Genomic DNA, 56284 nt, shown 5'->3' with positions numbered 1-56284 from the left:
TGTGCCCCCATGCCGACCGTGCCGAAGAATTCGACGATCAGCAGCAGCACGAAGGCCACCAGATAGGCCACCCCCGCCATCGACCGCCAGAACCAGATCGGCACCATTGCCACCGCGAACATCAGCACCATGCCCACGGCAAAGCGTTCCATCTGCGGCCGCGCCCAGGTGTCGAGGTTCCCGCCCGCGATCGAATAGAGCATCAGGAACCCGACTGAGGCGACCGCCGTCACCAGCACCACCAGCGGCCAGTTCATGTAGAGGATCTTGCGGATCCCGGTGGGCGCCTGCTTGACGCGGTATTCAAGGAAACTCATCGCAACCTCAGGTCTCGGTCGGCGCCGGCGGCTTGCCGGTCACGGGATCGCGCAGGGGAAGCTCCTTCAGCATGGTCTCGATCCGGCCGCGCTGGCTGGACGGATAGGCGTCCAGCGGCGGCAGCCCGTCCGACAGCGCGCGCAGGATCACGTCGCGCGCGATCGGGGCCGCCGCGGTCGAGCCGCCCCCGCCGTGCTCCACGACCACCGAAACCGCATAGCGCGGGTTGTCGTAGGGCGCATAGCCCACGAACAGCGCATGGTCGCGCCGGTTCCAGGGCAGCTGGTCGTTCGAGATCACCCCGGCCTCGCGTTCGGCCTTGGTGATGTTGCGCACCTGGCTGGTCCCGGTCTTGCCTGCCATCACCAGGGCCGGATCGACGATCCGGCTGGATTTCGCGGTGCCATGCTCGTCGTTGACCACCTCGTACATGCCCTGTCGCACGGCGGCCAGATGTTCAGGCGCGATGTCCAGGGCGGGGGCCTCGGCAACCGGCAGTTCGCGGTCCTGCACCATGCGCACCAGCCGTGGAACGATCTGCCGCCCGCTGGCGATCCGGGCCGTCATCACCGCCAGCTGCAGGGGCGAGGTCAGGACATAGCCCTGCCCGATCGAGGCGTTGATCGTGTCGCCGATCCGCCATTCCTGCTTGTGGCGTTCCAGCTTCCACGCCTTGTCCGGCATGTTGCCTTCGGTGATCGCCGACATCGGGATGTCGAACCGCTGGCCCAGACCCAGGCGGCGGCCCATCTCGGCGATCTTGTCGATGCCGACCTTCTGGGCGATCTCGTAGTAATAGACGTCGCAGCTTTCCGACAGGCTGCGGCCCAGCCGGACGGTGCCATGGCCGGACCGCTTCCAGCAGTGGAACCGGCGCTCGCCGAACTCGATGTAGCCCGGGCAGCTGACCTTGGTCTCGGGCGTGGCCACCCCGGCCTCCAGTGCGGCCAGAGCAGTCACCATCTTGAAGGTCGAGCCCGGCGGATAGGCCCCCGAAACCGTCTTGTTGGCCAGCGGCCGGTGGTCGTTCTCGGTCAGTGCGGCATAGTCGGCATGGCTGATCCCGCGGACGAAGAGGTTCGGATCGAACGAAGGCGAAGAGGCGCAGCAGATGATGTCGCCGTTCGTCACGTCCATCACCACCACCGCGGCACTTTCGCTGCCCAGCCGGGCCTGGGCGAAGTTCTGGACATCGGCGTCGATGGTCAGCCGGATGTCGAGGCCCGGCGTGCCCTCCTGCCGCTCCAGCTCGCGCATGACCCGGCCGGCCGAGTTGACCTCGATCCGCTTGGTCCCCGCCTCGCCGCGCAGCGTGTCCTCCATCCATTTCTCGACGCCGATCTTGCCGATCTGGAATTTCGGGATGCGCAGCAGGGGATCGGGGTTTTCCAGCCCTTCCAGGTCCTTTTCGCTGACCGGGCCGACATAACCGACGACATGGGCAAAGTCGGTGTCCAGCGGATAGCGCCGCGACTGGCCGACTTCGGGCACCACGCCGGGCAGGGCGGGGGCGTTGACCGCGACCTTCGAAAACTCCTCCCATGTCAGCCGTTCGGCCACGGTGACGGGGACGAAGGCGCGCAGCGACTTCACCTCGTCGATGCTGGCCTGCATCTCCTCGGCGGTCATCGGGATGATGGCGGCCAGCCGGCGCATAACCAGATCGACGTCGCCCGCCGCCTCGCGGGTAATGACGACGCGATAGTTCTGTTCGTTGCCGGCGATGACCTTGCCGTTGCGGTCCATGATGATGCCGCGCTCGGGCGGGATCAGGCGGATGTTGATCCGGTTCTCCTCGGCCAGAAGCTGGAACTCGTCGGCCTGATCGATCTGAAGATAGCGCATCCGCGCACCCAGCACGGCGACCATGGCGCCCATCGCACCGCCCAGCATCAGCGTGCGGCGGTTCAGGGTGCGGTTGCTTGCCTCGGTGTCGCGGGCAGTCCGTTTCACAGCCGTCTCCCGAAATCATCCACTTCGCCGGTCGCGGGCTTGCGCAGGTCCAGCGCAAGGCGCGACAGGCCCACGACCACCGGATAGACCGCGATCGACCACAGGACCTGGACCACGGCAAAGCCGAAGGGGGCCTGCGGGACGAAGGCGATACCCAGGATCGTCCGATAGGCCAGCATCATGCCCAGCATCACCCCCGAGACCAAGAGCCATTCGACCGGAAAGCTCAGCTCGCGGGTCAGCGCGATGCGGCTGCGCAGGAACTCGGTCGCCAGGATCACGATGGCGGCCCAGAGGCCCGGCGGGCGGAACAGGATCAGGTCCTCGGCCAGAAAGACCAGGAGGATCAGCGGCATCGGCAGGAAATCGGGGCGGCGCACGATCCAGGCCAGCGTCACGCAGATCAAAAGGTCCGGTCCCGGCATGGCGCCGGGGGCGCTGCCCAGCGGCAAGAGCCGCACGAACAGAAGCGCCAGCGCGATGGCCAGGAACAGGCCGCGGAAGATCCAGTGTTCCTGCCGCCAGAACTCAGCCATCGCCGGCCTCCGGTGCCGGTCCCTCGGCCGCGCCCGAACCGGCTTCCTCGACATTGCCGCCCTCGGTGGCCGCCGGAGGCGCCCCGGCCGCCGCCTCGGCCGCGCGGGCCGAAGCATCGGGCAGCGGCGCGCCCTGTGGCGGGGCGATCAGGCTGCCGGGGTCGGTGATCGGCTGCAATTCATGGCTGCGCAGCACGCGCAGGAACTCCAGGCGCTGATAATCCGCCGCCAGCACCACCCGGAACCGCTTGTCGGTGCCCAGCGCGACCTGCCCGACCAGCAGCCCCGCCGGGAACACCTCGCCATCGCCCGAGGTCACCACCCGATCGCCGGGGCGGACCTGGTCGCTGTCCTCGATGAATTCCAGCGGCGGCAGGGGCGAGTTGTCGCCGCTGAGCAGCGCCTTCTGCCCCGAGGGCTGGATCGTCACCGGGATCCGGCTGTTCGAATCCGTGACCAGGATCACGCGGCTGGTGCGCTCGCCCACGCCCGAGATCCGGCCAACCAACCCGATCCCGTCCATCGTTGCCCAGCCGTCGCGGATCCCGTCGCGCGCGCCCACGTTCAGCAGCACCGATTGCCGGAACGGGCTGCCGCTGTCGGCCATCACCACGCCGGTGACATGGGTCAGCTTGGGGTCGAGCCGCACCTTGTTCAGGTCGAGAAGCCGGGCATTCTTCTGCTCCAGCTGCAGCGCGGCCTCCTTCCAGGCCTTCATCTGCTGAAGCTCGCGCTTCAGCTCCTGGTTCTGTTCGTAGATCCGGGTGTAGGACTGGAAATCGTCGATCATCCCCGCGATCGCCGTCACCGGCCGCATCGCCCAGTCGAAATTCGGCACCACCGCATCGATCAGCGCCGCGCGGAAGCGTTCCACGCGCGGACTGTCGATCCGCCACAGGATGAACAGCGCCAGCAGCACCAGCACCGCCAGCCAGACCAGAAGCCGGCGCAGGGGGCGCGAGTAGTCCTCGGGTGCGGTGCGGTTCCTGGCCAAGGGTCAGCCTTCCATCGCCATCGGCCAGTCGGCCTCAGGTATCGTAGTCGATCACATGCCGAAGCTGCTTTTCGTATTCCAGAGCCTTCCCGGTGCCGAGAGCAACACAATTCAGTGACTCGTTGGCCACGCTGATCGAGAGCCCCGTCTGTTCGCGCAAGGACAGGTCCAGCTCGCCGAGGAGAGCCCCGCCTCCGGTCAGCATCACGCCCCGGTCCACGATGTCGGCCGCCAGGTCCGGCGGCGTCGCCTCCAGCGCCTGCATCACCGCATCGCAGATCTGCTGCACGGGTTCGGCCAGCGCCTCGGCCACCTGGGCCTGGTTGATCTCGGTCTCCTTCGGCACCCCGTTCAAGAGGTCGCGGCCCCGGATCGTCATGCTCGACCCCCGCCCGTCATCGGGCATCCGCGCCGTGCCGATACTGGTCTTGATCCGCTCGGCGGTCGATTCTCCGATCAACAGGTTCTGGTGCCGGCGGAGGTAGGAGACGATGGCCTCGTCCATCCGGTCGCCCCCCACACGCACCGACCGGGCATAGACGATGTCCCCCAGTGACAGCACCGCGACCTCGGTCGTGCCGCCGCCGATGTCCACCACCATGTTGCCGGTGGGCTCGGTGATCGGCATCCCCGCCCCGATGGCCGCGGCGATGGGTTCGGCGATCAGCCCGGCGCGCTTGGCTCCCGCCGACAGCACCGATTGCCGGATCGCCCGCTTTTCCACCGGAGTCGCACCGTGGGGCACGCAGACGATGATCTTGGGCTTGGAAATCGTGGACCGCTTGTGCACCTTGCGGATGAAATGCTTGATCATCTCTTCCGCCGCCTCGAAGTCGGCGATCACCCCGTCGCGCATCGGCCGGATCGCCTCGATGGTGCCGGGGGTCCGGCCCAGCATCAGCTTGGCATCCTCTCCCACCGCCAGCACGACCTTCTTGCCGTCCTTGTTGTGATAGGCCACCACCGAGGGCTCGTTCAGCACGATCCCCTTGCCGCGGATGTAGACCAGCGTGTTCGCGGTCCCGAGGTCGATGGCCATGTCCGACGAGAAGAGGCCGGGGATAAGCGACATGTGCAGTCCTTCAGTCAATAGCTACACCCCCGACTCGGGGGTCCGGCGGGGCTGCCTCTTATAGAGTCAGGCCGGGGGGAAGCGAAAGCCCCGGTGGCCGCGATCCGCTCACTTCCGCGCGCCTGCAGAAATGCGATTTCCTGCGGGAAATCTGACGGCGCACTTCGACACCCACTTTCACTTTTGCGACAGGATGGCATGATCGGCCATCGGCGAAGGGGGCAAGGCGATGGGCAAGGTGGCGGGGCGCGTGGCGCTGGTGACGGGGGCGGGGGCGCCCGGGGGAATCGGTTTCGCCATCGCGCGGGCGCTGGCCGGGGCCGGGGCGAAGGTCGCGGTGACCGCGACATCGGCGCGCATCCACGACCGGGGGCGGGAACTTGGCGCCTTCTCCCACGTCGCCGACCTGACCGATCCGGCTCAGGCGGCGAGCCTCTTCCGCGCGGTGGAAGCGGCGCTCGGCCCGGTCGAGATCCTGGTGAACAACGCCGGCATGGTGCAGACCGGCAAGGAGGTGGACCGCGCCCGGCTTGCCGGCTGGTCCGATGCCGCCTGGGCGCATCACATGGCGCTGAACATCAACACCACCTTTCACTGCTGCCGCGCCGCCCTGCCGGGCATGGCCGCGCGCGGGTTCGGGCGGATCGTGAACATCAGCTCCGTGACCGGGCCGGTCGTCACCATCGACGGCTCCTCCGCCTATGCCACGGCCAAGGCCGCGATCACCGGCATGACCCGGTCGATCGCGCTGGAATACGGGCCGCGCGGAGTGACCTGCAACGCGGTGCTGCCGGGCTGGATCGCCACGGAAAGTTCCTCCGAGGACGAGTTGCGCGCCGGCCGGGCCACCCCCGCCGGCCGCCCCGGCACCCCGGACGAGGTCGCCGCCTGCGCGCTGTTCCTCGCCTCGGAAGAGGCGTCCTATGTCACCGGCGCGATGCTGGTGGTGGACGGCGGCAACACGCTTCAGGAAATGAAGGGCGCCTGACGCAAGAATTCTCGTCGAAAATTCTTGCGCTCACACCGCACGACCCGCTGCCGGCAGGCCGCAGCCAAGCCTCTCCGCCGCCGTCACCTGCGCCGTCTCGCCCAGGACCCGGGCGCGCAGGTCCTCGCGCTCCAGCCCCATGTCGGCCAGCATCCGGTCGCTGACCCCCTGCAACTGCACCAGTGCAGTTTCCGCCGCCCACCAGGCCTTGATCCGCTTGAACATCATGGTCTCCTCTGTCGGGATGCGCGCTTGTGCCATGCCGGGATTGCCGCGATAATCGGACATTATATGAATGGGCTTTAAAGCGGGGCTAATCAATGCGCGGCAGCGACTATGCCGAACTGCGCGCCTTCGCCGCCGTGGTGCGGCAGGGCAGCTTTACCCGGGCGGCGGCGCAGCTGGGGGTGACGCCCTCGGCCCTGTCGCAGACCATCCGCGCGCTCGAGGACCGGCTTGGCCAGCGGCTCTTGAACCGCACCACGCGCAGCGTCGCGCCCAGCCATGCCGGGCAGGCGCTGGCCGAGCGGCTATTGCCGGTGCTCGACGATCTCGACGGCGTCCTCGACGCCGCCTTCGCCGCGGCGGGAGAGGTCGCGGGCCCCCTGCGGCTGGATGTGGTGCGGGTGGCGATCCCGCTTCTGGCGCGGATCGTGCCGGGGTTCCTGGCGCGCCATCCCCGGGTTCGGCTGGAGGTGGCCTCGAACGATGCGCTGATCGATATCGTGGCCCAGGGCTTCGACGCCGGCATCCGCCTGGCCGAGCGGCTGGAGGGCGACATGATCGCCGTGCCCTTCGGCGGGCCGCTGCGCATGGTCTGCGTTGCCGCGCCGGACTACCTGTCCCGCCATCCCGCGCCGCAGCACCCGCGCGACCTGGCCGGTCACGCCTGCCTCGTGACGCTGGTGCCCTCGACCGGCACGCCCTACCGCTGGGAGTTCGAGAAGGACGGCGAGGAGCTGCGGATCGGTGTGGACGGCCCGCTTCTGACCCGCGACACCGACCTGCGCGTCGCGGCGGTTCTGGCGGGGGTGGGGATCGGCTATTTCTTCGAGGAAGAGGTGCGCGCGCCCCTCGCCTCCGGCGCGCTGGTGCAGGTGCTGGCCGATTGGACCCCGCCCTTTCCCGGCTGCTACCTCTACTATCCCAGCCGCCGCAGCCCTCCGCCGCCGCTCAGGGCCTTCGTGGACTGGGTGCGGGACTGGGGCCCGGTGTGAGTGATCCAAAAGGTCCGGCTTCCCGCACTTGGCACCCCGTCCCGGCGCGATAGCGTTCAGGATGCGTTCATATGTTGGCAGCGCCTTGACCCTCATGACCCGTCTGATCCTTGTGCTGCCACTGCTCGCCCTTGGGCACGCGGCGATGGCAGAGACTGTCGAGCATCCGACCCGGCTTTTCGCACCCCTCCTGTTCATGATCGGTTTCCTTCTCGGGCCAGTCATCTATCTCTCCCTGCCCGTGCTGTGCCTTCTCGGAATCTGGTTGGGCCTGGACCGGGTGACCAAACCACTCGCCGAGGGACAAGGCCGGGTCTGGTGGGGTTACCCGGTGCTTGCGGCAAGTCTGCTGGTCGGCTTCATCTGGGTCAGCGGGATGCACATCCTGCGTCACGGCTTCTGGCCGGGTGTCACCATTGGACTGCTCATCTGGCACGGGCTTGAACGCTGGGCCGGCCGCCCGGGATTGTCCGTCCGCCGTCTTGCAGGACTCAAGGGCTGGCGTCGCTGGGTCGTGCCCATCGCCCTTGTTCTGCTTGGCTGGTGGGCGGTTGCCGGGGTCCGAACCGGCGCGAACCTTGTCGTTGCGATGCTGAACCCACCCGAGCTTGGAACCCCGCCCTACAATGTTCCGGAAGGTCGGGCATTCACGCCCTACACCCTTGCCGCCCTGCGCCGGTTTCCGGATGCGCAGTCCTGTTTGAAAGAGGCGGCGGACGCCGCGGATCCCAACGACCTTTTCCAGCTGGATTGGGACCGGATCGAGCGGGACGAAGAGGCAAATGTCTGCCTGTTCCGTCTTTTGGCGGCGCTCGGGTCGATGGACAGTTTCACCGCCTTCGCAAAGGCGCAGGGGTTTGGCGTGTCGGACAGTGGCTTCAACCCCGAGCTCCCATTTGTCGAGCGCGACGGCAGCCTGAGGGTAACCGCCAGATGGTCGATCCGCGCCAGCGGGCCGCGCTATCCTACCTCCGGCCTTGTGCGTTATGTGCTGGCGGTGCCCTACGGTATGAGCGTCGATGCCACCTGGGCGGCGGATCGCAAGACCCTGTTGTGGGTGCGCATCGGATTCAGCACCCTTTAGCAGTGATCGAGATATCGGGCGGGACTGGGGCCGTGGACAGACCTTTCCAGAAGGTTAACGTCCACGGGATAACTGTTATCTAGCAATGGTTTGCCCGAAATGTCCACCGTGGACACTTCGGGCGTTTTCTCACTCGCCGTGGTAGGAGACCGTCTTCACATCCTCTCCCGGGGCCGTCTTCTGCCGCCGCACGATCAGCCGGTTCAGCGCGTTGATATAGGCCCGGGTCGAGGCGACGATGGTGTCGGTATCGGCCGAGGACCCGGTCACGATCCGCCCCTCTTCCTCCAGCCGGACGCTGACGGTCGCCTGCGCGTCGGTCCCTTCCGTCACCGCATGGACCTGGTAGACCTGCAGCCGCGCCTTGTGCGGGAAGAGCATCTTCACACAGTTGAAGGCCGCGTCCACCGGCCCGTCCCCGGTCGCGTCGATGTGGTGGTCCTTGCCGTCGATCGTGAGGATCATGTCGGCCTCCTGCGGCCCCTCGGTCCCGCAGACCACCCGCAGCTTCTTGAGTTGCAGGTATTCGTAGGCATCGTTGGTCTGCTCGTCCGAGACCAGCGCGATCAGGTCGTCGTCGTAGACCTCCTTCTTGCGGTCGGCCAGCGCCTTGAAGCGGACGAAGACATCGTTCAACTGGTTGTCGGCCAGCTCGAAGCCCAGCTCCTTCAACTTGGCGCGCAGCGCCGCCCGGCCCGAGTGCTTGCCCATCGCGATGTTCTTCTGGGTCAGCCCGATATCCTCGGGCCGCATGATCTCGAAGGTCTGGACGTTCTTCAGGACGCCGTCCTGGTGGATACCGGATTCGTGCAGGAAGGCGTTCTTGCCGACGATGGCCTTGTTGAACTGGACCGGGAAGCCCGAAACCTGGCTGACCCGGCGCGACAGGTTCATGATCTTCGTGGTGTCGATCCCCGTCTGGAACGGCAGGATGTCGTTCCTGACCCGCATCGCCATCACGACCTCTTCCAGCGCCGTGTTTCCGGCCCGCTCACCCAGACCGTTGATCGTGCATTCGATCTGCCGTGCCCCGGCCTCCACGGCGGCCAGGGCGTTGGCGGTGGCCATGCCGAGGTCGTTGTGGCAGTGGGTGGCGAAGATGATCGTGTCGGCGCCCGGCACCCGTTCCAGCAGCATCCGGATGATCTTCGCCGACTCCATCGGGTAGGTGTAGCCGACGGTGTCGGGGATGTTGATCGTCGTCGCCCCGGCCTTGATCGCGATTTCGACGACGCGGCAAAGGTAGTCGGGCTCGGTCCTTGTCGCGTCCATCGGGGACCACTGGACGTTGTCGCAGAGGTTGCGGGCGTGGGTCACCGTTTCGTGGATCCGGTCGGCCATCTGGTCCATGTCGAGGTTCGGGATAGCGCGGTGCAGGGGGGAGGTGCCGATGAAGGTGTGGATCCTCGGGCTGCGGGCGTGTTTGACGGCCTCCCAGCAGCGGTCGATGTCCTTGAAGTTCGCGCGGGCGAGGCCGCAGATGGTGCTGTTCTTCGCCCGCTTCGCGATCTCGGTCACGGCGGCGAAGTCGCCTTCGGAGGCGATGGGGAAGCCGGCCTCGATGATGTCGACGCCCATCTCGTCAAGGAGGGAGGCGATCTCCAGCTTCTCTTCATGGGTCATGGTCGCGCCGGGGCTCTGCTCGCCGTCGCGGAGGGTGGTGTCGAAGATGACGACTTTATCCTGGGTCATTTGGGGGTCCTCTTAGCTGCTGTGCTGGGGGGGGCGCTGGTCACCTCTGAGCGGTCGCGCCCGGGGGCACGCTCAGAGGCGGCTAAGAAGGAGGAGACCACGGGGCAGGAGAGGCCGCGAGACGGCCCCGAGGGAGTGGATATGTCGGCCCCTGGTCATGGGGGGCGACTATACGGGGGAAATCGGGGAAGGGAAGGGGGTTTCTTGGGGGCGGGGGCCGCAAGGGAGTCCGGTGGGGTGTCCACGGTGGACGGATGGGGTTAAGTAGTTGATTTTGCGGAGGAATGGGTGTGGACGGTAAGGGTTTGTTAAGGTGGTGGTTAATGGTCTACGGTGCTCGTGCACCCGCCTCGAGCTCCCACGTTTCAAAGTACCATTGAATGAGGAACGGACAATGAGATTAGATATCATAGAAGAGGAAGCTGTACTGGGTGCGTAAAAGAAACCCTATCGCTGAAACGCTGCTGAAATGCACGCGGCGATTCCAGATCATTGATTTGATCGCCCAAGGCAACTGCCAGTGCCACGCTGTGTGCCTGACAGTTTACCGAAACTGCTGGATTGAACTCAATGTCCGTGAACGCTGGGTACTCCGCAATCCTAGCTAGCGTAGACTGATTCCGATTGAGCGCTCTTAGGTACAACCAATCATAGAATGACGGAGGTGGTGCAAGAGGCCAAACTTCACCATCCAAGACAAAGCAAAGGAGCTGCCCACTGGACTTAAGTCGTGGATCTGCTTTTGCTGCGCTTGGTTTCTCGTATCGCAGATCGGCAAATGGCCCACCAGATTGAAACTTTTTGGCTGACTGAAACCAGCATTCCACAGGCATTTCTCGACCGGCACTATCCGGCAACAGCAGATTGAATGCACTAAGGGAGACGCCAAGCTCATCCTTTGATTTCGTTGATACCTCCAACGGTGGTCTAGAAAGCTTCAACTGAAGAAGTGCCGCCGCATGAAGAGCTTCAACGTTGCGTCGTTTCTGCGCAAGTGAGAGGCCTGGGTGCCAAGTGAACGCGACCATTTCAGTGCGTACCAACCCGGGCACCTTAGGGTCAGGAATGAAGACGGGACGGACGGCCACGGAACCTCTCTTTCTGCAGTGCAACTTCGCGTGGTAGGAAGTACGCGGGTTCAACTTCACACATGATGCCTTGGGTTACGTCAGCGTAGCAGTCGCGCACGCGATCAGTCTGAAAGACTACGCTTCTGATGAAACTCGGCGCTATTTCTCCGAACACCAGAATTTCGGCCTGAGAATCCGTTGGATCACATTCTCGCAAAACTGAAGGCCGCACTTTGTCTTCCGCCACGGCAAACATCGCCTCGAAGGCGGCGACGCCAGCCAAGCTCTCGTCGGACAGGCATCGAATTCTGTGATCGGCAGCGTTTAGTCGGCAGTACGCGCAGACATGCTCAATCAACAGAGCGGGGTCGAGGATCAGTACGACCCAGTCTGAATTAACGGACTCCATACGGTACTTCCAAAACATGCGGTAATTAGGGAATGAAACTGAAAGGCTAACCGCATCAAGGCGATTGTCCAAGCGCAGGAGGTCATTACGCTGGTATCTTCGGTTTTTTCGTAGCAAAGCTTCAACTGGCAGAAGTCCTTCAGCCAAGATAGATTTCAGGTTATCTGCCTTGGTAAAGTGTAGAAGCTCTGAAATACCACGGCTCTTCACCACGTCAGCTACGTATCGATTTTCTGAAACTATATCTGAAGTCGGGACCGTGTGATGCGTCAAATTTTCTAGATGCAGTGCGCAATCCCGCACGGCAAATTTTTCCTTCAGTGCCTCTGCGTGCTCTAGTGGAAACACCTTGTCGTGTACACGACGAATGTTTCTTAAGGGCTCCAGCTTGTATGTAGGGTTACTCTTGTTGATTGGGTTTTCTTCAGATTCCAAAAGAGCTAAGGGGGTCTGATCAGTTATCGGGTATTCTGGCAGATTCTTGGCTTCAATTTGGGATATCGTTCCAGCAAAAGCAGCCTTTGTAGCGGGTCGCGCATGAAGTAGGATGGAGGACTGCTTTTTGATACTGTCCAGTCTGTTAGCTTTCGTTCGTTCGTCGTGCTTGACGGTCGTGCCAGTCCGAGCATCCGTTGAGTTACAATTTTGGGAGAACTCAGTCCTTGTGTCCCGTGCAATTGCGCTAAATGTCAACCAAACCACAGCCAATTGAAGAACCAACAATGGCGGCCAAATAATGTTCACCAAGCTAAGGAGTGTCCATCCTATCGCCAAGTTAAGGAGATGCTTGGGGAACAGAACTCTGCAACAAAGAAGAGTCAGAATTATGAATATCTGATACCCAACGATTCCTTCCAATGTTTCTAGTCCTTCGGTATCCTGCTTTCCGGTGGTGGCTGCGCATTCGACGGGCGGGAAGTCCGAACACCTAGCCAAGCTCTGCTTTGATAACGCCCTCACACCCGCATATGCCGCACCCGCGCGCCCCATTCGATGGCGGCGGCGTGGAGGCGGTCGATCTTCAGCTCCTCGCGGACCTCTTCCAGCATGCGGAGCTCGACCTGGGAGTGGCGGCCGTCCGCCGTGACCACGTCGCAGGCCAGCGCATAGGCGGTCTCGTAAAGGCGTTCGGGCAGGGCCTCGCGGATCAGGCCGAAGAGGGCGGCGAGGCCGTCTTCTTCCTCGAACAGGTCGAAGACGATGCGGGTCACGCGGCGGATGCGGTCGGGGTCGTAGGTGGCGAAGGCGGGCATGTGGTTGACCATGCGGTTGATCGCCACCAGCTCGGCCGTGCGGACGTTCTCGTCGGCGGCGGAGCAGGCGACCATGACGGCGACAAGCGCGTCCTGCGGGGACATGGCGGATTCGGGCATCGGCGTTCCTTCAAGCGTTTCAAGGCAGATTATTGACGGGAGGCAGGGGGGGCAATAGAGGACGGCGGGCCGGGGGTGGGCCTCGGCGTTTCAGGAGTGACGCACATGACTTCCCTGCGCGATGCGGCGATGGTCTCGAAAGCCTGGCCCTTTGAAGAGGCCCGCGCGGTCCTGAAACGCTATGAGAAGGCGCCGCCGAAGAAGGGGTATGTGCTGTTCGAGACGGGCTATGGGCCGTCGGGGTTGCCGCATATCGGGACCTTCGGGGAAGTGGCGCGGACGACGATGATCCGGCGGGCGTTCGAGATCATCAGCGACATTCCGACGCGGCTGATCTGTTTTTCCGACGACGTGGACGGGATGCGGAAGGTGCCGGAGAACGTCCCCAATCAGGAGATGCTGCGCCAGCACATGCAGAAGCCGTTGACTTCGGTACCGGACCCCTATGGGGAGTTCGAGAGTTTCGGCCACCACAACAACGCGATGCTGCGGCGGTTCCTGGACACGTTCGGGTTCGAGTATGAGTTCATTTCGGCCACCGAGTTCTACAAGAGCGGGCGGTTCGACGACACGCTGCGGCTGGCGGCGGAGCGGTATGACCGGATCATGGAGATCATGCTGGCGTCCCTGCGCGAGGAGCGGCAGCAGACCTACAGCTGCTTCCTGCCGATCCATCCCGAGACGGGGCGGGTGCTCTATGTGCCGATGAAGGAGGTCAATGCGAAGGACGCGACGATCACCTTCGACGACGAGGAGGGGAAGGAGTGGACCCTGCCCGTCACCGGGGGCCATGTGAAGTTGCAGTGGAAGCCGGATTTCGGGGCGCGCTGGGCGGCCTTGGATGTGGACTTCGAGATGTACGGGAAGGACCACTCGACGAACACGCCGATCTACGACGGGATCTGCGAGGTGCTGGGGGGGCGGAAGCCGAACCATTTCACCTATGAGCTGTTCCTGGACGAGGTGGGACAGAAGATCAGCAAGTCCAAGGGGAACGGGCTTACGATCGACGAGTGGCTGACCTATGCAGCCACCGAGAGCCTGTCCTATTTCATGTACCAGAAGCCCAAGACGGCCAAGCGGCTGTGGTGGGACGTGATCCCGAAGGCGGTGGACGAGTATCACCAGCAGCTGAAGGCCTTCCCGGAGCAGCCGATCGAGCAACAGGTGAACAACCCGGTCTGGCACATCCACAACGGCAAGCCGCCGGAAAGCCGCATGGTGGTGAGCTTTGCGATGCTCTTGAACCTGGCCTCGGTCGCGGCGGCGAAGGATGCGGCGGGGTTGTGGAAGTTCATCCGGCGCTATGCTCCGGAGGCGAGCCCGGAGAAGAACCCGGATCTCGATGCGGCGGCGGGCTATGCGGTGCGGTATTTCGCGGACAAGATCGCGCCGACGCGGCAGTTCCGGTTGCCGACCGACAGGGAGCGGGCGGCGATGGAGGACCTGGTGGCGCGTCTGAAGGCCTGGGACGGGGGGCTGGACGACGAGGCCTTGCAGTCGATGGTCTTTGCAGTGGGCAAGGAGCACGGGTTCGAGCCGTTGCGCGACTGGTTCAAGGCGCTTTACGAGGTGCTGCTCGGCGCAAGCGAAGGGCCGCGGTTCGGCGGCTTCATCGCGCTTTACGGCGTCGAGGAGACGGTGGCGCTGATCAGCCGTGCGCTGAAGGGCGAACTCGTCGGCTGAGCCCGGTGCAAGGGGCGGCGGTCAGGCCGCGCGCTGCCAGAGTTTCAGCCAGCTGATCCAGGTGTCGGCCATGGCCTCGGGATCGCCGGCGAGGAGCCGGTCGCTGGCCGGGAAGGCGCGCGACAGGATGCTGGTCCGGGCGTCCTCGATCCGCGTGGCGAGCAGCGCGCGGGCGACATCCGGCAGGACATCGCCGGACACGGTCTGAAGATGGAGCGCGAGGACGGCGAGGTCGTTGTGCTGGCCCAGCGTCTCGCCCAGCTGGTCGGCCTCGGCGACAAGGACGCGGAAGAGGTCGGGCCAGACCGGAGCGAAGAGGCGGCTCTGATACCAGAGATCCTTTACCCGCTTGCGCCAGTCATGCACCCGTTCGGGGCGGTCGGGCGCGGCGCGGGCGGCCTCGGCGGCGGCCTGCGCCCGGCGGCGGGCGATGGCGAGGCCCCGGGCAAGGACGCGGACCGGTTTGCCCTCGAGGCGCCAGTCGGCCATCCGGTCGCGCAGGTCGGCAAGCGTCGCGGCAAGCTCTGCCGTGGGCGCCTCGTCCGGCGCCAGGCTTTCCGACAGGAGCTGCGCACGCAGGGGGGAAAGCGTCTCGGGCAGGTCCGGGAAGAGGCGGTCGAAGGTCGCCAGCCGAACTGCCGCATCGCGCCGGGCCGAAAGCGCGGCGGCGACCTCGCGCAGCGCGGCATTGGCGGCGGGCTGGCCATGCAGCCCCGCGCGATAGAGTCGCAGAAGCGCCCGTGTCTTCTTCAGGTTCTTGCGGATGCCGTGCACGGCTTCGGGGTCGGAGACCGACCGGAGACGTTTCAGCGCCGAGGACAGCTCTTCGTCGAGGATCCGGCGAAGGCTGGCCTCGGGCCCGTCATCGTCGCGGTGGAAGGCATAGGACATGGCGGATTCCGACAGGTGAGCTGCGGCAGATGTGCGCCATGCGCGGCCGCGATGCAAGCGCAGCCCGGTGGCTGACCTTGGCGGGCGCTTCTGGCGCGCTACCTCCCCCTGGAACTGACGGGAGCCCCCTGCGATGCGCACGCCCTTCCTTGCCCCGACCCTTGCCCTGGCGGTCTTCCTGCTGCCGGTTCTGCCCGCCACGGCGCAGGAGGGCCCGATCCGAGACACGATCCTGCGTCAGATCGAGGCCTTCCGGGCCGACGATTTCGCCCGCGCCTTCACCTATGCCAGCCCGACGATCAAGCGGCTGTTCGGCACGCCCGAGAACTTCGGCGCGATGGTCAGGAACGGCTACCCGATGGTGCACCGCCCCGCGCAGGTCGAGATGGGCGAGCTGCGCGAGATCGCCGGGAACCTCTGGCAGCGGGTGCGGATCGTCGATCAGGCGGGCCGCGCCTGGGCCCTGGACTACATGATGGTCGAGACGCCCGAGGGCTGGCAGATCAATGCCGTCCAGATCCTGCCGGCGCCGGACGTGGGCGTCTGACCGACCTCTCGCCCCTCTGTCCGTTGCGCCGGGGCCGCCCGCTGCGCGCGGCGGTCTGAGAGAGACTTAAGCCTTCCTTGCTACCTCGTCGTGCCCAAGGCGGCGCGGTCTCTGCGCCCCCTGGAGTGGCGCGAAGCGAGGCGAGGGAATTTCAGATGAACAAGGCAATCACCGACGGGCTGGTCCTGATGCCGCCGCCGTTTTCGGCCGGCCTCAACCTCTGGTCGCGCGAGGACGGGACGCCCGGATCGGGCTCCTACCAGGGCCAGCCGAACGCGGCGCTGGTGACGAACGACCAGGACTTCGGGTCCTGTCTGGAATTGCAGAAGACCGAGGCCACGCAGAAGCTGCGCAGTTTCGCGCAGACGCCGATCCAGCCGGGGCTGTACCTGCGGGTGACGGCGCGGGTCAAGGCGGTGTCGGGCAACCTGCCCTCGGTGCGGATCGCGGCCTGGGCGGGCGACGTGAGCGGGCAGAACGTCGCCACCGTGCCGCAGACCGGGCCGGCGGTGACGCTGACCGCCTATGGCCAGGTGGTGACGGTGAGCGCGATCATCTCTCCGGCGAACCGGACGGGGGTGGACCTGCCCTGGTCCTTGCAGACCGTCTATGCCCATGTCGGGCTGGACCTGACCGGGGCGAATGGCGGGGTGGTGCGGATCGACGACATCGAGGTCGAGGATGTGACCAACATCTTCATCCGCAAGCTGATGGACTGGGTCGATGTGCGCGACTTCGGCGCGCTGGGCGACGGGACGACGAACGATGCCCCTGCCTTCCTTGCCGCCGATGCTGCGGCGCAGGGGCGCGAGATCCTGGTGCCGTCGGGGGTGTTCCGGCTGAACAGCGACGTGACGATCAACAGCCGCATCCGCTTCGAGGGCACGCTGTCGATGCCGGCGAACCGCAAGCTGACGCTGACGCGGAATTTCGACCTCGACACCTACGGCCAGGCTTTCGGGTCGGAACTGGAAGGTTTCAAGCGCGCATTGCAGGCGCTGTTCTTCTTCACCGACTATGTGACGCTGGACCTGTCGGGCCGCAGGGTCGAGCTGACCGAGCCGATCGACGTGGCGGCGCTGGCCGGGATCACCAGCTTTTCCAGCCGTCGGGTGGTGCGGAACGGGTCGCTGAACGCGGTGGCGGGGCCGGCCTGGACGACGGAAGAGGTGACCTCGGTCGCCACCTATTCGGCCGCGGCCAACACCACTCTGACTGGGGTCGCCAATGTGGCGAACATTCCGGTTGGCGCGCTGGTCATCGGCACCGGCGTCGGGCGCGAGGTCTATGTCACGGCGAAGAACGTGGGAGCGGGCACGCTGACGATCAGCCAGCCGCTGTATGGCGCGGTGGGCACGCGGACCTACACGTTCCGGCGCTTCAAGTACATGCTGGATTTCTCGGGCTTCGAGCTTCTGTCGCGCTTCGAGCTGGAGGATATCGAGTTCAACTGCCAGGGCATCGGGTCGGGCGTGATGCTGCCGATGTCGGGGTCCACCCAGCGCTTCATGTCCTGCACCTTCAACCGGCCGCTGGACCGCGGGATCAGCAGTGCCGGGACGGGCTGCCAGGGCATGTTCGTGGACATGTGCCAGTTCCTGTCGAACGAGCAGTCGGTGCCGGCGGTGGACCGCACCACGATCGCGATGAACGTGCAGGCCAACGACACCAAGCTGCGCAACAACCGGATCGTCCGTTTCGCGCATTTCGCGATCATGAACGGCACGGGCCACCTGATCCATGCCAACCACTTCTTTCAGGGCGACAACACGACCGCGGGCGTGCGCCGGGCGGGGCTGGTGTTCACGCAGACCAACGTCTCGACCGTGGTGACGGGCAACTACATCGACAACTGCTTCATCGAATGGGGCAAAGAGCATGACTCGGCGCCCGAGGAGAATGGCGAGTTCTCGTTCGGCGGGCTGAACATAGTGGGCAACGTGTTCATCTCGTCCTCGACCTCGACGGCCTTCCGCTGGATCGTCATCAAGCCCTACGGGCCGGGTCATTTCCTGTCGGGCTTCACCCTGTCGGCCAACAGCTTCCGCAGCTTCGGCGTGGTGATCGACCGGGTGGAGATGGTGGACACGAGTTTCGCCACGCTGGATTTCACCCGGTCGCGCAACGTCCGGGTCGAAGGGAACAGCTTCAACAACGTGACCCAGTGGATCATCAACCCGGTGCAGGTGACGCATACCCAGAACACCGCGGCCGAGACCTGGAACGTCAGCGCGGGCGGCTTCGTGCCCTTCGGCGGGCGCATCCGGCAGGTGCAGGCGGTGGCGCCGGAGGGGATCATCACCAATGCCTCGAATGCCGCGCGCTATGTCTTTCCCTATGCGGTGCCGGGCACCGGCGCGGGCGGCAACGAGGCGCAGCTGCGCTGGGGCGAGGCGGTAAAGGGCAAGGCGCTGGTCACGATGCGGATGGACGTGCCGGCCTGAGCCGTCCGGCCGGACATTCGGGGCAGGGAGCGGGCGGTCCCCCGAGGCCGCCCGCTTTCACAGGTCGCCGGGCGCGATGTGGAAGGCGCGGGCGAAGCCGCCGTTCAACAGTGCCGAAACCGGCGCGAGGCGGACGAAGGCGAAGTCCGGCAGGTCGATGTAGATCCGCGCCTTGGGGTTCCGTTCCAGCCAGCGGTCGCGCAGGGCAGGGCGGCCGGGATCGTCGGGCGCGACGAAGGCCGCGCGCGCCCGGATCATCAGCCTGGGATGCGTCAGCGGATCGCCCCTGTCGCCCACCTCGCCCAGCATCAGCGCGCAGTCCGGCCGGTCGCGCAGCGCGCGGAAATGCGGGGCGAGGCCGGAGACCAGCGTCAGCATCCCCGCCTCGGGGTCGCGGGCAAAGGCGATGCGGCTGATCCCCGGCGTGCCGGTGTCGGGGTCGGTCCAGGCGAGCGCGGCATGGTCCAGCGACAGGAGGCTGCGGGCCAGCGCCAGCGCCTCGGCATCGGCGGGGCGGACCGGATCGGGTCGGGCAGGATCGGAGGACATTGCGGCATTCTCGACGGTTGACAGCAGTCTTGCGGCGCAGTCATGTGGCGCAATTCGAGCTGACATGCCAGCATTAACTGGCCTTTCCCGAGCTGGACGCCATCATGACAGGCAAGACGATCAGTCGCACCGACTGGACCGAGTTCCGTCCGAAACTGCTTACCGTCCTCACGGAAGGCTACGGATTTCAGGACCTGAAAGCGGATGCCCTCGCCGGCCTGACGGTGGCGATCGTGGCCTTGCCCCTTTCGATGGCCATCGCCATCGCCAGCGGGGTCGGGCCGGAGCGGGGTCTCTTCACCGCCATCGTCGGCGGTTTCCTGGTCAGCGCGCTGGGCGGGTCGCGCTATCAGATCGGCGGACCGGCGGGGGCCTTCATCGTGCTGGTCTCGGCCTGCGTGATGGCCATCGGGGTCGAGGGGCTGATCCTGGCCACGATCCTGTCCGGGCTGATCCTGATCGCGGCGGGGCTTTTGCGGCTGGGCACCTACATCCGCTACATTCCCTATCCGGTCACGGTGGGTTTCACCGCCGGGATCGCGGTCATCATCTTCGCCAGCCAGCTGCGCGAGATGTTCGGCCTGACCCTGCCGGGGGCAGAACCCGGCGAGATCATCGCCAAGGTCGAGGCGCTGTGGGCCGCGCGCGGCACCGTCACCTGGGCAGCGGTCCTGGTGGCGGCGCTGACCGCCGCAGTGATCCTTGGCCTGCGCCGCCTGCGGCCGCACTGGCCGGGCATGCTGATCGCGGTCGTGGTCGCCTCGGCGGCGGTGGTGCTGTTCGGCCTGCCGGTCGAGACGATCGGCACCCGCTTCGGCGCCTTGCCGCAGCTTCTGCCGGCGCCGGCGCTGCCCGGCATGTCCTGGCCCGCGGTCCAGGCGGCCCTGCCCTGGGCGGGGAGCTTCGCGCTCCTCGGTGCCATCGAGTCGCTCCTGTCGGCGGTCGTCGCCGACGGGATGTCGGGGGCGCGGCACCGTTCGAACGCGGAGCTGGTGGCGCAGGGCATCGCCAACATCGGGTCGGGCCTGTTCGGCGGGTTCTGCGTCACCGGCACCATCGCGCGCACCGCGACCAACGTGCGCGCCGGCAGTCGGGGCCCGGTCTCGGGCATGCTGCATGCCGTGTTCCTGCTGGTCTTTCTGGTCGTCGCCGCGCCGCTGGCGGCCTATATCCCGCTGGCCGCGCTGGCCGGCGTCCTGGCCGTCGTCGCCTGGGGCATGGCCGAACGGCACGAATTCGCCGCCCTGCTGAAATCGTCGCGCGGGGACGCGATGGTGGTCAGCGTGACCTTCCTGCTGGTCGTGTTCCGCGACCTGACCGAGGGGATCATCGTCGGCTTCGCGCTGGCGGGCCTGGTGTTCATCAAGCGCATGTCCGACACCACCGGGATGCGCCCGCGCGAAGAAGCGCCGGAGACGCCCCGCGCCAACCGGGTAGTCTATCATCTGGAGGGCCCCTACTTCTTCGGGGCCGCCGCGCAGCTGGGCGGCGTGCTGGACCGGATCGCCGAAACGCCGCGCGCGCTGGTGCTGGACATGTCGGGCGTGCCGATGATCGACAGTTCCGGCGCTCGGGGATTCCATTCTCTGGCCGCCCGCGCCCGTCGCCGCGGCGGGCAGCTCTACCTGGTCGGCCTGCGCGACAGGCTGCGGCGGCAGTTGCAGGCCCAGGGCCTGGACGAGCCCGAGGTGCGCTTCCTGCCCGACCTCGCGGCGGTCGATGCCGCACTGGATGGCGCGCAACCGGGCGGCGAATCACGCTGATCCCCCTCAGTCTCGGCTCCGCAGCCGCCCCGGTCCCGCCGGAGCCGCGCCGCTCACGCCAGCGTGAGCGGTAACGGCCCACAAAAACAAGGGCCTGGCCGCCACAATTTTCACACATTCTCAGAATTGACGACAATTCAGTCAAGAAATTGACAAAAAAATCCCGTGAAAATAGCGGGTTACAAAAAACTTTACGAAGTGCTAAAGTGACGTTGGGAAAGAGGGTTCCTGGCCGGTACCTGATATTGTCGAGGGGCATCATCGCAACCCCTCGGGAGGAGAAGAGAATGAGCGAAGCTGCCAAATCCGTTTACCCGCCCTCCGCCGATTTTGCCGCCAAGGCGCATGTCGATGCGGAAGCCTATGCCCGGCGCTATGCCGCGTCGGTCACGGACCCCGAAGCCTTCTGGGGGGCGGAAGGCCAGCGGATCGACTGGATCCGGCCCTACACCCGCGTCAAGAACACCTCTTTCGCGCCCGGCAACGTCTCGATCAAGTGGTTCGAGGACGGCACGCTGAACGTCAGTGCCAACTGCATCGACCGCCACATGCTGACCCGCGCCGAGCAGACCGCGATCATCTGGGAGCCGGACGATCCGAAGACCCCGGCAAAGCACATCACCTATCGCGAACTGCTGGAGCAGACCTGCCGGCTGGCCAACGTGCTGAAAGCGCATGGCGTGGGCAAGGGCGACCGGGTGGTGCTCTACATGCCGATGATCCCCGAGGCGGCCTATGCCATGCTGGCCTGCACCCGGATCGGGGCGATCCATTCGGTGGTCTTCGGCGGCTTCTCGCCCGATGCGCTGGCCAACCGGATCAACGACTGCGACGCCAAGGTCGTCATCACCGCCGACTGGGCGCCGCGCGGCGGCCGCAAGACCGGGCTGAAGGACAACACCGACAAGGCGCTTCTGCATTGTTCCGACAAGGTGAAGGTGCTGGTGGTCAAGCGCACCGGCGACCAGACCTCGTGGGTCGAGGGGCGCGACTTCGACCTGGGCGCCGAGATGGCCGAGGCCAAGCCCTATTGCCCCTATGTCGAGGTGGGCGCGGAAGACCCGATGTTCATCCTCTACACCTCGGGCTCGACCGGCAAGCCGAAGGGCGTGGTGCATACCACGGGCGGCTATCTGGTCTATGCCTCGATGACGCAGCAGCTGACCTTCGACTACCACGACGGCGACGTGTTCTGGTGCACGGCGGACGTGGGCTGGGTCACGGGGCACAGCTACATCGTCTATGGCCCGCTGGCGAACGGGGCCACGACGCTGATGTTCGAGGGCGTGCCGACCTACCCCGACGCGGGCCGGTTCTGGGAGGTCTGCGCCAAGCACAAGGTCAACCAGTTCTACACCGCGCCGACGGCGATCCGGTCGCTGATGGGCCTTGGACCGGAATGGGTGGAAAAGCACGACCTGTCGTCGCTGAAGGTGCTGGGCTCGGTCGGCGAGCCGATCAACCCGGAAGCCTGGGCCTGGTACAACACCCATGTCGGCAAGGGGAAACTGCCGATCGTCGATACCTTCTGGCAGACCGAGACCGGCGGCCACATGCTGACGCCGCTGCCCGGCGCGATCCCGACCAAGCCCGGTTCGGCGACGAAACCCTTCTTCGGCGTGCAGCCGGTGGTGCTGGATGCCGCGACCGGCAAGGTGCAGGAGGCGGTGGAGACCGAAGGCGTCCTGTGCTTTGCCGACAGCTGGCCGGGGCAGATGCGCACCGTCTGGGGCGACCACAAGCGGTTCGAGGAAACCTATTTCAGCCAGTACAAGGGCTATTACTTCACCGGCGACGGTTGCCGGCGCGATGCCGACGGCTATTACTGGATCACCGGCAGGGTCGATGACGTCATCAACGTCTCGGGCCACCGGATGGGCACGGCCGAGGTCGAGTCGGCGCTGGTCGCGCACGAGGCGGTGGCCGAGGCCGCCGTCGTGGGCTACCCGCACGACATCAAGGGGCAGGGCATCTACGCCTATGTCACGCTGATGAAGGGGATCGAGCCCTCGGACGCCCTGCGCAAGGAGCTGGAGGCCTGGGTCCGGCAGGAGATCGGCCCGATCGCCAAGCCCGACCTGATCCAGTGGGCGCCAGGCCTGCCCAAGACGCGCTCGGGCAAGATCATGCGCCGCATCCTGCGCAAGATCGCCGAGAACGATTTCGGCTCTCTGGGCGACACCTCGACGCTGGCCGATCCGACGGTGGTGGACGACCTGATCGCCAACCGCATGAACCGGGGCTGAGGCGGTGGGACCGGTCATCATCCTTCTCGGCCCCCCCGGCGCGGGCAAGGGCACGCAGGCGCGGATGCTGGAGGAGGACTTCGGTCTGGTCCAGCTGTCCACCGGCGACCTGTTGCGCGCCGCAGTGGCCGCGGGAACCGAGGCGGGCCGCAAGGCCAGGGCGGTGATGGAGGCCGGGCAGCTTGTCAGCGACGACATCGTGCTGGCGATCCTGCGCGACCGCATGGCCCAGCCCGATGTGGCAAGGGGCATCATCCTCGACGGCTTTCCCCGCACCGCGGCGCAGGCCGCGGCGCTGGACGGGCTTTTGGCCGAGGCGGGGGGGCGGGTGACCGCCGCCATCAGCCTCGAGGTCGAGGACGAGGCGATGGTAACCCGCGTCTCGGGCCGCTACACCTGCGCCACCTGCGGCGAGGGCTACCATGACGAGTTCAAGCAGCCCGCCACGGCGGGGACCTGCGAAAAATGCGGCGGCACGGCGTTCAAGCGCCGGGCCGACGACAATGCCGAAACGGTGCGGGCGAGGCTTGCCGCCTACCACGCCGAGACGGCACCGCTGATCGCGCATTACGACGGTCTGTCCGTTCTGGAGCGGGTGCCGGCGATGGGCTCCATCGAAGGTATCCGCGCCAGTCTGGCCGACATCGTGGGGCGCGTCTCAGCCTGACGGGAGGGGCCGTCCCCCTGGATCCCCCGGGGGTGCGGAAGCAAACAAGGGAGAAGTACACATGGCAGACAAATCTTCTGCCAACGCCTATTGGGCAGCGAACGTCCGGATCATCCTGATTTCTCTGGCGGTCTGGTTCGTCTGCTCCTTCGGGCTTGGCATCCTGCTTCGGCCTGCGCTGAAGGGCATCATGGTCGGCGGCGCCGACCTCGGTTTCTGGATGGCGCAGAACGGGTCGATCTACGTCTTCATCGCGCTGATCTTCATCTATGCGAAGATGATGAACAAGGTCGATCGCGAACACGGCGTGGAAGAGTAGGGGGAACGGGACAGATGGATCAGTTTACCCTCAACCTGATCGTGGTTGGCATCACCTTTGCCATCTACATCGGGATCGCGATCTGGGCCCGCGCGGGCTCGACCGCGGAATTCTATGCGGCCGGTCAGGGTGTGAACCCGATCATGAACGGCATGGCGACGGGCGCGGACTGGATGTCGGCGGCCTCGTTCATCTCGATGGCGGGGATCATCGCCCTCGCTCCGGTCGGCGGCTACACGCAGTCGGCCTTCCTGATGGGCTGGACCGGCGGATATGTGCTGCTGGCGATGTTGCTCGCGCCCTACCTGCGCAAGTTCGGCAAGTTCACCGTGCCGGAGTTCATCGGCGACCGGTTCTATTCCAAGACCGCGCGCCTGGTGGCGGTGCTCTGCCTCATCGTGATCTCGGTCACCTATGTGGTCGGTCAGATGCGCGGCGTCGGCGTGACCTTCTCGCGCTTCCTGGAAGTCTCGACGGACACCGGCCTCTATATCGGGGCCGCCGTGGTGTTCGCCTACGCCGTGCTTGGCGGCATGAAGGGGATCACCTATACCCAGGTCGCCCAGTACATCGTGCTGATCATCGCCTACACCATTCCGGCGATCTTCATCTCGCTGTCGCTGACCGGCAACTTCCTGCCGCAGCTCGGCCTGATCGGGTCCTACGCGCCTCAGGGTGGCGAGATCTCGATGCTGGCCAAGCTGGACCAGGTCGTGACGGAACTGGGCTTCACCGCCTATACCGCCGACACGACGAACATGTTCAACATGTTCCTCTTCACCATGGCCCTGATGATCGGCACCGCGGGTCTGCCGCACGTCATCATCCGCTTCTTCACCGTGCCGAAAGTGGCTGACGCGCGGTCGTCTGCCGGCTGGGCGCTGGTGTTCATCGCGCTTCTCTATACGGTCGCCCCGGCGGTCGGCGCGATGGCCCGTCTGAACCTGACCACCACCTTCTGGCCCGGCGCCAAGGAAGGTTCGGCGCTTTCGGCCCCGGCCCTGTCGCTGGCCGACATCGACAGCAAGCCGGAACTGAGCTGGATCAACACCTGGAAGGCCACGGGTCTTCTGGAGTTCAGCGACAAGAACGGCGACGGGCTGATCCAGTACTTCAACGAGCCGAAGGCCTTGGCCGACGCCAACAAGAAGCTGGCCGATGCCAACAAGGCCCTGGCGGATGCCGCCGCGGATGCCGACAAGGCGCCGCTGGAGGCCGCCGTTGCCGAAGCCACCGCTGCGCGCGATGCCGCCCTGGCCGAAGCGAAGCTGGGCGACAAGACCCTGGCCGAACTGGGCTTTGTCGGGAACGAGGTCACCAAGGTCGACAACGACATCATGGTGCTCGCGAACCCGGAAATCGCGGCCCTGCCGGGCTGGGTCGTGGCGCTGGTCGCCGCGGGTGGTCTTGCGGCCGCGCTGTCCACCGCTGCGGGCCTGCTGCTCGCCATTTCTTCGGCGGTCAGCCACGACCTGATGAAAGGCGCGCTTACGCCGAACATCAGCGAGAAGGGCGAACTTCTGGCCGCCCGGATCTCGATGGCCTTCGCGATCGCCCTGGCCACCTGGCTTGGCCTCAACCCGCCCGGCTTTGCCGCGCAGGTGGTGGCGCTGGCCTTCGGTCTGGCCGCCGCGACGATCTTCCCGGCACTGATGATGGGCATCTTCTCCAAGCGCATCAACACCGCCGGGGCCGTCCTGGGCATGCTGGCCGGTCTGGTCTTCACCTCGGTCTACATCTTCCTCTACCTGGGCTGGTTCTTCATCCCCGGCACGAACGTGTATCCGAACACGCCCGACCAGCACTTCTTCGGCATCTCGCCGCTGTCGATCGGCACGATCGGCGCCGTGGTGAACTTCGTCGTCGCCTATGTGGTCTCGATGGCCACCAAGGCCCCGCCGCAGCATGTGGTGGACCTGGTGGAATCGATCCGCGTGCCGAAAGGTGCCGGCAAGGCCGTGGCCCACTAAGCCCTCTGCGCCTCCGGGGAGACCCGGGGGCGCCCACCCTTTGCCGGAACAGGATCATGGATCAGGACAGCACCCCGCTTCTGGCCTTCCTGGAGACGGTGCACCCCTATGACAGCCTGCCGCGGGACGAGATGGCGCGGGTCGCCGCCTCTTTCAGCCGCAGGCATTACGACGACGGCGCGGTGATCTATGCCGCGGGCGAGCCGATGACCGGGATCTTCCTGATCCTCGAAGGCTCGGTCGAGGTGCTGGAGCCTTCGGGCGGTCTCGTCTCGCTTCTCGGACCTCGCAACAGTTTCGGCGAACGCGGGCTGATGCGCGACGGCATCGCGGTGACGACGGCGCGGGCCAGCGAGGGCGCAGAGATCCTCATGCTGCCCGAGGCCGAGTTCCGCCGCCTGATCGCGACCTATCCGGCCTTCGAGCGGTTCTTCCACCGCGGCCGCCCGCATGAGGCGCGCGAGGCCGACATCTCGACCCGCAAGGTCGGCGACCTGATCGCGCGCGCGCCGATCGCGGTCGGCCCCGGAACCTCGATTCGCCAGGCCGCCGAGACGATGCGCGGGGCGCATATCTCCTGCCTTGCGATCACCGAGGGCGAGCGGCTGGTGGGCATCGTCACCGCGCGGGATTTCGTGAACAAGGTCCTGGCCGAGGGCCTCGACCCCGCAACGCCCGTCAGCGCCGTGATGGCGCGCGACCCGATGGTGCTGACGCCGGACAGCCTGGGGTCGGACGTGCTGAACCGGATGCTGGAGCACCGGATCGGCCACCTGCCGGTGGTGGACGACGGCCGCCTGGTCGGGATGATCACCCAGACCGACCTGGTGCGCTTTCAGGCCGTCAGTTCGGCGCTTCTGGTGCGCGATGCGGCGACGGCGCAGACGGTCGCCGAACTGGCCGAGACCACCGCGCGCATCCCGCGGCTTCTGGTTCAGCTGGTGGGTGGGGGCAGCGCGCACGAGGTGGTGACGCGGCTCATCACCGATATCGCCGACACGGTGACGCGGCGGCTTCTGGCCATGGCCGAGGCCGAGCTGGGCCCGGCTCCGGTGCCCTACCTGTGGCTCGCCTGCGGCAGCCAGGGGCGGCAGGAGCAGACGGGCGTCAGCGATCAGGACAACTGCCTGATGATCGACGACGCCGCGACCGAGGCCGACCTGGGCTATTTCGCGCGGCTGGCGAAGATCGTTAGCGACGGGCTGAACGCCTGCGGCTATGTCTATTGCCCCGGCGACATGATGGCCACCAACCCGCAATGGTGCCAGCGGATGTCTGTCTGGCGCGGATATTTCCGCAAGTGGGTAACGACGCCCGATCCCATGGCGCAGATGCTGGCCTCGGTCATGTTCGACCTGCGCCCCATCGGCGGGACGGCAAGCCTATACACCGAGTTGCAGGCCGAGGTGCTGGAAATGGCCGCGAAGAATTCGATCTTCGTGGCGCACATGATTTCCAACAGCCTGAAGCACAACCCGCCGCTGGGCCTGTTGCGCGGCTTCGCCACCATCCGGTCGGGCGAATACAAGAACCACATCGACCTCAAGCACAACGGGGTGGTGCCGGTGGTCGATCTGGGCCGGGTCTATTCGCTGATCGGGCAGCAGGGCGTGGTGAACACCCGCGCCCGGCTGGAGGCGGCGGTGGAGGCCGGGGTGATCTCGGACAGCGGCGGGCGCGACCTGATCGAGGCCTACGACCTGATCGCGCAGACCCGGCTGGAACACCAGGCGCGGCGCGTGAAGGCGGGTGAGAAGCCGGACAATTTCATCGCGCCCTCGGAGCTGTCGGATTTCGAACGCAGCCACCTGCGCGACGCCTTCGTCGTCGTGCGCACCATGCAATCCGCCGTGGGCCAGGCCCGCGGCGCACGGAGTTGACGCGATGGCCCTGGAACTGATCGGCGCGATCCTTGCTGCCGCCACGCTGGGCCTTCTGGCCTGGGCATTGCGGCGCTGGCGGCCCGGCCTGCCGCGCTGGTTCGTGCCGTTCTCGGCCGCCGTCGGCCTGATCGGTGCGACCCTGGTCCTGGAATACACCTGGTATGACCGCGTCGTGGCCGAGCTGCCGCCGGGGATCGAGGTGGTTCATGTCGAGGAAGAGGCGATGCCGCTGCGGCCCTGGACCTACCTGAAGCCGATCAAGATGCGGTTCTGGGCCATCGACCAGCGCAAGCGGATGATCCATCCGCAGGTCGGCAGCTTGCGCATGGTCCCGGTCCTGAAATTCGCCCGCTGGCGGCCGGTGGAGGACGGGCTGATCGCGGTCGATTGCGCGGGCGGGCGGCAGGTGCCGGTCGTCGAGGGCGTGAAGATTTCCGAGACGGGAGAGTTGACGGGGGCCGACTGGCAGCCGGCCCCCGCGGGCGACCTTTTGCAGGCCGCCGCGTGCAGGGAGGGGTAAGGCATGGATCGGAAGCCGCGCATCCTTGTGGTCGAGGATGAGGACAACATCGCCGTCGCGCTGGACTACCTCATGACGCGGGAGGGCTATGAGCACGATCGGGTATCCTCGGGCGCCGACGCGTTGCCGCGCATCCGCGACACGCACCCCGACCTGGTGCTTCTGGACGTGATGCTGCCCGAGGTTTCGGGCTACGAGATCTGCGAAGGCATCCGCACCGATCCCAGCCTGGCGGATGTGAAGGTCCTGATGATGACCGCGCGCGGCTCGGCCATCGAGCGGCGGAAGGGCCTCGCGCTCGGGGCCGACGGGTTCATCTCCAAGCCCTTCGAGTTGAAGGACCTGAGGGACGAGGTGCGGCGGCTTCTGGCCGGGGCGGGCTGAGGCCATGACCAGCCGCGGCGCCACCTTCAGCCTTGCGGCGCTTTCCACCGCCGCTTGCGGGGGAGGAAGAGGGAGGGTGGGCGCGCTGCCTGGCCCCGCAGCCCCCCACCCCCCTCCCCTCCCCACGCGGGGGAGGGGAGGCGCCTGCTTGCCGGCGTGGTGCCCGGGAGAGGGGGACAGGACATGCTGACCCGCCTCTCGCTCCGGCTGCGCATCTTCCTGATCTTCGCCGGTCTCGCCGCCGCCATCGTCGCCGCGACGGTGCTTGGCCTGTGGCTCGGCTACAGTCGCCTTGGCGAGCCTGCGGCGCTGCAAGGCTTCGTCCAGGCCGGGGTGCTGGCCGGCTTTGCCGCCCTGGGGCTGATCGCCGGGGTCTGGTATCTCTTCGACCTGAACGTCGCCAAACCCATCGAGACCCTCGCCGGCGTCCTGCGCGCCCGGGCCCATTCCGATGTCACCGCCGAGATGGACGCGGCCATCGCCCGTTATCTGGGCGATCTTGCTCCCGCCGCGCAGGCCGCGGCGCAAAGCCTGGCCGAGACCCGCAGCGCCCTGGCCGAGGCGGTGGCGCGCGAGACCCTGCGGCTGGGGTCGGAAAAGGCGCGGCTCGAGGCGCTGTTGTCGGACGTGCCGGTGGGGGTGATCCTCTGTTCGGCCGATCATGCGCTCGTGTTCTACAACGGGCCTGCCGCCGACATCCTGGGCACCAATCGGGGGCTGGAGGCGGGGCTTGACCGCAAGCTCTTCGACTATCTGCATGCCGCACCGCTGAAGCTTGCCCATGAACGGCTGGCCGCGACGGGCGATCCGGACGCGGTGTCGGACCTGCTGTGCACCACCACGACCGGCGCCCGCGTGCTGGCCGCGCGGATGCGGCTGCTGGGCGATGGCGGCGCGCAGGGCTATGTCCTGACGCTGCGCGACATCACCGGCGAAATGGCCGCCGAGGCGCGGCGCGAGGTGATGCTGGAGGGCGCGCTCGACAGCCTGCGTCGGCCGGCGGCGGCGCTGGCCACGCTGGTCGGCGTCATGCCCGAGGACGCGCTGCCCGCGCCGATGCAAGCCGCGCTCAAGAACGAGGTCACGCGGCTGAGCCAGGCCGTCACCCGCTTTGGCGCCGCGCGGGACGAGGCCCTGTCCGAAGCTGGCGCCCTGCCGCAGACCCGCGCCTTCGACCTGGCGCAGGGGCTTGCGGCGCGGCTTCAGGCGCAGGGGATCGCCGTCACGACCGAGACCGCCGACCTGATCCTGCGCTGCAACGGCTATGAGGTGCTGACGCTGCTGGACCATCTCGCGCGGCAGTTGACCGACCGCGCGGCGCTGCATCTGGCCATCGAGGAAGAGGACACCGGCGCCGCGATCCGCCTGTCCTGGACCGGCCCGCGCGTCGGAGTGGGCGAGCTGGACCGCTGGCTGGCCCTGCCCTTGTCCGAGGACAGCGACCGCCCCGCGCGCAGTGTCCTCGCCGCCCATGCGACCGAGATCTGGCCTGAAGTCCAGCCGGACGGCCGCGCCGCCCTTTGCCTGCCGATCCGCCAGGCCCGCCGTGCGGTGGCGCGTCCGAAACCGGTGGCGCGCAAGGTGGTCTATGACTTCGACCTGCTGTCGCCCGCCCGCACCGACCGGCTGGCCGATGCGCGGCTGGACAAGCTGACCTATGTCGTCTTCGACAGCGAGACGACGGGCCTGAACCCCCGGCAGGGCGACGAGATCGTGCAACTGGCCGCCGTGCGGATCGTGAACGGCCGTCGGGTCGAGGGCGAGGTCTTCGACACCCTGGTGAACCCCGGCCGTCCGATCCCCGCCGTCTCGACCGAGGTGCACGGCATCACCGACGCGATGGTGGCCGATGCGCCGGGGGTGGAGGACGTGGTGGCCCGCTTCCACAAGTTCGCGGAAGGCGCCGTGCTGATCGCCCACAACGCGCCCTTCGACATGGAGTTCCTGCGCCGGGTCGAGGGGAAGCTGGGGCTTCGCTTCGACATGCCGGTGCTGGACACGGTGCTGCTGTCGGCGGTGGTCTATGGCCAGCACGAGGTCCACAGCCTCGACGCGCTGTCGCACCGGCTGGGCATCACCATCCCCGAGGAGGACCGCCACACCGCGCTGGGCGACACGCTGGCGACGGCGGATGCCTTCCTGAAGCTGATGCCGATGCTGGCGGGCCGGGGGCTGGACACCTTCGGCGCGGTTCTGGCCGAGGTGCGCAAGCATGGCCGGCTGCTGAAGGACCTGAACGAATAGCGCCGGCGGCGCACCCAAGATTTTTCGGCGAAAAATCTTGGGGTTGGGTGCGGGTCAGGCGGCGAACGGGTCGGTCGGGTAACTGACCCCCACCAGATAGAGCCCCTGCGGCGGGCAGACCGGCCCGCAGGCGGCGCGATCCTTGGCTTCCAGCGCCCTGCGCACGTCCGCTGGCGTCCAGGCCCCGGCGCCCACCCGCTCCAGCGTGCCGACGATCGACCGGACCTGGTTGTGCAGGAAGCTGCGCGCGGCGAGGTCGAAGCGGTATTCCACCCCGCCGGGGTAGGGGTGTTCGGTGATGTTGATCCGGTCCAGCGTCTTCACCGGGCTTTTCGCCTGGCAGAGGGTAGAGCGGAAGGTGGTGAAGTCGTGCTGCCCGACCAGTTCGGCGGCGCCCGCCCGCATCGCTTCAAGGTCGAGCGGCTTCAGCACCTGCCAGACTCGGCCCCGGTCATGCGTCACCGGCGCGCGGCGGGCGACGAGGCGGAAGGTATAGCGCCGCCCCGTGGCGGAAAAGCGGGCGTGAAAGTCGTCGGGGACGCGGGCCACGGCGAGGACCGCCACCGGATCTGGCCTCAGATGCGCGTTCAGCGCCGAGGCGAGCTTGAACGGGTCCCAGTCCTTCGCGAGGTCGGCATGGGCCACCTGCGCGGTGGCATGGACGCCGGCATCGGTCCGCCCCGCGGCGGCAATGGTGTGGGGACCGGGTTCCAGCCGGCCCAGGGCGCGCTCGACCGCCTCCTGCACGGAAGGAAGCCCCTGCGCCTGCCGCTGCCAGCCCGCGAAGGGGGTGCCGTCGTATTCGATCTGAAGCGCATGGCGGGGCATGGGCCTTGCTACCCCGGAAGAAGCCTCGCGTGCAATCCTTGCCAAATTCCTAACGTCCACGGCCAAGGCATTGAAAAGGCGGGGTTTGAAAATCTTTCCACCGTGGACAGCGCCCGCACAGGGTGGGCAATTCTGCCCACCCGCCTTCCATTCCCGTCGCCGCACCCCTATCTTCACCTCGCGAAGGAAAGGGACGCGGACGTGGCATTCTCCGGGCTGACGGACGGGATCACCCGCGGCATCGAAGGCATGGGCGCGGGCCTCTCCGAGACCCTGTTCGACACCACCCTCCGCCTCGGCGTGACGGGTCTCTCCCGCGCGGGCAAGACCGTCTTCATCACCGCCCTGGTCGCGAACCTCCTCAACCGGGGCCGGATGCCGCAGTTGAAGGCGCAGGCGGAGGGCCGGATCCAGGCCGTCTACCTGCAACCCCAGCCCGATGTGACGCTGCCCCGCTTCGACTACGAGGCGCATCTTGCGGCGCTGACCGGCGATGCCCCGCGCTGGCCCGCCTCGACCCGCGCGATCTCGGAGCTTCGCCTGTCGTTCCGCGTCCAGCCCGCCGGGTTCCTGTCGTCCTGGCGGGGGCCGCGCACGCTGCATCTCGACATCGTGGATTACCCGGGCGAGTGGCTGCTGGACCTGTCGCTCCTCGACCAGAGCTACGAGGCCTGGTCGGAAGGCACGCTCGCCCGGATGGAGAAGCGCCCCGAGGCCGCGTCCTGGCTGGCGCTGGCCCGGGCCGAGGACGGGGCGCTGCGGCTGGACGAGGCGCGGGCGCGGCACCTGGCCGAGACCTTCACCGCCTACCTGACCCAGGCCCGCGACCTCGGCCGGGTGGATGTGACGCCGGGGCGGTTCCTCTTGCCGGGCGACCTGGCGGGCTCGCCGGTCCTGACCTTCGCGCCGCTGCCGAAGCCTGCCACGACCGGCAGGAACAGCCTCTGGCGCGAGATGGAGCGGCGCTATGAGGCCTACAAGGCCCGCGTCGTCCGCCCCTTCTTCCGCGATCATTTCGCCAGGATCGACCGGCAGGTGGTGCTGGCCGACGTGCTGGGCGCGATCCACCAGGGCCCGCGGGCGGTCGAGGATCTACGGCGGGTGATGGCCGAGGTGCTGTCGGCCTTCCGGCCGGGACGGAACACCTGGCTGACGGGCCTGTTCGGCGGTCGCCGGGTGGAACGCATCCTCTTTGCCGCGACCAAGGCCGACCACCTGCACCACGAACAGCACCCGGCGCTGACGGCGATCACCGCGGCGCTTCTTGCCGAGGCGAAGAGCCGCGCCGATTTTTCCGGCGCACGGACCGAGGCGATGTCGCTGGCCAGTCTGCGGGCCACGGTCGAGGAAGTGGTGATGCGCGACGGCGTCGAGGTCCCGGCGGTGCGCGGCGTGCTGCAATCCACCGGCAGGCCCGCGCTGATGTATCCTGGCGCGCTGCCGTCCGACCCCGCGCGCCTTTTGTCGCCGGCGCGGGAGGGAGCGGAGGCGTGGCTGGATGCGGATTACCACCTCATGACCTTCGCCCCGGCGCGGTTGACCCTGAAACCGGGTGAAGGCCCGCCGCATATCCGGCTGGACCGGGCCGTCGAGTTCCTGATCGGAGACCAGTTGTGAGCCGCTCGCCGAAGCCCTTTCTGGAGGAGATGGACGAGGCGCTCGACCCCGGTGCCGCGCCGCCGGTGCCCGATGCCCTGGCCGAGGGGCAGGCCATGCAGGCCGTGGCGGCCCTGTCGCAGCGCCGGGGCTCGGCCGTGACGCGGTTCGCGCTCTGGGCGTTCGGGGCGCTGTTTTCCCTTGCCCTTTCGGTGGCGGCCTGGGACTTCGTGGCCGGGCTTCTGGCGCGCAACGTTGTGCTGGGTTGGGTGGCCTTTGGACTGGTCTTGGCGGCGGTCCTCGCCGGTCTGGTCCTTGCCTTGCGCGAATGGGGGGCCTTCCTGCGCCTGCGGCGGCTGGACGGCCTGCGCGAGGGGGCCGTGACGGCGCGCGCCACGGCCGACCTCAAGGCGGCGCGAAAGGTGGTGTCGGGGCTGGTCTCGCTTTACGCGGCGCGCGGGGATACGGCCTGGGGGCGTGCCCGACTGGCGGATCGCGAGGGCGAGGTGATGGACGCCGATGCCTTGCTGGCGCTTGCCGAGCGGGAGTTGCTCTCGCCCCTGGACGCCGAGGCGCGGCTGGTGATCGAGGGCGCGGCGCGTCAGGTGGCGACGGTGACGGCGCTGGTGCCCCTGGCGCTGGCCGATGTGGCGACGGCGGCAGTGGCGAACCTGCGGATGATCCGGCGGATCGCGGAGATCTACGGGGGACGGTCGGGCAGTTTCGGCAGCCTGAAGCTTCTGCGCCGGGTGTTCGGATCGCTGGTGGCGGCGGGGGCCCTGGCGCTGACCGATGACATGATCGGCTCGGTCGCCGGGGGCGGGGTGCTGTCGAAGCTGTCGCGCCGGTTCGGCGAGGGGGTGGTCAACGGCGCGCTGACGGCGCGGGTGGGGGTCGCGGCGATGGAGTTGTGCCGCCCGATGCCTTTCGTCGCGCTGGACCGGCCGGCGGTGTCGTCGCTGGTCAGCCGTGCGCTGGCGGGGCTGGTGCCGCGCGGGTAGGGGCGGTTTCCGAATCGAGCGCGTGCCGCGCGAGCCTTTCGTCTCGTCGTCGGGCTGCGCCTCCTCCTCGGATGCTGGGGGTTTTCCACCCCCAAGACCCCCCGGAGGATATTTGCTGACAGGTGAAAGGCCGGAGTGTTCTAGCGGAACCTGTCCAGAAGCCGTTGCATCGGGCTGCGGGTATCCTCGGGAAGCTGGGGCGGCGGCGCGGGCTTGTCCTGCGTGGTCGAGGACCGGGGCGGCGCCGTGCGCAGGGCGACCGCATTCATGAACTTCTGCCCGTCGCCCATGGCCAGCGCCTCGGCCCCGTCCGAGATCCCGCGCAGCAGGTTCTCCAGCCACCCGGCATCGGCCTTGGCGAAGTCGTGCAGGACGTAAGGTGCCACCGCATCCTTGTGGCCGGGATGGCCAATGCCAAGCCGCACCCGGGCGTAGTCGTCGCCCAGATGCGCATGGATCGAGCGCAGCCCGTTGTGCCCGGCATGCCCGCCCCCCTGCTTCAGCCGCAGCTTTCCGGGGGCGAGGTCCAGCTCGTCATGGAACACGGTCAGGTCGGCCAGCGGCAGTTTCCAGAAGGCGACGGCGGCCTGCACCGACTGGCCCGAGAGATTCATGAAGGTCTCGGGCTTCAGGAGCACGACCTTCTCGGTCCCGAGACGGCCTTCGCTCACCAGTCCCTGGAAGGCCTTGCGCCAGGGCGAAAAGCCATGGTCGGCGGCGATGCGGTCCACGGCCATGAAGCCGATGTTGTGCCGGTTGCCGGCATATTTCGCACCGGGATTGCCAAGGCCGACCCAGAGTTTCACCTTTGCCCTCCCGCTGCCCGCATCGGCTGCGATATAGCTGCGGCAGCGGATCGAGACAACCAGGGCGGCGCCATGCGCAGCTTTACCCTTCGCGGACTGACGCTCTACCTGCCCGAGACGGCGCTGAAGGGGAACCTCGCGCAGGCCCTGTCCAGCGGCCGCTACGAGAACCACGAGGCGGATGCGCTGCTTCTGCACCTGAGGCCGGGGGACCGGATGCTGGACCTGGGCGCGGGGCTGGGGTTCATCTGCGCGCTCGGGGCGGGGGTTCTGGGCGAGGCGGCGGTTGCGGGCGTCGAGGCCGGGCCGGAGACGGTGAAGCTGGCCCGGCGGAACCTGGCGGCGAACGGCTTTCCCGGCGTGAAGGTGCTGAGGGGCGCGGTGGTCGCCGCGGGCGAGGGCGAGGTGGAGTTCGGCCAGCGCCCTGCCTTCTGGGCATCGGCGCTGCGGGGCCCGGAGGGCTGGCCCGAGAACGCCAAGGTGATCCGGGTCCCGGCGCGGCCCATCGGCAAGCTTCTGGCGAGGTTCGCGCCGACCGTGATCTCCTGCGACATCGAGGGGGGCGAGCTGGAGGTGCTGACCCGGCCCCTGCCGGGGGTGCGGCTGGTGGTGGTGGAGACGCATCCCCAGGTCTACGGGCCCGAGGGCGTGCAGCGGATCGCCGAGGCCCTGACGGCCCAGGGGTTCGCGCCGGCGGAAGGGGCGAAGAAGGACACCCTTGTCTTTCTTCGGCGGTAAGCCCGGAGGCACGGCGGCCGCCTGCCGACGAGGAGACGCAGTCGAACGAGGAGGGGTCCGAAAGCAAACGGGGGCCCAGGGGCCCCCGCTCTGGCCGCGATGCGATTCCGATCAGGCCGAGGCTTCGGCGTTCTCTTCCGAGACGAGGCCCGAGGGCGCCGCGATGTTCGCGATCACGAAGTTCCGGGCGATGGTCGGCTTGACGCCGGCCGGCAGCTCCACGTCGTTGATGTGGATCACGTCGCCGATTTTCTTGCCGGTCAGGTCCACGGTGATGTGGTCGGGGATGTCGCCTGCGGTGACTTCCAGTTCCACTTCCGGGCGGACCACGGTCAGCGTGCCGCCGCGCTTGAGGCCCGGCGAGGCTTCGTGGTTGACGAATTCGACGTGGATGAACAGCTCGATCCGGCTGTCATCGTGGATGCGCATGAAATCGACATGCGTCGGCAGGTCCTTGACCACGTCGCGCTGCACGCCGCGGCAGACGACATGCACGTCGGGCTGACCATCGACCTTGAGGTTGAAGAGCGTCTGCAGGAACCGGCCCTGCCGCAGCTTGGTCAGGAGGTAGTTGTATTTCATCTTGATCGGCAGGGGATCGACCCCGTCGCCGTAGACGATGCCAGGTACGTAGCCCTCGCGGCGGGCTTGACGGGCGGCCCCCTTGCCTGTCCCCGTCCGTACCTCGGCGTTCAGATCGATGATCTTGCGTGCCATAGGTTCTTCTCCAGTGTTAGGTCCGCCATCCTCCAAGGGTGCATGGCGCGACCGGGGGGCTATAGCGACGAATCGGGGCGAAGGAAAGCGGGAAGTTGCCATCCCCCGGTGTCGTTTTCAGCCTGCCCGGGCGTCGCGGGCGGAAGCGATGGAACCGGGCGGGCGGGATAGCTGTCGGGTTCGCTGCGCCAAAGGCCCCGTCCGATGATCTCTGTCCCCGTTGTCCTTTATGCCCGCCCCGCGATCGCGGCCTTTGCGGCGATGGGCGTGCTCTGGGGCACCTTCGCGGCGGTGCTGCCGGACCTGAAGGCCATGCTGGGCGTGGACGAGGCACAGCTGGGCCTGTTGATCTTCCTGACCCCGATCGCCGCGATCAGCGCCATGCTGGCGGCGCCTGCCTTCGGCGCGGCGCTGGGCCGGGCCGCGCTGCCGCTGTCGGTGGCGCTGATGGCCTGTGCCTTCGCGCTGCCCGGTCAGGCCTCGGTCGTCTGGATGTTCCCGATCGCCATGGCCTGCGCCGGCGCCGCGACCGGGCTGACCGACGTGCTGATGAACGCCCGCGTCGCGGCGATGGAGACGGCGCGCGGGTTGCACCTGATGAACCTGACCCATGCCGCCTATTCCTTCGGCTATGCCGGGGGCGCGGTCGTGACCGGCCTGCTGCGCGGCGCGGGCTGGGGGCCGGGGGCGGTGATGGGCACCATGGCGGCGGTGGGCCTTGCCTGCGCGGCCCTGACGCTGGAGCGCAACGGCCGCATCGAGGGGTTGCGCAAGCCGAGGGACGGCAGCGCGGTGCCGCTGGGCCTGGTGCCCGTGATCGGCGGCGGCATCGTGCTGATCGCCTTCATGACCGAGAACGCGGCCGAGAACTGGTCGGCCCTGCATATCGAGAAATCGCTGGGCGGCAGCCCCGAGGAGGGGGCGCTGGGGCCTGCGCTGCTGGCGCTGACCATGGGTTTCGCGCGGCTGGGCGGGCAGTGGATCGCCGGAAGGGTCGATCCCTTCACCATCCTGCGGGCGGGCGCGGTGATCGCGGCGGCGGGGGCGCTGGTCGTCGCGGCGGCCGGCGGTCCGGCGGTGGCCTACCTCGGCTTCTTCGTCATGGGGATCGGCGCTTCGGTCCTGGCCCCCACGGCCTTTTCGCTGGTCGGCCAGTTCAGCGCGCCCGAAGCCCGCGCCCGCGCCATCGCCCGCGCGACGCAACTGGGATATTTCGGCTATTTCGTCGGCCCGCCGTTGCTGGGCCTGATCGCGGGGACCTTCGGGCTGCGCTTTGCCTTCGTCTGGGCGGCCTGCCTTGTCGGAATGGTGTTCCTGCTGGCGCCGCTTCTTGCGCGTCAGAGGGCCTGAACCTCGAGAAACCGCGGGCCGTCCTGCGGCGTGTCGAGGATCTCGGCCAGTTCGGACGGATCCTGCGCCACCCGGGCAAAGGGCAGGTCGCAGGCCATGGCGAAATGCTCCATGTCCAGAGGCGAAGGGTCGCAGCCGAGGACCGGCACCTTGGCCTGGCGCATCGCGTCGGCGATCTCGCGGAAGCCGGCGTTGTTCCAGACCACGAAGGTGATCGGCAGGTTCTCGTCCAGCGCGGTGCGGACTTCGCCCGGCGAGAACTGCAACCCGCCGTCGCCGATCAGGCAGACGACCGGCACGCCCGGCGCGGCGATGGCGGCGCCGACGGCGGCGCCGGGGGCGTAACCCAGCGCGCCGTAGCCGGTGGCGGCGTTGAACCAGCCGCCGGGGCGGTCGTGGTCGTAGAAGAGGTTCGCGGCATAGACCGGCTGGGTGCTGTCGCCGACGATGATCGCCTCGGGCATGGCGTCGCGGATCGCCTCGACCATTTCCAGCTGGGCGGGCATCATCGGGTTCAGCGTGGCAAGCTCGGCCCGCGCCGCCTCGCGCACGGCGGCGGCGCGCTCGGAGCCTTCGCGGTTCGCCCGGATCGTCATCGGCATCAGCGCCGCCATGAGCGCCCCGGCATCGGCCTTGACCGGAAACCTTGCCGGGTGGCGGGCCAGCTGCTCGGCGCAGATGTCGATGCGGATCATGCCCGACAGGTTCGGCACCCGGCCGTTGACATACATGTCGTAGTCGGTCGGCCCGAGTTCGGTGCCGATGGCGAGGATCTGGTCGGCCTCGGCGATGAGTTTCCTGACCGAGGACAGGCTGGGCGAGGCCGGCACCGAGAGCCGGTGGCCGAACATCGCGCCCCTCGCGTTCACCGTCTGCACCACGGGCGCGTCGATCGATTCCGCGAGACGGACCAGGTGCTGCTCGGCCCCGCGGGTGCCACCGCCGGCGAGGATCACCACCCGCTCGGCCTCGTTCAGCGTGGTGGCGAGGCTGCGGAGCCGGCCGAGCGGCAGGGGCACCGCGCTGCCCGAGACCACGGGCGGCGGCAGTTCCGGGCAGGGCTGGCCCATCATGTTGGTCGAGATCTGGATATGCGCGGGGCCGGGACGCCCGGCCGTCATCGCGGCGAAGGCGCGGTCCAGCACCTCGCCCAGCTTCTTCGGATCGGTCACCGTCTCGGTATGGCAGAAGGGCGCGATCATTGCCCCCTGGTCGGGCAGTTCGTGCAGCCGTCCCAGCCCCTTGCCCAGCGTGTCGCTGCGGCCGAGGCCCGAGACGACCAGCATCGGCACGGAATCGGCCCTGGCCTGGGCCATGGCGGTCAGGATGTTGGTCAGGCCCGGCCCGGTGATGACGAAGGCCGCCGCCGGCTTTCCCGCGACGCGGGCATAGCCGTCGGCCATGAAGCCCGCGCCCTGTTCGTGGCGGGGCGTGACATGGCGGATCCTGTCGCCGGCGGCGGCGAGGCCACGGTAAAGCTCGATGGTGTGGACGCCGGGGATCCCGAACACGGTGTCGATGCCGCGGGCGATCAGGCCCTCGACCAGACGGATGCCGACGGTGGTCATGCTGCGTTCCCCAGGATGCTGGCCGCATGGGCGGCGATGCGGTTGGCGGCCTCGGCCGTGCGTTCGTCGGGCTGGGTCAGCGACAGGCGCAGCCAGCCCTGAAGCCCGGCGCCGAAGCTTTCGCCGGGCATCACCGCGACCTTGTGGCGGTCGAGCAGGCCCTGGGCGAAAGCCTCGCCCGTGAGCCCCGTCGCCCGCACATCGACCAGGGCGAACATGCCCGCCTCGGGACGGTGCACGCGCAGTCCGCCGACGCCGTCGAGCACCCGCGCCAGCAGGGCGGCGCGGCGCGAGAAACGCTCCACCATCCCCGCCGCCACCGGCGAAGGTTCGGAAACTGCAAGTTCGGTGAGGTCCGCTATGAAGGGCTGCGACCCGAAAAGCATGGTTTCTGAAAGCGGCAGCAGGCGGGCGCAGAACTCGGCCGGGCCGACGCACCAGCCGGACCGGAAACCGGGCGCGGCGTGCGACTTGGAGATCGACGAGGCGACGACCGTCCTTTCCGCCAGTTCGGGCAGGTCCAGCGGCGAGGCGAAGGGGACGTTCGGGAAGACCATGTCCTCGTAGACCTCGTCCGAGAGGATCCAGAGGTCATGCGCCTGTGCCAGCGCGCCCAGGGCGCGCAGGTCGTCCGAGCGCAGCACGGCGCCGGTCGGGTTGTGCGGGGTGTTCAGGAACAACACGCGCGAGCGCGGGGTGATCCGGGCGGCGACATCGGCCACCTGCATGCGGAAGCCATGTTCGGGGCGCAGGGGCACCGGCACGGCGGAGGCGCCGGTCTGGGCGATCAGGCCCTCGTAAGTGGCATACATCGGGTCGCCGATCAGCACCTCGTCGCCGGCCTCGGCCATTGCGCGCAGGACGGCGTAAAGCACGGTCTGCGTGCCGGGCAGGCACATGACCTGGTCGCGGGTGATCTCGCGCCCGCGCCGGGCGGAATAGCGCGCGGCCAGCGCCGCGACCACGCCCGGCTCGCCCCTCCCGTTGGAATAGCCGGTGCGGCCCGCGGCCATCGAGCGGCTGGCGGCCTCGATGAAGCGGGCGGGGGTCGGCACGTCGGGCTCGCCGATCGTCAGCTCGATGATGTCCTCGCCCGCGGCCTTCATCGCCCGGGCGCGGGCGTGCAGCGCCCATTTGGCCCCGGCGAGCCCCGCCAGTCGGTCGGTGACGGATGCGTATTTCATGATGATATCCTGTCGAATTCCGGCAGTCTGGAGGTATGCGCCATCAGGTCAACCCCAAGGATGGCGCCGGCCGACTGCAGGCCGATGCTGATGACCTCGCCCGGGGCGAAGGTGGCGGAGAGAAGCGAGCCTTCGACCCAGAGCCCGTCGATCAGCGCGTTGCAGGCGATGGCCTCGCGCCGGGTCTGGCCCGGCCGCGTCTCGCGCGGGAGCTGTTCGATCAGCTTCTGCAACGTGTCGCGGTAGGCGAGGTAGGCGGCCTCGTGCACCGCCATCAGTTCGGGGTCGCTGCGCACCTTGTGCATGTAGCCGGCCCAGAGAACCACCGCCCCGGCATCCAGCACCGGCGGGCGCAGCGAGGCGGCGATGAAGGCGACCAGCCGTTCCTCCGGCGCGGCGCCGACGCCTTCGATCGCGTCCGAGCCCTTGGCGGTCATCCCGTCCATCAGGCTGCGATAGGCGGCGCGGTTCAGCTCGTCCTTAGACTGGAAGTAGTGCCGGATCAGCCCGGGCGTGACCCCGGCGCGTTCGGCAATGGCGCGCACGGTCGCCGCCTCGGGCCCGCCTTCGGCCACCAGTTCCTGCGTCGCCGCGATCAGCGCCGAACGGCGGTTCTCTTCGCTTTCGCGGCGGTAGAGGCGGCGGGAGGGTTGCATCGGGTCACCAGTTATACGCCCGTATAATCACCCGGCCGCCGGGCGAAGTCAACCGGACGGCGGCGGAGGCATGCGTCCGGCTTCGCCGTGCACGTCCTTGTGGATGATGACATCGGCCTGCGGATAGGCGGCAAGGATGGCGCGGCGCAGGCCGGCGCCGATGTCATGCGCCTCGCGCAGGGACTGGTCGCCGTCCAGTTCGATATGCAGGTTGACAAAGACGCGGCTGCCGGCGCGCCGGGTCTTCAGGTCGTGGAACCCGCGCACGCCGGGCCAGTCGCGGGCGATGGCGGCGATGCCGTCCAGGATCGCGGGGTCGGCGGCGCGGTCCATCAGCGCGTCCCAGGCGTCCTTGCCGATCCGCAGCGCGCCGAGCGCCATCACGCCGGCGGCGAGAAGCGCGACCACCGCATCGACCGAACCGATGCCGTAGCGGCTGGAGACCCAGAGCGCGAGGATCGCGCCCAGGCTGGGCAGGAGGTCGCCGAGGTAATGCAGCCGGTCGGCCGCCACCACCTTGCTGCCGGTCCGCCGCGCCACCCGGCCCTGCCACCAGACAAGGGCGAGGGTCAGGACGATGGAGATGACCATGACCACCAGGCCCTGCCGTTCCGAGGCCAGTTGCGGCGGCATGTCCGATGCCAGCCGCAGCGCGGCGGCCCAGCCGATCAGCCCGGCCGAGACCATGATGAAGGCCGATTGCGCCAGCGCGGCAAGGTCCTCGGCCGAGGTATGGCCGAAGGCATGGTCCTCGTCGGCCGGCCGGGCGGCATAGACGATGGCCGCCGCCGCGCCCAGCGACATGATCAGGTCCATCGCGCTGTCGGCCAGCGAGGCGGCTATCGACAGGGCTCCGGTCTCGACCAGCGCCCAGAGCTTCAGGGCGACAAGGATCAGGGCGACCGCGACCGAGGCGACGCCAGCCGAAATTGCAAGCCCGGTGCCCCCGTGCTGTGGATCAGTCGATGATTTCATCGGCCTTCACGCCCCAGACCGCCGATTTGAGGATCCAGCCTCTAGTGCCATCCAGGACGACGCGGCACCAGTCCGTATTGCATTCCAGAACCCGGCCGACCACGCCCAACTCGGCCTGTGCGATCACGGGCGCCGTGGCTTCCGGGGCAGACCGGAGTTCGGCCATGTCCAGCGTCACCAGCACGGTGCGGACGCCGGACAGAAGCGAGTAATGCACCCAGCCGCCCGCGCCCTCGGCATCCTCGACGCGGCGCCAGTTCTCGTATTCGGCGGTGATCTTCAGCGGCATGCCGGCGCGGGTAAAGACCCAGTCGATCCGGTGCGTCAGGCCGGGACCGCGGCGGGCATTGCCCTCGGAGCCCTTGAGCGACACGAAGCGGGGCAGGGGCAGGTTGGTGACGCAGCCGACATCGGGCTGGCACTGCTTTTCCGGCGGCTTGCCGGTGGGAGTGGTCGAGGGCATCTCGGCACTGGACGACGGCTCGCCCTCCTGCGCCGAAAGGGCGGTGCTGACCAGCACGCCCAGAAGTGCCGCCACGCCTGCGATCCGTATCATCTGCCGCCTCACCGGATGCCGCATCCCTTGCGTCACCGCCACCGTTACCGCTCTACCTGGGTCTTGTGCATCGCCCTGCTTGGCGGCACCTTGCCCCAAGGACGCCGGATTTGGAAGTGTCGGGGAGAACGCCATGCCTGCCAGCCGCCTGACTGTGGTCGTGACGCGACGTCTGCCCGAGGTGGTCGAGACGCGGATGAAGGAGCTGTTCGACGTCGAGTTGCGCGATCCCGACCTGCCGATGACGCGCGAGGAGCTGGCCGCGGCAATGAGGCGGGCGGACGTGCTGGTGCCGACGATCACCGACAGGATCGACGCCGGGCTTCTGGCGCAGGCCGGCGAGAAGCTGAAGCTGATCGCCAACTATGGCGCGGGCTTCGACCATATCGACGTCTCGACCGCCCGGCAGCGCGGGATCCTGGTGTCGAACACGCCGGGCGTTTCCACCGAGGACACCGCCGACATGGTGATGGCGCTGATGCTGGCGGTGATCCGCCGCATCCCCGAGGGGTTGCATCTGATGCAGTCCGGCGGCTGGACCGGCTGGTCGCCCATGGCCAATCTCGGCGGCCGGCTGGGCGGGCGGCGGCTGGGGATCCTCGGGATGGGCCGGATCGGCCAGGCGGTGGCACGGCGGGCCAGGGCCTTCGGCTTGCAGGTGCATTACCACAACCGCAAGCGGTTGCGCCCCGAAATCGAGGCCGAACACGAGGCGACCTACTGGGAAAGCCTGGATCAGATGCTGGCGCGGGTGGACATCGTGTCGGTCAATTGCCCACATACGCCCTCGACCTTCCACCTGCTGAACGCACGGCGGCTGAAGCTGATGAAGCCCTCGGCCGTGGTGGTGAACACCTCGCGCGGCGAGGTGATCGACCAGAACGCGCTGACCAGGGCGCTGCGGGCCGGGGAACTGGCAGGGGCGGGGCTGGATGTCTACGAGCAGGGCAACGACATCAACCCGCGGCTCATCGAACTCCCGAACGTGGTCCTGCTGCCGCACATGGGATCGGCGACGATCGAGGGCCGGATCGAGATGGGCGAGAAGGTCATCATCAACATCAAGACCTTCGCCGATGGCCATCGTCCGCCGGATCAGGTGGTTCCGGGCATGATCTGACGGGCCGCCCAGCCGAGCTATCGCCTGTCGCGCATCTTGTCGGCAGGACGGGGTGCAGCACAACCTATTGGAGAAAGTCGGCGGAATCCTGTGGAGAAACCGCTTGCGACACGCTGAATGGATTGCCTGACCCACCTTGGCGCATTACCGCAGAAGGGCAGGGCGCGGCCAGAAAGCAGCGTCCGTCATCCAATGGGGGGAAATACATGAAGAGCATGATTGCGGCGCTGTCGCTGGCGGCCCTGGTCCTGTCCACGTCCGTTGCCCAGGCCGGAGGTCCAGTCATCATCGAGGAAGGCAACGACGAGATGGTTGCCGAAAAGCCGGCAAGCAGCGTTGGCCTCCTGCCCGTGATCGGCCTTCTCGTCCTGGCCTGCCTCGTTGCCTGTGGCGGCAACGGCGACGACCCTGTCCCGGTTACGCCGACCCCCGATCCGGGCAAGTGACCGAGGCCGGCGATGCGCCCCCCCGTGAGGGGCGCATGGTCCGGTTTGCGCCTGTCTTCTGTTGCAAGAAAGCCAACTTTGGCGACTCATTCTTTACAGAAATCACGAATCCGTTGTGCAGTTCCGGGCAGGCGCCTAGCGTTCACCTGTTCGCCGGACGTATCCGGACAAGAGAAAGGAAATGCCATGAAGAAGTTTGCTGCGTCGCTGCTGACGGCTGCAATGATTTCGTCGGCCGTCTATGCAGGTGGCCCGGTTGTCGTCGAGGAAGAGCCGGTTGTCGAAGCGGCTCAGCCCCGCTCGGGCTGGATCGTTCCGGTCATCGTTGGCCTGGTGCTGGTCTGCGCGATTGCCTGCGGCAACGACGATGACCCGGCCCCGACCCCGACCCCGACCCCGACCCCGGTTCCCTGACAATCGGTTTCAGGACATGATTTCAGCGCGGCGGCCGGAAGCGGTCGCCGCGTTCGTTTTCAGGCGACCTCGCGCTGTCCCATCCGGGCCCATCCGGGAAATCGGCGCGGCGTCCGGGCCTAGACCGTTGCGTTCGCGCCCGGTCTCAAGGTGTCGCCCGGATTTCCGGCTCAGCCCCCAGGACCGGAGTTGGTGGCTGAACCATGCCCCTTGACCCCTGGTTCAGCCGACCGACCGGCGCCAGATCTGCCGCAGATCGGCCTAGAGCCCGTTGATCGGGACCTTGAGGAAGCGCTTCCCGTCCGCATCCGGCGGAGGCAGGTCGCCTCCACGCATGTTCACCTGCAGGGAGGGGATGATGAGTTTCGGCATGGCCAGCGTCCGGTCGCGCGCGGTGCGAAGGGCGATGAACTCTTCGCGCGACTTTCCGGCAATGTGGATGTTGTGCGCCTTTTCCTCGCCTACCGTGGTCTCCCACCGGATGTCGCGTCCGTTCGGACCGTAGTCGTGGCACATGAAAAGGCGCATCGAATCGGGCAGGGCGAGCACCCTCTGGATGCTGTCGTAAAGCTGGCCGGCATCGCCGCCCGGGAAATCCGCCCGGGCCGAGCCTCCGTCGGGCATGAACAGCGTGTCGCCGACAAAGGCCGCATCGCCCATGATGTGGGTCATGCAGGCGGGCGTGTGGCCGGGAGTATGCATCGCGATGCATCGCATGCCGCCGACCTGGTAGGTGTCGCCATCGTCGAACAGCCGGTCGAACTGCGAGCCGTCGCGCTGGAACTCGGTCCCTTCGTTGAAGATCTTCCCGAAGGTGTCCTGGACGATGGTGATGTTGCGGCCGATGCCGATCTTGCCGCCCAGCTGCTTCTGGATGTAGGGCGCGGCCGAAAGGTGGTCGGCGTGGACATGGGTCTCGATCAGCCACTCCACCTTCAGTCCCTTTTCCCGGACATGGGCGATGATCTCGTTGGCATGGTCATAGGTGATGCGCCCGGCGGCATAGTCGATGTCCATGACCGAATCGACGATCGCGCAGGCGTTGGAGCCCGGGTCCTTCACCACATAGCTGATGGTGTTGGTCGCCGGATCGAAGAAGCCGGTCACCTCGGGCTTGACGGACATGTCTGGTGTTATGGTCATGGTGCCTCCAACTGTCAGGCGGGTTTGCGGGCGGGCCCCCGGGTCTGCAGCCATCTGGCCGCGAGCATTCCGACGATCAGTGCCGCGATGAAGACGAAAACCGAAGGTTCCCCGGTGCCGAGGGCCGGCAGCGCCCCGCCCGGACAATAGCCGGCAATCCCCCAGCCGATCCCGAAGGCGGCCGACCCCAGGATCAGCCGCTGGTCGATGCGGCGGGTGTCGGGCAATTCGAACCGGGGGGCGAGTGTCGGGAGCGGACGCCCGAGCACCAGCCGGTAGCCGGGAATGGCAACGGCCAGCGCCCCCGCCATCACGAAGGCGAGGCTGGGGTCCCAGGTCCCGGCAAGGTCGAAGAAGTTCAGCACCTTGGCAGGGTCGATCATCCCCGAGACGCTGATGCCGAGACCGAAGATCAGGCCGATGGCGAAGGCAGAGGCAAGGCGCATGTCAGGCTCCCAGAACATGGCGGACCACGAAGACGGTCGCGATGGCCGTGGTCATGAAACAGGCGGTCGCGACAAGCGAGCGGCGCGAGAAACGGGCGATGCCGCAGACGCCGTGGCCCGAGGTGCAGCCTCCGCCATAGCTGACGCCGAGGCCGACGATCAGGCCTCCCAGGATGATCTCTGCAAGCGAAACCGGCTGGCTGATCGCAGGTGCGCTGCCCGCCACGAGGAAATACGCCAGCGGACCGGCCGCCATCCCGGCGACAATGGCCGCGCGAAGCGCCCAGTCCCTGGCATCCCCGGCGCGCAGCAGGCCGCCGAGGATGCCCGTGGCACCCATGATCCGGCCGTGCAGGCCCATCAGCAGGACTGCCGCCAGGCCGATCAAGGCGCCCCCGGCCAATGCGCTCAGGGGAGTGAAATCTGTGGTCATCGCTGTCATCATCCTTGTTGTCCTGCATATAACTAGGGATTTTCGGGCAGGAATCCATGGGCGTGTCGTCGCGGCCTCGACCGGACCGCGACCCGGCGGCTCGGCAACCCGATTCGTCCGGCATCGCCACCCCGTCCGCGCGGACCGGGGACCTGCGGCGGCGAGGCACCTTTCCCCTTGCCCTTCCTGACATTCCCAAATAGACGGGCAAGCGGAGACGTGGCCGAGTGGTCGAAGGCACGCCCCTGCTAAGGGCGCAGACCCCCTAAAGGGTCTCGAGGGTTCGAATCCCTTCGTCTCCGCCACCCATAAAACGCGCAAAAAATCCCATAATATCAGGGACATATCTGCGAGCCATTTCGCTCTTCACCACACGATTTCACCACACGCTCATCTCCTCCCTACGATTCTCCCCGTAGGACGACACCGGCTCGTGGACTTGATCGAAGCTGAGCAGAATGCTTCTCTGGTGTTGAAGGTTATGGTCAAGGAGACACAATGCGGATGCCCGCTGTGCGTGAGCTGTCGGACGGCGACAGGAACATGCTCAAGCTTCTTCTCGCGAAGTACTTCAGGAGAGGTTATGAAGTTTACGCGTTGGACATCGAAGGCCCTGCGGCGGCATGGACAATGGGTTTTCAACTGCGAGTCAAATCGGCGCTAACTGGTAACTTCGCGAATGAGTTTCGTTTTCAAAAGTACTCGGGTGGGCTGATGCGGGCACGATGGGTGGTTTCCCATCGGCGGTTGGATCTCGAAGCGAACGAGTTCTTCTTCGAGCAACACTCATGGGTGACAGGTCTGGCAAACGCGTTGGCGGAAGCGGAGGACCTGATGGCAGGTAAGAGGACCCCGTACTCAAGCGTTCGAGAACTTGCAGAAGCTGTCGCAGCTGGATGGACGTGAACTGCGGGCCCTCAAGCAGGAGTCCGTGAGTTGCCGTCTGCGCTGAGACGCAGTCAGCGACTTCACTCTCGCCCTGATCGATTGCCATTCAGGCGAGGCGCGTACCGCCCGGACATGCGTCGGAACGCGGCATCAACCGCTTGAGGTTGCGCCTTGTGCCACGTACGATCCCGAAAAAGCATTGGAACTCTTCAGTTTGGGCGGTACCGCACATGTCTCAAGCCCCAATATCGTCGCTGATCTGGTCGGTCGCGGATCTTCTCCGTGGTGACTACAGGCAGTCAGAGTACGGGCGTGTGATCCTTCCGCTCACTGTCTTGCGCCGCCTCGACTGTGTCCTCGAGCCGACCAAGGCGGCGGTTCTGCGAGAGAGGGATGAGAAGTCCAAAGCTGGACTGAACCCAGATCCCTTCATGCGCAGGGTTTCCGGAGCAGCATTCTATAATGCCTCGCCTCTCGACATGCGGCGCCTTGTCGGCGACCAGGACAATATTGCCCCGAACCTTCTGTCCTATGTCGAGGGGTTCTCGCCGGAGGTGAAGGACATCTTTGACCGCTTCTCCTTTGCGGAGCAGATCGATCGCCTCAACAGAAATAAGCTACTCTATTTGGTGACCGAGAAGTTCGCTGGCTTCGACCTGCACCCGGACCGAGTGTCCAACATGCAGATGGGCCTTGTCTTCGAAGAACTGATCCGAAAGTTCGCTGAAGCCTCGAACGACACCGCCGGGGAGCACTTCACGCCGCGCGAGGTTATCCGTTTGATGGTCAATCTCCTGTTCGTTGAGGATGACGACGTACTGTCGAAGCCAGGTGTTGTCCGCACCATCTACGACCCGACAGCAGGGACCGGCGGGATGCTTTCAGTCGCGGACGAGTATCTCTCGGAACACAATCCCGAGGCTCGCCTGACCATGTTCGGGCAGGAGCTGAACGATCTCTCTTATGCGATCTGCAAGGCAGACATGCTGATCAAGGGGCAGGATGTCCGCAATATTGTTGCGGGCAATACGCTGTCCGATGACGGCCATCCTGATACCAAGTTCGACTACATGCTGTCCAACCCGCCCTTCGGTGTGGAGTGGAAGAAAGTCGAGAAGGAGGTCAAACGCGAGCACGAGGTCAAAGGTTTCAGCGGGCGTTTTGGTCCCGGTTTGCCAAGGGTCTCCGATGGCTCCCTCCTGTTTCTCATGCACCTCCTGTCAAAGATGCGACCTGCAAAGGATGGCGGCTCGCGCTTCGGCATTGTGCTGAACGGGTCGCCTCTCTTCACCGGCGGTGCTGGATCGGGCGAGAGCGAGATCCGTCGATATGTGCTGGAGAATGACCTTGTCGAGGCGATCATCGGACTGCCGACTGATCTCTTCTACAACACCGGCATTTCCACCTACGTCTGGATCCTGTCGAACCGCAAGCCGGATCACCGCAAGGGTCTCGTCCAGCTTATCGACGCAAGCGATCTTTGGCAGAAGATGCGGAAGTCCCTGGGTTCCAAGCGCAAGGAAATCAGCGAGGACGGCATCGCGACTGTGACCCGCCTGTTCGGCGACTGTGTCGAGGCAAAGCTTGCGACCGTTCTGAATGCCGATGGCAAGGAAATCGCCAGGCAGGTCGTGACTAATGGCGAGAAGACGCCTGATGCCCCAGAAGGCGGCAAGGTGAGACTGAAGCCCCTTTCACTGCTGCTGAGTAACAAGGCCTTCGGATACCGACAAATCACCGTGGAGCGTCCACTGTACGACGAAGCTGGGCAGGTCGTCGTTGGGACGCGTGGCCAGCAGAAAGGACAGCCGCAGCCCGACACGTCGCTGCGCGACACGGAGCTTGTGCCACTATCCGAGGACGTGGAGGCGTACTTCCAACGTGAGGTGCTCCCCCACGCTCCCGACGCCTGGATTGACCATGACAAGACCAGGATCGGCTACGAGATTCCGTTCAACCGGTACTTCTATGTCTTCGAGCCCCCGCGGGATCTTGCTGATATCGACAAGGACCTGGTGGAGGTCACGCGGACTATCCAAAAAATGCTCGCGGAGTTGGCGGCATGACAGGTGAAGAACTGCGAAAAGCTGTATTTGAGCTGCTCGACACGCATCCATCGATCGCGAAGACCGCAGCGCATGAACACGCCCACCTGTACCGAACCAGCTCTGGTAGGGTCATCGGGATCGAGCCTGAACGGATCAGATTCCAGAACCTTTGGGTCGCAAAGGATGATGTCGATGCCTCGCGCCTCGCTGGCATCAACAAGAAGGCGTACCAGGCAGCAGACTACGGCAGGAGCCGTCCGAACCATAACCTGTTCGGGAACGGCGGATTCGATGATGTCGATCTGATCTGCTTCAAGGTCACCGGCATCTGGCAAGCCGTGCGAGTGATCCTGGAAGTGGCTGGCGACGGAGGGGCGTCGTGAGCGGGGCTTACCCCAACTATCGGGATAGCGGTGTGGAGTGGCTCGGGCGGCTTCCAGGCCACTGGAAGGTAGCAAAGCTCAAGTATTTGGCTGATTTCACAGGGGGTGGAACTCCGGACCGAAGCAACCTTGATTATTGGGGAGGTTCCATTCCTTGGGTTTCCCCCAAAGATATGAAGGTGTCGCGAATCAATACATCAGAAGAATGCATATCTGAGCGCGGACTGTCCGAAAGTGCATCGACGTTGGTAGACATCGGAGCAGTACTGCTCGTGGTAAGGTCTGGTATTCTAAAGCACACAATACCCGTTGCAATAAACGCGGTGCCCGTGGCTCTCAATCAGGACATTCGGGCCGTCAGGTTCGATCAAGCACACTACCTTCCCGCATACTTCGCCCACGTAATTATGGGCCATAACGATCAGCTCTTGTATCTGTGGCGAAAGCAAGGTGCGACTGTAGAGAGCATCGAGCAGGAATACCTCAGCGAGACTCGTTTCCCTGTCCCACCCTTAGCCGAACAATGCGCCATCGCAGCGTTTCTTGACCGAGAGACGGGGAAGATCGATGCACTGGTCGAGGAGCAGCGGCGTCTGATTGCGCTTCTGAAGGAGAAGCGCCAGGCCGTCATCTCCCACGCCGTCACCAAGGGCCTCGACGCCGCAGCCCCAATGAAGGACTCTGGTGTTGGTTGGCTGGGGAAGATTCCGGAACACTGGAGTATGGGCAGGCTGAAGCATGATCTCGAGTTCTTGACGAGCGGATCGAGGGGTTGGGCTGAGCATTATGCCGACGATGGCGCTCTCTTCCTGCGCATTGGAAACCTAACGCGAGACTCGCTGGGGCTGAACTTGCAGGACATTCAACGGGTCGACGTGCCGAAGGGTTCAGAAGGCGAGCGCACTAAGGTGAAGGCTGGCGACTTGCTCTTCTCCATAACTGCGTATCTCGGTTCAGTCGCAGTGGTACCCGAGGGACTCGAAACGGCATTCGTCAGCCAGCACGTCGCTCTGGCCCGACTGAAGAGTAAGCGCATTTTGCCAGAATGGGCGGGACAGGTCGCGCTTTCTATGGTTGGGCGCACCTACCTTGAAGAACAGGGATACGGCGGCACTAAGGTTCAGCTGGCGCTTGATGACGTCTCGAACTTCGTCGTGCCGATACCCCCGATAGAAGAGCAAGCCAAGGTTGTTGAATACATCGATCGGAAGACCTCGAAGTTTGTTGAGCTTGTAGCCGAGGCCGAGAAAGCCATCGCCCTCCTCCAGGAACGCCGCAGCGCCCTGATCTCTGCCGCTGTCACCGGCAAGATCGACGTGCGCGGCGAGATCCCCATATCGACGGAGGCTGCCTGACGACATGATGGATCCGGACCAGCTCACTCGCCTTGTCAACGAACTTCGCCGCTTGCCCGCTGAAACCCCGTGGGTCGAGTTCAAGGAGAACAACGGCGACCCGCAGACGATCGGCGAGCTGATCGCGGCACTTTCCAATGCCGCCACCCTCAACGGCAAGGAAACTGCCTGGCTCGTTTGGGGCATCGAAGATGGGTCTCACGCCATCGTCGGCACGGATTTTGTGCCTTCATCGAGCAAGAAGGGCAATCAGGATCTTGAGAGTTGGTTGGTCCAGATGCTCTCGCCCCGGCTTCATATCCGGTTTCACTCTGGCGAGGTAGGCGGTCAGTCGATCGTGGTTCTGGAGGTCCCGGCAGCTCGCGGACAGCCAACCGCATTCTCGGGAAAGGAACTCGTGCGTGTCGGGTCCACGAACCGCTCCTTGCGAGATGTGCCGCAGATGGAACGCGACCTCTGGAGGAGTTTTGACGTAACGCCCTTTGAGCGCCAACTCGCAGTTGCCGACAAGGGCGGCGAGGACGTCCTGAAGCTGCTGGAGTACCCAGCGTACTTCGAGTTGCGCAAACTCCCCTTGCCGGGGGAGAGTTCCAAGATTCTCCTCGCGCTTGCGGATGAGGACTTCATTCGGAGGAACGATGCCGGTCACTGGGACATTACGAACCTCGGGGCAATCCTGTTCGCCCGCGATCTTACGCAGTTCCCCACCGTCGCCCGGAAGGCTGTACGCCTGATCGTTTACAGGGGCAAAGGCCGGATGCAGACGGAGAGGGAACAGGAGGGTCGGAAGGGGTATGCCGTAGGTTTTGAGCGCCTGATGGAATACCTGAAGGCGCTATTGCCTCGCAACGAGGTTGTCGGAACTGCCCTGCGCCAAGAAGTCGCCATGTACCCCGATCTGGCTCTACGAGAGTTGATCGCAAATGCGTTGATACACCAGGACTTCACGATCACCGGAAGCGGTCCGATGGTCGAAGTGTTCGAGGACCGCGTCGAAATCACGAACCCGGGCGTTCCCTTGGGAGACATTGACCGCCTGTTGGACCAAGCCCCGCGATCGCGAAACGAGGCGCTCGCCGCATTCATGCGTCGGATCGGTGTCTGTGAGGAACGTGGCAGCGGCGTGGACAAGGTTGTGAACGAGACCGAGGTCTACCAACTCCCTCCTCCACGATGGGAGACGAGCGGAGGCGCAGCACGTGCCGTTCTCTTCGCGCACAAGGATTTCAGGGACATGGACAGAGCAGATCGTGTTCACGCGTGCTACCTTCATGCCTGTCTGAAGTACGTGATGCGCGAGGAGATGACCAATACCTCACTGCGAGAGAGGTTCGGCTTCGATGAAAAGAACAGTTCCATGGCTTCCCGTATCATCAGGGACGCCTTGGATGAGGGCGTGATCAAGCCGTACGATCCTGAACAGGGTAAGCGGAACGCGAGGTACATCCCGGCATGGGCTTAGCGTTATTTGCAGCTTTCTTGACTGGGCTTGCCGGCGAGGTCGCGTGTAGCAGGAAAATGTCTTGCTTTTCATGGGCCTGCCTGGGTGTGCTTTATTTGCCTGTTGTTTGACTGAAGCCACCGGGAGACGGGCATGAGCATCCACAAGGAGGTCAGCTTCGAGGACGAGATCTGCGGCCACCTGTCCTCGCATGGCTGGCTTTGTGGCGCTGGCGATGCCAGGCAATATGACAGAGAGAGGGCGCTGTTCACTCCCGATCTCGTCGACTGGCTGAAGGAATCCCAGCCCAAGACCTGGGAGATCATCGCAAAGTCTGGAGAGGGTCCCCTCTTCGACAGGATCCGCAAACAGATCGACGCGCGAGGAACTCTCGACGTTCTGCGCCATGGTATCGAAATGATTGGCGTTCGGGGGAGCCTAAAGCTTGCTGAGTTCAAGCCCGCTCTGTCGGAAAATCCCGAGATCGTTGCGCGGTACCAGGCGAACAGGCTGCGTGTAATCCGACAGGTGAGGTATTCGACGACGAACGAGAACTCGATCGATCTCGTCCTCTTCCTGAACGGTATTCCGGTAGCCACGGCGGAGCTGAAGACCGATTTCACCCAAAGCGTCGATGACGCGATCGACCAGTATCGGTATGATCGTCCACCTCGGAGCACGGGTCGAACTGAGCCTCTGCTAAGCTTCCCAAGTGGTGCACTGGTCCACTTCGCGGTGAGCAATGCGCAAGTCTTTATGACGACGAAGCTGGCCGGAAAGGCCACCAGCTTCTTGCCATTCAACAAGGGAGACAACGGCGCGGCGGGAAACCCACTGAATCCAAACGGACACCGCACATCCTACCTTTGGGAGGAGGTCTGGGACCGCGAAAGCTGGCTGGAACTGATCGGCCGCTACATCATCGCCCAGAAGGACAAGAAGGGTAATCCGAAGGCTCTGGTATTCCCCAGATACCATCAGCTTGACGCAACACGAAAGCTTGTGCGGACAGTCCTCGCTGAGGGCCCGGGAAAGAAGTACCTGATCCAGCATTCCGCGGGATCGGGGAAGACGAACTCGATTGCCTGGTCGGCACACTTCCTTGCCGATCTCCATGATGCAGACGGTCGCAAGATTTTCGATACTGTGATCGTGGTGTCTGACCGGCGCGTGATTGATGGGCAGCTGCAAGAGGCGATCTTCAGCTTCGAGCGAACGCTCGGTGTCGTCGAGACAATCAAGGGCGACGGAGGAAGCAAGAGCGGCCAGCTTGCCCAGGCCCTTGCGGGGGGCAAGAAGATCGTTGTCTGCACGATCCAGACATTCCCCTTCGCTCTGGATGAGGTGCGGCGACTGTCCGCCACACAAGGCAAGACCTTCGCGGTCATTGCAGACGAGGCACACAGTTCGCAGACGGGGGAGGCCGCCACAAAGCTGAAGGAAGCTCTGTCTCCCGAAGAGCTCGAGGAGCTGAGGGACGGCGGCGAGTACAGCACAGAAGACATCCTCGCGGCGCAAATGCGGGCACGGGCTAGCGACAAGGGGGTCACTTACGTGGCCTTCACGGCAACGCCTAAGGCGAAGACGATGGAACTGTTCGGACGTCGCCCGGATCCGAATGCTCCCGCCAGCAAGGACAACCTGCCTCAGCCCTTCCACGTCTACTCAATGCGTCAGGCAATCGAGGAAGGTTTCATTCTCGACGTTCTCCAGAACTATACCCCTTACAGCCTAGCTTTTCGCCTCGCCGCGGAAGGCAAGGAACTGGATGGCTGCGAGGTCGAGCGCGACGCTGCAATGCGCGGATTGATGAACTGGGTACGACTTCATCCCTACAACATCAGTCAGAAAGTGAAGATCGTAGTCGAACATTTCCGTGGCAACGTCGCTCACCTTCTAGATGGAAGAGCAAAAGCAATGGTTGTCCTTCAGTCACGGAAGGAGGCGGTTCGCTGGAAGCTCGCGATCGACAAGTACATCAGCGATCAGAGGTACCCGATTGGAACGCTCGTCGCTTTTTCGGGCGAAGTCGTTGACAAGGAGAGCGGGTCAGAGCCCTTCAGCGAATCCGGTAAGGCGATGAACCCTGATCTGCGCGGGCGTGACGTCAAGGAGGTCTTCGACACCGACGAGTTCCACATTCTACTAGTCGCCAACAAGTTCCAGACAGGCTTTGACCAACCACTGCTGTGCGCCATGTATGTTGATCGGCGGCTCGCAGGGGTTCAAGCAGTCCAAACGCTTTCCCGCCTGAATCGTGCATACGCCAGAGACGGCGTCATCAAGGACACTACCTATGTCCTCGACTTTTCCGACAGCGCAGACGAGGTCCTGAAGGCATTCAGTCAGTACTACGGTCACGCCGAACTGGAGGACGTCACAGACCCGAACCTCATCTACGACCTTCGCGCAAAGCTTGATGGCTCCGGCCACTATGACGATTTCGAAGTTGAGCGCGTCGTAAAAGCCGCTCTGGAACCTTCCTCGCGTCAAAGCGACCTCGTGAAGGCAGTAGAGCCTGTCGCCCAGCGCATCGTGAAGCAATACGGCCAGGCTAAGAAGGCCTGGGTCGAAGCCAAGAAAGAAGGGCGAACGAAGGCCGAAAGTGAAGCCAGAGAGGTTATGAACGGTCTTGAGCTCTTCAAGGCTGATATCCAGACTTTCCTCAGGGTCTACGCTTTCCTTTCTCAGATCTTCGACTACGGAAATACCGCCGTGGAGAAGCGTGCCATATTCTTCAGGTACCTTGTCCGGCTCCTAGAGTTCGGTAGAGAACGAGAGGAAGTCGATCTGTCCCAAGTCGTTCTGAGCCATCACAAGCTGGCGTCAAAGGGCAACCAACGGCTGTCACCTAGTGGAGACGACAGCAAGCTGAAACCCACGACAGAAGCTGGATCTGGTCAAGCCCGGGACCCCGAGAAGGTAAGGCTGGCAGAAATTATCAGCCGCGTGAACGACCTATTCGAGGGGTCGCTGACGGACGATGACAAACTTGTCTATGTGAATGAGGTACTTCGCAAGAAGCTGATGGAGTCCGATGTCCTGGCGAAGCAAGCTAAGAACAACAGCAAGCAACAATTCGCCGCATCACCGAACCTGTCTGAGGAGTTGACGAATGCGATTATCGACTCGTTCGCTGCCCACTCGCTCATGAGCAAGCAAGCCTTGGACAGCGAGAAGGTTCGTGAGGGGCTGAAGGAGATCCTCCTTGGGCCCGGCCAGCTATGGGAAGGCCTTCGAGCAAGTCAGCAATAACGGTTGGGCTTGCCCCGCTAACAGCCATTGGGTCTGACCTGCCCCCCGGTCGTCCCTCGTTCATAACGAGAGTCCTTGGGGTTGATAGTGGTCGGTTTTGGGTTGGGCAAGTGCGCCG

51 protein-coding genes and 1 tRNA gene (1 of these 52 cut by a window edge) are annotated in these 56284 nt (G+C 65.8%); 29 read left to right on the top strand and 23 right to left on the bottom strand.

What is annotated here, in order from left to right:
• The 5 genes in view from rodA to FL625_RS15370 are tightly spaced (at most 34 nt apart) and all read right to left on the bottom strand, a layout consistent with a single transcriptional unit that may run on beyond the window.
• Positions 1–317: the start of a rod shape-determining protein RodA gene (gene rodA, locus FL625_RS15390; RefSeq protein WP_149589563.1), read on the bottom strand. 823 nt of this gene lie to the left of the window's left edge; 317 of the gene's 1140 nt are visible here — the first part of the coding sequence; its start codon is at positions 315–317; the stop codon falls past the left edge of the window.
• 7 nt (positions 318–324) lie between these two features.
• Positions 325–2271: a penicillin-binding protein 2 gene (mrdA, locus tag FL625_RS15385; RefSeq protein WP_149589562.1), complete on the bottom strand. Its 1947-nt coding sequence runs from the start codon at positions 2269–2271 to the stop codon at positions 325–327.
• A complete protein-coding gene (locus FL625_RS15380) occupies positions 2268–2807 on the bottom strand; it encodes a rod shape-determining protein MreD (RefSeq protein WP_149589561.1) in 540 nt (179 codons plus the stop codon). Before FL625_RS15380 ends, mrdA begins: the two co-directional genes overlap by 4 nt.
• Positions 2800–3801, bottom strand: coding sequence for a rod shape-determining protein MreC (gene mreC / locus FL625_RS15375; RefSeq protein WP_149589560.1), 1002 nt, complete (start codon positions 3799–3801; stop codon positions 2800–2802). The genes FL625_RS15380 and mreC overlap by 8 nt, the downstream gene beginning before the upstream one ends.
• A gap of 34 nt (positions 3802–3835) precedes the next feature.
• The gene (locus FL625_RS15370) at positions 3836–4873 is read right to left on the bottom strand and encodes a rod shape-determining protein (protein ID WP_149589559.1); all 1038 of its coding nucleotides are present in this window, start codon (positions 4871–4873) and stop codon (positions 3836–3838) included.
• Between the two features lie 229 nt (positions 4874–5102).
• Between FL625_RS15370 and FL625_RS15365 the strand changes: the two genes are divergently transcribed.
• Positions 5103–5861 carry an SDR family NAD(P)-dependent oxidoreductase gene (locus FL625_RS15365; protein ID WP_200833961.1) on the top strand — a complete coding sequence of 253 codons (759 nt, stop codon included), beginning with the start codon at positions 5103–5105 and terminating at the stop codon, positions 5859–5861.
• 30 nt (positions 5862–5891) lie between these two features.
• Here FL625_RS15365 and FL625_RS15360 read toward each other — a convergent pair whose 3' ends face one another.
• A complete protein-coding gene (locus tag FL625_RS15360) occupies positions 5892–6149 on the bottom strand; it encodes a DUF1127 domain-containing protein (protein WP_149589558.1) in 258 nt (85 codons plus the stop codon).
• 32 nt (positions 6150–6181) lie between these two features.
• On the opposite strand from FL625_RS15360, the gene FL625_RS15355 reads away from it, so the two are divergent.
• Entirely contained in the window at positions 6182–7078 is an 897-nt protein-coding gene (locus FL625_RS15355; RefSeq protein WP_149589557.1) for a LysR family transcriptional regulator, read from the top strand.
• A gap of 94 nt (positions 7079–7172) precedes the next feature.
• Entirely contained in the window at positions 7173–8162 is a 990-nt protein-coding gene (locus FL625_RS15350; RefSeq protein WP_149589556.1) for a hypothetical protein, read from the top strand.
• A 129-nt stretch (positions 8163–8291) separates the two neighbouring features.
• On the opposite strand, the gene FL625_RS15345 is transcribed toward FL625_RS15350, so the two are convergent.
• The 4 genes from FL625_RS15345 to FL625_RS15330 form a co-directional block, all read right to left on the bottom strand.
• Positions 8292–9854 (bottom strand): 2-isopropylmalate synthase, encoded by a 1563-nt coding sequence (locus FL625_RS15345; protein ID WP_149589555.1) that lies wholly within the window; start codon positions 9852–9854, stop codon positions 8292–8294.
• A 407-nt stretch (positions 9855–10261) separates the two neighbouring features.
• Positions 10262–10882, bottom strand: coding sequence for a DarT1-associated NADAR antitoxin family protein (locus tag FL625_RS18645; protein ID WP_149589554.1), 621 nt, complete (start codon positions 10880–10882; stop codon positions 10262–10264).
• A 31-nt stretch (positions 10883–10913) separates the two neighbouring features.
• Complete coding sequence (locus tag FL625_RS15335; RefSeq protein WP_235019443.1) at positions 10914–12077, bottom strand: DarT ssDNA thymidine ADP-ribosyltransferase family protein; 1164 nt, start codon at positions 12075–12077, stop codon at positions 10914–10916.
• 212 nt (positions 12078–12289) lie between these two features.
• Complete coding sequence (locus FL625_RS15330; RefSeq protein ID WP_149589552.1) at positions 12290–12706, bottom strand: tellurite resistance TerB family protein; 417 nt, start codon at positions 12704–12706, stop codon at positions 12290–12292.
• 105 nt (positions 12707–12811) lie between these two features.
• On the opposite strand from FL625_RS15330, the gene FL625_RS15325 reads away from it, so the two are divergent.
• Positions 12812–14392 carry a lysine--tRNA ligase gene (locus FL625_RS15325; RefSeq protein ID WP_149589551.1) on the top strand — a complete coding sequence of 527 codons (1581 nt, stop codon included), beginning with the start codon at positions 12812–12814 and terminating at the stop codon, positions 14390–14392.
• 21 nt (positions 14393–14413) lie between these two features.
• Here the strand turns inward: FL625_RS15325 and FL625_RS15320 are convergent, their stop codons facing one another.
• Positions 14414–15283, bottom strand: a complete 870-nt coding sequence (locus FL625_RS15320) for a CHAD domain-containing protein (protein WP_149589550.1) — start codon at positions 15281–15283, stop codon at positions 14414–14416.
• A gap of 133 nt (positions 15284–15416) precedes the next feature.
• Here FL625_RS15320 and FL625_RS15315 point away from each other — a divergent pair, with 133 nt between their 5' ends.
• Together FL625_RS15315 and FL625_RS15310 are read left to right on the top strand one after the other, a co-directional pair.
• Complete coding sequence (locus FL625_RS15315; protein ID WP_149589549.1) at positions 15417–15830, top strand: DUF4864 domain-containing protein; 414 nt, start codon at positions 15417–15419, stop codon at positions 15828–15830.
• A gap of 155 nt (positions 15831–15985) precedes the next feature.
• A complete protein-coding gene (locus FL625_RS15310) occupies positions 15986–18274 on the top strand; it encodes a glycosyl hydrolase family 28-related protein (RefSeq protein WP_149589548.1) in 2289 nt (762 codons plus the stop codon).
• Positions 18275–18331: 57 nt separating this feature from the next.
• Here the strand turns inward: FL625_RS15310 and FL625_RS15305 are convergent, their stop codons facing one another.
• Positions 18332–18823: a pyridoxamine 5-phosphate oxidase gene (locus FL625_RS15305; RefSeq protein ID WP_149589547.1), complete on the bottom strand. Its 492-nt coding sequence runs from the start codon at positions 18821–18823 to the stop codon at positions 18332–18334.
• Positions 18824–18927: 104 nt separating this feature from the next.
• On the opposite strand from FL625_RS15305, the gene FL625_RS15300 reads away from it, so the two are divergent.
• The 9 genes from FL625_RS15300 to FL625_RS15260 all read left to right on the top strand — a co-directional run bounded on the left by FL625_RS15300 (position 18928) and on the right by FL625_RS15260 (position 30819).
• Positions 18928–20586: a SulP family inorganic anion transporter gene (locus FL625_RS15300; RefSeq protein WP_149589546.1), complete on the top strand. Its 1659-nt coding sequence runs from the start codon at positions 18928–18930 to the stop codon at positions 20584–20586.
• A gap of 287 nt (positions 20587–20873) precedes the next feature.
• Positions 20874–22832 (top strand): acetate--CoA ligase, encoded by a 1959-nt coding sequence (gene acs, locus FL625_RS15295; RefSeq protein WP_149589545.1) that lies wholly within the window; start codon positions 20874–20876, stop codon positions 22830–22832.
• A 4-nt stretch (positions 22833–22836) separates the two neighbouring features.
• Complete coding sequence (locus FL625_RS15290) at positions 22837–23499, top strand: adenylate kinase (protein ID WP_149589544.1); 663 nt, start codon at positions 22837–22839, stop codon at positions 23497–23499.
• Positions 23500–23560: 61 nt separating this feature from the next.
• The gene (locus tag FL625_RS15285; RefSeq protein WP_149589543.1) at positions 23561–23818 is read left to right on the top strand and encodes a DUF4212 domain-containing protein; all 258 of its coding nucleotides are present in this window, start codon (positions 23561–23563) and stop codon (positions 23816–23818) included.
• A gap of 14 nt (positions 23819–23832) precedes the next feature.
• On the top strand, positions 23833–25788 hold the full coding sequence (locus FL625_RS15280; protein ID WP_149589542.1) for a sodium:solute symporter family protein: 1956 nt from the start codon (positions 23833–23835) through the stop codon (positions 25786–25788).
• A 56-nt stretch (positions 25789–25844) separates the two neighbouring features.
• The gene (locus tag FL625_RS15275) at positions 25845–27668 is read left to right on the top strand and encodes a DUF294 nucleotidyltransferase-like domain-containing protein (protein WP_149589541.1); all 1824 of its coding nucleotides are present in this window, start codon (positions 25845–25847) and stop codon (positions 27666–27668) included.
• A 4-nt stretch (positions 27669–27672) separates the two neighbouring features.
• Positions 27673–28191 (top strand): hypothetical protein, encoded by a 519-nt coding sequence (locus FL625_RS15270; RefSeq protein WP_149589540.1) that lies wholly within the window; start codon positions 27673–27675, stop codon positions 28189–28191.
• 3 nt (positions 28192–28194) lie between these two features.
• Positions 28195–28575: a response regulator transcription factor gene (locus tag FL625_RS15265; RefSeq protein WP_149589539.1), complete on the top strand. Its 381-nt coding sequence runs from the start codon at positions 28195–28197 to the stop codon at positions 28573–28575.
• Positions 28576–28758: 183 nt separating this feature from the next.
• Positions 28759–30819 carry a 3'-5' exonuclease gene (locus FL625_RS15260; RefSeq protein ID WP_149589538.1) on the top strand — a complete coding sequence of 687 codons (2061 nt, stop codon included), beginning with the start codon at positions 28759–28761 and terminating at the stop codon, positions 30817–30819.
• 54 nt (positions 30820–30873) lie between these two features.
• On the opposite strand, the gene truA is transcribed toward FL625_RS15260, so the two are convergent.
• Positions 30874–31647 carry a tRNA pseudouridine(38-40) synthase TruA gene (gene truA / locus FL625_RS15255; protein WP_149589537.1) on the bottom strand — a complete coding sequence of 258 codons (774 nt, stop codon included), beginning with the start codon at positions 31645–31647 and terminating at the stop codon, positions 30874–30876.
• A 201-nt stretch (positions 31648–31848) separates the two neighbouring features.
• On the opposite strand from truA, the gene FL625_RS15250 reads away from it, so the two are divergent.
• Both FL625_RS15250 and FL625_RS15245 read left to right on the top strand, forming a co-directional pair.
• Positions 31849–33264, top strand: a complete 1416-nt coding sequence (locus FL625_RS15250; RefSeq protein WP_235019442.1) for a YcjX family GTP-binding protein — start codon at positions 31849–31851, stop codon at positions 33262–33264.
• 29 nt (positions 33265–33293) lie between these two features.
• Complete coding sequence (locus FL625_RS15245) at positions 33294–34244, top strand: YcjF family protein (protein ID WP_149589575.1); 951 nt, start codon at positions 33294–33296, stop codon at positions 34242–34244.
• 140 nt (positions 34245–34384) lie between these two features.
• Here FL625_RS15245 and pth read toward each other — a convergent pair whose 3' ends face one another.
• Positions 34385–35050: an aminoacyl-tRNA hydrolase gene (gene pth, locus FL625_RS15240; RefSeq protein ID WP_149589536.1), complete on the bottom strand. Its 666-nt coding sequence runs from the start codon at positions 35048–35050 to the stop codon at positions 34385–34387.
• A gap of 72 nt (positions 35051–35122) precedes the next feature.
• Here pth and FL625_RS15235 point away from each other — a divergent pair, with 72 nt between their 5' ends.
• Positions 35123–35788: an FkbM family methyltransferase gene (locus FL625_RS15235; RefSeq protein ID WP_160147795.1), complete on the top strand. Its 666-nt coding sequence runs from the start codon at positions 35123–35125 to the stop codon at positions 35786–35788.
• A 111-nt stretch (positions 35789–35899) separates the two neighbouring features.
• On the opposite strand, the gene FL625_RS15230 is transcribed toward FL625_RS15235, so the two are convergent.
• The gene (locus FL625_RS15230) at positions 35900–36505 is read right to left on the bottom strand and encodes a 50S ribosomal protein L25/general stress protein Ctc (protein WP_149589534.1); all 606 of its coding nucleotides are present in this window, start codon (positions 36503–36505) and stop codon (positions 35900–35902) included.
• A 204-nt stretch (positions 36506–36709) separates the two neighbouring features.
• Here FL625_RS15230 and FL625_RS15225 point away from each other — a divergent pair, with 204 nt between their 5' ends.
• Positions 36710–37855 (top strand): MFS transporter, encoded by a 1146-nt coding sequence (locus tag FL625_RS15225; protein ID WP_149589533.1) that lies wholly within the window; start codon positions 36710–36712, stop codon positions 37853–37855.
• On the opposite strand, the gene FL625_RS15220 is transcribed toward FL625_RS15225, so the two are convergent.
• From FL625_RS15220 to FL625_RS15200, 5 genes are read right to left on the bottom strand one after another with little or no spacing between them, the layout of a single operon-like run.
• Positions 37843–39423, bottom strand: coding sequence for a 5-guanidino-2-oxopentanoate decarboxylase (locus FL625_RS15220; RefSeq protein ID WP_149589532.1), 1581 nt, complete (start codon positions 39421–39423; stop codon positions 37843–37845). The two genes, FL625_RS15225 and FL625_RS15220, sit on opposite strands and share 13 nt — an antisense overlap.
• Entirely contained in the window at positions 39420–40607 is a 1188-nt protein-coding gene (locus FL625_RS15215) for a pyridoxal phosphate-dependent aminotransferase (RefSeq protein WP_149589531.1), read from the bottom strand. The genes FL625_RS15220 and FL625_RS15215 overlap by 4 nt, the downstream gene beginning before the upstream one ends.
• Entirely contained in the window at positions 40604–41263 is a 660-nt protein-coding gene (locus tag FL625_RS15210; protein WP_149589530.1) for a TetR/AcrR family transcriptional regulator, read from the bottom strand. The genes FL625_RS15215 and FL625_RS15210 overlap by 4 nt, the downstream gene beginning before the upstream one ends.
• A 48-nt stretch (positions 41264–41311) precedes the next feature.
• Positions 41312–42238 (bottom strand): cation diffusion facilitator family transporter, encoded by a 927-nt coding sequence (locus FL625_RS15205; RefSeq protein WP_149589529.1) that lies wholly within the window; start codon positions 42236–42238, stop codon positions 41312–41314.
• Positions 42222–42794, bottom strand: coding sequence for an SH3 domain-containing protein (locus tag FL625_RS15200; protein ID WP_149589528.1), 573 nt, complete (start codon positions 42792–42794; stop codon positions 42222–42224). Before FL625_RS15200 ends, FL625_RS15205 begins: the two co-directional genes overlap by 17 nt.
• A gap of 133 nt (positions 42795–42927) precedes the next feature.
• On the opposite strand from FL625_RS15200, the gene FL625_RS15195 reads away from it, so the two are divergent.
• The 3 genes from FL625_RS15195 to FL625_RS15185 all read left to right on the top strand — a co-directional run bounded on the left by FL625_RS15195 (position 42928) and on the right by FL625_RS15185 (position 44774).
• Positions 42928–43914, top strand: coding sequence for a 2-hydroxyacid dehydrogenase (locus FL625_RS15195; RefSeq protein WP_149589527.1), 987 nt, complete (start codon positions 42928–42930; stop codon positions 43912–43914).
• Between the two features lie 206 nt (positions 43915–44120).
• Entirely contained in the window at positions 44121–44360 is a 240-nt protein-coding gene (locus FL625_RS15190; RefSeq protein ID WP_149589526.1) for a hypothetical protein, read from the top strand.
• 186 nt (positions 44361–44546) lie between these two features.
• Positions 44547–44774, top strand: coding sequence for a hypothetical protein (locus FL625_RS15185; protein WP_149589525.1), 228 nt, complete (start codon positions 44547–44549; stop codon positions 44772–44774).
• A 261-nt stretch (positions 44775–45035) separates the two neighbouring features.
• On the opposite strand, the gene FL625_RS15180 is transcribed toward FL625_RS15185, so the two are convergent.
• Genes FL625_RS15180 through FL625_RS15170 form a run of 3 tightly spaced genes read right to left on the bottom strand, consistent with a single transcriptional unit; the run spans position 45036 to position 46796 of the window.
• Entirely contained in the window at positions 45036–45917 is an 882-nt protein-coding gene (locus tag FL625_RS15180; protein ID WP_149589524.1) for an MBL fold metallo-hydrolase, read from the bottom strand.
• 14 nt (positions 45918–45931) lie between these two features.
• Positions 45932–46363: a YeeE/YedE family protein gene (locus tag FL625_RS15175; RefSeq protein ID WP_149589523.1), complete on the bottom strand. Its 432-nt coding sequence runs from the start codon at positions 46361–46363 to the stop codon at positions 45932–45934.
• A 1-nt stretch (position 46364) separates the two neighbouring features.
• Entirely contained in the window at positions 46365–46796 is a 432-nt protein-coding gene (locus tag FL625_RS15170) for a YeeE/YedE family protein (RefSeq protein ID WP_149589522.1), read from the bottom strand.
• 213 nt (positions 46797–47009) lie between these two features.
• On the opposite strand from FL625_RS15170, the gene FL625_RS15165 reads away from it, so the two are divergent.
• The 7 genes from FL625_RS15165 to FL625_RS15135 all read left to right on the top strand — a co-directional run bounded on the left by FL625_RS15165 (position 47010) and on the right by FL625_RS15135 (position 56166).
• A tRNA-Ser gene (locus FL625_RS15165) sits at positions 47010–47101 on the top strand.
• Between the two features lie 193 nt (positions 47102–47294).
• Positions 47295–47702: a hypothetical protein gene (locus FL625_RS15160; RefSeq protein WP_149589521.1), complete on the top strand. Its 408-nt coding sequence runs from the start codon at positions 47295–47297 to the stop codon at positions 47700–47702.
• A 212-nt stretch (positions 47703–47914) separates the two neighbouring features.
• Positions 47915–49750: a type I restriction-modification system subunit M gene (locus FL625_RS15155; RefSeq protein WP_149589520.1), complete on the top strand. Its 1836-nt coding sequence runs from the start codon at positions 47915–47917 to the stop codon at positions 49748–49750.
• Positions 49747–50115 (top strand): hypothetical protein, encoded by a 369-nt coding sequence (locus tag FL625_RS15150; RefSeq protein ID WP_149589519.1) that lies wholly within the window; start codon positions 49747–49749, stop codon positions 50113–50115. Before FL625_RS15155 ends, FL625_RS15150 begins: the two co-directional genes overlap by 4 nt.
• Complete coding sequence (locus FL625_RS15145; RefSeq protein ID WP_149589518.1) at positions 50112–51470, top strand: restriction endonuclease subunit S; 1359 nt, start codon at positions 50112–50114, stop codon at positions 51468–51470. The genes FL625_RS15150 and FL625_RS15145 overlap by 4 nt, the downstream gene beginning before the upstream one ends.
• A 4-nt stretch (positions 51471–51474) precedes the next feature.
• Positions 51475–52932 carry an ATP-binding protein gene (locus tag FL625_RS15140; RefSeq protein ID WP_200833960.1) on the top strand — a complete coding sequence of 486 codons (1458 nt, stop codon included), beginning with the start codon at positions 51475–51477 and terminating at the stop codon, positions 52930–52932.
• Between the two features lie 132 nt (positions 52933–53064).
• Positions 53065–56166, top strand: a complete 3102-nt coding sequence (locus tag FL625_RS15135) for a type I restriction endonuclease subunit R (RefSeq protein ID WP_149589517.1) — start codon at positions 53065–53067, stop codon at positions 56164–56166.
• Positions 56167–56284: the final 118 nt, after the last annotated feature.

This window comes from Tabrizicola flagellatus, assembly GCF_008271465.1.
Taxonomy (GTDB): domain Bacteria; phylum Pseudomonadota; class Alphaproteobacteria; order Rhodobacterales; family Rhodobacteraceae; genus Tabrizicola; species Tabrizicola flagellata.
Note: the sequence above shows the minus strand (reverse complement) of the source record. Positions and strands in the feature narration are given on the sequence as shown.

What these genes read in the sequence shown, in the direction of transcription:
- FL625_RS15380 (WP_149589561.1), bottom strand. Translation starts at nt 2,807, where the DNA reads ATGGCTGAGTTCTGGCGGCAGGAACACTGGATCTTCCGCGGCCTGTTC.
- FL625_RS15370 (WP_149589559.1), bottom strand. Translation starts at nt 4,873, where the DNA reads ATGTCGCTTATCCCCGGCCTCTTCTCGTCGGACATGGCCATCGACCTC.
- FL625_RS15365 (WP_200833961.1), top strand. Translation starts at nt 5,103, where the DNA reads ATGGGCAAGGTGGCGGGGCGCGTGGCGCTGGTGACGGGGGCGGGGGCG.
- FL625_RS15360 (WP_149589558.1), bottom strand. Translation starts at nt 6,149, where the DNA reads ATGTCCGATTATCGCGGCAATCCCGGCATGGCACAAGCGCGCATCCCG.
- FL625_RS15355 (WP_149589557.1), top strand. Translation starts at nt 6,182, where the DNA reads ATGCGCGGCAGCGACTATGCCGAACTGCGCGCCTTCGCCGCCGTGGTG.
- FL625_RS15350 (WP_149589556.1), top strand. Translation starts at nt 7,173, where the DNA reads ATGACCCGTCTGATCCTTGTGCTGCCACTGCTCGCCCTTGGGCACGCG.
- FL625_RS15345 (WP_149589555.1), bottom strand. Translation starts at nt 9,854, where the DNA reads ATGACCCAGGATAAAGTCGTCATCTTCGACACCACCCTCCGCGACGGC.
- FL625_RS18645 (WP_149589554.1), bottom strand. Translation starts at nt 10,882, where the DNA reads ATGGTCGCGTTCACTTGGCACCCAGGCCTCTCACTTGCGCAGAAACGA.
- FL625_RS15330 (WP_149589552.1), bottom strand. Translation starts at nt 12,706, where the DNA reads ATGCCCGAATCCGCCATGTCCCCGCAGGACGCGCTTGTCGCCGTCATG.
- FL625_RS15325 (WP_149589551.1), top strand. Translation starts at nt 12,812, where the DNA reads ATGACTTCCCTGCGCGATGCGGCGATGGTCTCGAAAGCCTGGCCCTTT.
- FL625_RS15320 (WP_149589550.1), bottom strand. Translation starts at nt 15,283, where the DNA reads ATGTCCTATGCCTTCCACCGCGACGATGACGGGCCCGAGGCCAGCCTT.
- FL625_RS15315 (WP_149589549.1), top strand. Translation starts at nt 15,417, where the DNA reads ATGCGCACGCCCTTCCTTGCCCCGACCCTTGCCCTGGCGGTCTTCCTG.
- FL625_RS15310 (WP_149589548.1), top strand. Translation starts at nt 15,986, where the DNA reads ATGAACAAGGCAATCACCGACGGGCTGGTCCTGATGCCGCCGCCGTTT.
- FL625_RS15305 (WP_149589547.1), bottom strand. Translation starts at nt 18,823, where the DNA reads ATGTCCTCCGATCCTGCCCGACCCGATCCGGTCCGCCCCGCCGATGCC.
- FL625_RS15300 (WP_149589546.1), top strand. Translation starts at nt 18,928, where the DNA reads ATGACAGGCAAGACGATCAGTCGCACCGACTGGACCGAGTTCCGTCCG.
- acs (WP_149589545.1), top strand. Translation starts at nt 20,874, where the DNA reads ATGAGCGAAGCTGCCAAATCCGTTTACCCGCCCTCCGCCGATTTTGCC.
- FL625_RS15285 (WP_149589543.1), top strand. Translation starts at nt 23,561, where the DNA reads ATGGCAGACAAATCTTCTGCCAACGCCTATTGGGCAGCGAACGTCCGG.
- FL625_RS15280 (WP_149589542.1), top strand. Translation starts at nt 23,833, where the DNA reads ATGGATCAGTTTACCCTCAACCTGATCGTGGTTGGCATCACCTTTGCC.
- FL625_RS15275 (WP_149589541.1), top strand. Translation starts at nt 25,845, where the DNA reads ATGGATCAGGACAGCACCCCGCTTCTGGCCTTCCTGGAGACGGTGCAC.
- FL625_RS15270 (WP_149589540.1), top strand. Translation starts at nt 27,673, where the DNA reads ATGGCCCTGGAACTGATCGGCGCGATCCTTGCTGCCGCCACGCTGGGC.
- FL625_RS15265 (WP_149589539.1), top strand. Translation starts at nt 28,195, where the DNA reads ATGGATCGGAAGCCGCGCATCCTTGTGGTCGAGGATGAGGACAACATC.
- FL625_RS15260 (WP_149589538.1), top strand. Translation starts at nt 28,759, where the DNA reads ATGCTGACCCGCCTCTCGCTCCGGCTGCGCATCTTCCTGATCTTCGCC.
- truA (WP_149589537.1), bottom strand. Translation starts at nt 31,647, where the DNA reads ATGCCCCGCCATGCGCTTCAGATCGAATACGACGGCACCCCCTTCGCG.
- FL625_RS15245 (WP_149589575.1), top strand. Translation starts at nt 33,294, where the DNA reads ATGGACGAGGCGCTCGACCCCGGTGCCGCGCCGCCGGTGCCCGATGCC.
- FL625_RS15235 (WP_160147795.1), top strand. Translation starts at nt 35,123, where the DNA reads ATGCGCAGCTTTACCCTTCGCGGACTGACGCTCTACCTGCCCGAGACG.
- FL625_RS15230 (WP_149589534.1), bottom strand. Translation starts at nt 36,505, where the DNA reads ATGGCACGCAAGATCATCGATCTGAACGCCGAGGTACGGACGGGGACA.
- FL625_RS15225 (WP_149589533.1), top strand. Translation starts at nt 36,710, where the DNA reads ATGATCTCTGTCCCCGTTGTCCTTTATGCCCGCCCCGCGATCGCGGCC.
- FL625_RS15220 (WP_149589532.1), bottom strand. Translation starts at nt 39,423, where the DNA reads ATGACCACCGTCGGCATCCGTCTGGTCGAGGGCCTGATCGCCCGCGGC.
- FL625_RS15215 (WP_149589531.1), bottom strand. Translation starts at nt 40,607, where the DNA reads ATGAAATACGCATCCGTCACCGACCGACTGGCGGGGCTCGCCGGGGCC.
- FL625_RS15210 (WP_149589530.1), bottom strand. Translation starts at nt 41,263, where the DNA reads ATGCAACCCTCCCGCCGCCTCTACCGCCGCGAAAGCGAAGAGAACCGC.
- FL625_RS15205 (WP_149589529.1), bottom strand. Translation starts at nt 42,238, where the DNA reads ATGAAATCATCGACTGATCCACAGCACGGGGGCACCGGGCTTGCAATT.
- FL625_RS15200 (WP_149589528.1), bottom strand. Translation starts at nt 42,794, where the DNA reads ATGATACGGATCGCAGGCGTGGCGGCACTTCTGGGCGTGCTGGTCAGC.
- FL625_RS15195 (WP_149589527.1), top strand. Translation starts at nt 42,928, where the DNA reads ATGCCTGCCAGCCGCCTGACTGTGGTCGTGACGCGACGTCTGCCCGAG.
- FL625_RS15190 (WP_149589526.1), top strand. Translation starts at nt 44,121, where the DNA reads ATGAAGAGCATGATTGCGGCGCTGTCGCTGGCGGCCCTGGTCCTGTCC.
- FL625_RS15185 (WP_149589525.1), top strand. Translation starts at nt 44,547, where the DNA reads ATGAAGAAGTTTGCTGCGTCGCTGCTGACGGCTGCAATGATTTCGTCG.
- FL625_RS15180 (WP_149589524.1), bottom strand. Translation starts at nt 45,917, where the DNA reads ATGACCATAACACCAGACATGTCCGTCAAGCCCGAGGTGACCGGCTTC.
- FL625_RS15175 (WP_149589523.1), bottom strand. Translation starts at nt 46,363, where the DNA reads ATGCGCCTTGCCTCTGCCTTCGCCATCGGCCTGATCTTCGGTCTCGGC.
- FL625_RS15170 (WP_149589522.1), bottom strand. Translation starts at nt 46,796, where the DNA reads ATGACCACAGATTTCACTCCCCTGAGCGCATTGGCCGGGGGCGCCTTG.
- FL625_RS15160 (WP_149589521.1), top strand. Translation starts at nt 47,295, where the DNA reads ATGCGGATGCCCGCTGTGCGTGAGCTGTCGGACGGCGACAGGAACATG.
- FL625_RS15155 (WP_149589520.1), top strand. Translation starts at nt 47,915, where the DNA reads ATGTCTCAAGCCCCAATATCGTCGCTGATCTGGTCGGTCGCGGATCTT.
- FL625_RS15150 (WP_149589519.1), top strand. Translation starts at nt 49,747, where the DNA reads ATGACAGGTGAAGAACTGCGAAAAGCTGTATTTGAGCTGCTCGACACG.
- FL625_RS15140 (WP_200833960.1), top strand. Translation starts at nt 51,475, where the DNA reads ATGATGGATCCGGACCAGCTCACTCGCCTTGTCAACGAACTTCGCCGC.
- FL625_RS15135 (WP_149589517.1), top strand. Translation starts at nt 53,065, where the DNA reads ATGAGCATCCACAAGGAGGTCAGCTTCGAGGACGAGATCTGCGGCCAC.